The organism is Cupriavidus sp. SK-3 (assembly GCF_000611145.1).
Taxonomy (GTDB): domain Bacteria; phylum Pseudomonadota; class Gammaproteobacteria; order Burkholderiales; family Burkholderiaceae; genus Cupriavidus.
Genome location: NZ_JFJV02000051.1, coordinates 20,718 through 70,955, shown reverse-complemented (window position 1 = coordinate 70,955; position 50,238 = coordinate 20,718). Strand labels below are relative to the sequence as shown.

General features: G+C 61.9%; 44 protein-coding genes and 9 pseudogenes. 30 read left to right on the top strand and 23 right to left on the bottom strand.

Features of this window, described 5'->3' with window-relative positions:
* Positions 1-174 precede the first annotated feature (174 nt).
* On the top strand, positions 175-1,755 hold the full coding sequence (locus CF70_RS05860) for a class I adenylate-forming enzyme family protein (protein WP_035861683.1): 1,581 nt from the start codon (positions 175-177) through the stop codon (positions 1,753-1,755).
* Positions 1,756-1,890: 135 nt separating this feature from the next.
* On the opposite strand, the gene CF70_RS35715 is transcribed toward CF70_RS05860, so the two are convergent.
* The 3 genes from CF70_RS35715 to CF70_RS05850 all read right to left on the bottom strand — a co-directional run bounded on the left by CF70_RS35715 (position 1,891) and on the right by CF70_RS05850 (position 4,557).
* Positions 1,891-2,010 carry an alkyl sulfatase C-terminal domain-containing protein gene (locus tag CF70_RS35715; RefSeq protein ID WP_160172231.1) on the bottom strand — a complete coding sequence of 40 codons (120 nt, stop codon included), beginning with the start codon at positions 2,008-2,010 and terminating at the stop codon, positions 1,891-1,893.
* 183 nt (positions 2,011-2,193) lie between these two features.
* Entirely contained in the window at positions 2,194-3,153 is a 960-nt protein-coding gene (locus tag CF70_RS05855; protein ID WP_235184901.1) for a DUF1254 domain-containing protein, read from the bottom strand.
* A gap of 93 nt (positions 3,154-3,246) precedes the next feature.
* Positions 3,247-4,557 (bottom strand): DUF1254 domain-containing protein, encoded by a 1,311-nt coding sequence (locus CF70_RS05850; RefSeq protein WP_051648068.1) that lies wholly within the window; start codon positions 4,555-4,557, stop codon positions 3,247-3,249.
* Between the two features lie 353 nt (positions 4,558-4,910).
* On the opposite strand from CF70_RS05850, the gene CF70_RS05845 reads away from it, so the two are divergent.
* The 4 genes from CF70_RS05845 to CF70_RS05830 all read left to right on the top strand — a co-directional run bounded on the left by CF70_RS05845 (position 4,911) and on the right by CF70_RS05830 (position 9,898).
* Entirely contained in the window at positions 4,911-6,269 is a 1,359-nt protein-coding gene (locus tag CF70_RS05845; protein ID WP_035861681.1) for a DUF1214 domain-containing protein, read from the top strand.
* Between the two features lie 173 nt (positions 6,270-6,442).
* A complete protein-coding gene (locus CF70_RS05840; RefSeq protein WP_081862036.1) occupies positions 6,443-7,480 on the top strand; it encodes a DUF1254 domain-containing protein in 1,038 nt (345 codons plus the stop codon).
* Between the two features lie 227 nt (positions 7,481-7,707).
* Positions 7,708-9,066, top strand: coding sequence for an MFS transporter (locus tag CF70_RS05835; RefSeq protein WP_035861678.1), 1,359 nt, complete (start codon positions 7,708-7,710; stop codon positions 9,064-9,066).
* A gap of 76 nt (positions 9,067-9,142) precedes the next feature.
* On the top strand, positions 9,143-9,898 hold the full coding sequence (locus CF70_RS05830; protein WP_035861675.1) for an SDR family NAD(P)-dependent oxidoreductase: 756 nt from the start codon (positions 9,143-9,145) through the stop codon (positions 9,896-9,898).
* A gap of 56 nt (positions 9,899-9,954) precedes the next feature.
* Here the strand turns inward: CF70_RS05830 and CF70_RS05825 are convergent, their stop codons facing one another.
* Both CF70_RS05825 and CF70_RS05820 read right to left on the bottom strand, forming a co-directional pair.
* Positions 9,955-10,737 carry an SDR family NAD(P)-dependent oxidoreductase gene (locus CF70_RS05825; RefSeq protein ID WP_235184900.1) on the bottom strand — a complete coding sequence of 261 codons (783 nt, stop codon included), beginning with the start codon at positions 10,735-10,737 and terminating at the stop codon, positions 9,955-9,957.
* Positions 10,738-10,762: 25 nt separating this feature from the next.
* Positions 10,763-11,557 carry an enoyl-CoA hydratase/isomerase family protein gene (locus CF70_RS05820; protein WP_035861673.1) on the bottom strand — a complete coding sequence of 265 codons (795 nt, stop codon included), beginning with the start codon at positions 11,555-11,557 and terminating at the stop codon, positions 10,763-10,765.
* 281 nt (positions 11,558-11,838) lie between these two features.
* Here CF70_RS05820 and CF70_RS05815 point away from each other — a divergent pair, with 281 nt between their 5' ends.
* The 7 genes from CF70_RS05815 (at position 11,839) to CF70_RS05785 (ending at position 19,901) form a co-directional block, all read left to right on the top strand.
* Positions 11,839-12,636, top strand: a complete 798-nt coding sequence (locus tag CF70_RS05815) for an enoyl-CoA hydratase/isomerase family protein (protein ID WP_035861670.1) — start codon at positions 11,839-11,841, stop codon at positions 12,634-12,636.
* A 59-nt stretch (positions 12,637-12,695) separates the two neighbouring features.
* Positions 12,696-13,877 carry a lipid-transfer protein gene (locus CF70_RS05810; RefSeq protein WP_035861667.1) on the top strand — a complete coding sequence of 394 codons (1,182 nt, stop codon included), beginning with the start codon at positions 12,696-12,698 and terminating at the stop codon, positions 13,875-13,877.
* 11 nt (positions 13,878-13,888) lie between these two features.
* On the top strand, positions 13,889-15,085 hold the full coding sequence (locus CF70_RS05805; RefSeq protein ID WP_035861666.1) for an acyl-CoA dehydrogenase family protein: 1,197 nt from the start codon (positions 13,889-13,891) through the stop codon (positions 15,083-15,085).
* A gap of 29 nt (positions 15,086-15,114) precedes the next feature.
* Positions 15,115-16,230: a CaiB/BaiF CoA transferase family protein gene (locus CF70_RS05800; protein WP_035861663.1), complete on the top strand. Its 1,116-nt coding sequence runs from the start codon at positions 15,115-15,117 to the stop codon at positions 16,228-16,230.
* Positions 16,231-16,280: 50 nt separating this feature from the next.
* Positions 16,281-17,081, top strand: a complete 801-nt coding sequence (locus CF70_RS05795; RefSeq protein WP_035861661.1) for an enoyl-CoA hydratase/isomerase family protein — start codon at positions 16,281-16,283, stop codon at positions 17,079-17,081.
* Positions 17,082-17,280: 199 nt separating this feature from the next.
* The gene (locus tag CF70_RS05790; RefSeq protein WP_035861659.1) at positions 17,281-18,195 is read left to right on the top strand and encodes an SDR family NAD(P)-dependent oxidoreductase; all 915 of its coding nucleotides are present in this window, start codon (positions 17,281-17,283) and stop codon (positions 18,193-18,195) included.
* A gap of 137 nt (positions 18,196-18,332) precedes the next feature.
* Positions 18,333-19,901: a class I adenylate-forming enzyme family protein gene (locus tag CF70_RS05785; protein WP_035861657.1), complete on the top strand. Its 1,569-nt coding sequence runs from the start codon at positions 18,333-18,335 to the stop codon at positions 19,899-19,901.
* 86 nt (positions 19,902-19,987) lie between these two features.
* Here CF70_RS05785 and CF70_RS05780 read toward each other — a convergent pair whose 3' ends face one another.
* The 3 genes from CF70_RS05780 to CF70_RS05770 form a co-directional block, all read right to left on the bottom strand.
* Positions 19,988-21,049, bottom strand: coding sequence for an NAD(P)-dependent alcohol dehydrogenase (locus CF70_RS05780; protein WP_035861655.1), 1,062 nt, complete (start codon positions 21,047-21,049; stop codon positions 19,988-19,990).
* Between the two features lie 72 nt (positions 21,050-21,121).
* Positions 21,122-22,597 carry an acyl-CoA reductase gene (locus tag CF70_RS05775; protein ID WP_035861652.1) on the bottom strand — a complete coding sequence of 492 codons (1,476 nt, stop codon included), beginning with the start codon at positions 22,595-22,597 and terminating at the stop codon, positions 21,122-21,124.
* A gap of 26 nt (positions 22,598-22,623) precedes the next feature.
* Positions 22,624-24,063 (bottom strand): hypothetical protein, encoded by a 1,440-nt coding sequence (locus CF70_RS05770; RefSeq protein ID WP_035861745.1) that lies wholly within the window; start codon positions 24,061-24,063, stop codon positions 22,624-22,626.
* Positions 24,064-24,519: 456 nt separating this feature from the next.
* Between CF70_RS05770 and CF70_RS05765 the strand changes: the two genes are divergently transcribed.
* The 3 genes and pseudogenes from CF70_RS05765 (at position 24,520) to CF70_RS34510 (ending at position 26,276) form a co-directional block, all read left to right on the top strand.
* Positions 24,520-25,131 carry a TetR/AcrR family transcriptional regulator gene (locus CF70_RS05765; protein ID WP_235184899.1) on the top strand — a complete coding sequence of 204 codons (612 nt, stop codon included), beginning with the start codon at positions 24,520-24,522 and terminating at the stop codon, positions 25,129-25,131.
* Positions 25,132-25,220: 89 nt separating this feature from the next.
* A pseudogene (locus CF70_RS05760) lies at positions 25,221-25,453 on the top strand (IS6 family transposase); the annotation flags it as partial.
* A 98-nt stretch (positions 25,454-25,551) separates the two neighbouring features.
* Positions 25,552-26,276 (top strand): annotated as a pseudogene (locus CF70_RS34510) (IS6 family transposase).
* 50 nt (positions 26,277-26,326) lie between these two features.
* Here the strand turns inward: CF70_RS34510 and CF70_RS34505 are convergent.
* A pseudogene (locus CF70_RS34505) lies at positions 26,327-26,732 on the bottom strand (DNA cytosine methyltransferase); the annotation flags it as partial.
* Here CF70_RS34505 and CF70_RS36885 point away from each other — a divergent pair.
* The 3 genes from CF70_RS36885 (at position 26,716) to CF70_RS38865 (ending at position 27,945) form a co-directional block, all read left to right on the top strand.
* Positions 26,716-26,925 (top strand): hypothetical protein, encoded by a 210-nt coding sequence (locus tag CF70_RS36885; protein WP_200876702.1) that lies wholly within the window; start codon positions 26,716-26,718, stop codon positions 26,923-26,925. The pseudogene CF70_RS34505 and the gene CF70_RS36885 sit on opposite strands and share 17 nt — an antisense overlap.
* A 570-nt stretch (positions 26,926-27,495) precedes the next feature.
* On the top strand, positions 27,496-27,822 hold the full coding sequence (locus CF70_RS35710) for a hypothetical protein (RefSeq protein WP_152561701.1): 327 nt from the start codon (positions 27,496-27,498) through the stop codon (positions 27,820-27,822).
* A 9-nt stretch (positions 27,823-27,831) separates the two neighbouring features.
* The gene (locus tag CF70_RS38865) at positions 27,832-27,945 is read left to right on the top strand and encodes a BON domain-containing protein (protein ID WP_081862031.1); all 114 of its coding nucleotides are present in this window, start codon (positions 27,832-27,834) and stop codon (positions 27,943-27,945) included.
* Positions 27,946-28,374: 429 nt separating this feature from the next.
* Here CF70_RS38865 and CF70_RS37405 read toward each other — a convergent pair.
* Positions 28,375-28,497: pseudogene (locus CF70_RS37405) on the bottom strand (GDCCVxC domain-containing (seleno)protein); the annotation flags it as partial.
* A gap of 1,043 nt (positions 28,498-29,540) precedes the next feature.
* Here CF70_RS37405 and CF70_RS37400 point away from each other — a divergent pair.
* Complete coding sequence (locus tag CF70_RS37400; protein ID WP_081862030.1) at positions 29,541-29,909, top strand: hypothetical protein; 369 nt, start codon at positions 29,541-29,543, stop codon at positions 29,907-29,909.
* 308 nt (positions 29,910-30,217) lie between these two features.
* On the opposite strand, the gene CF70_RS05740 is transcribed toward CF70_RS37400, so the two are convergent.
* Positions 30,218-30,613, bottom strand: a complete 396-nt coding sequence (locus CF70_RS05740) for a hypothetical protein (RefSeq protein WP_035861641.1) — start codon at positions 30,611-30,613, stop codon at positions 30,218-30,220.
* 9 nt (positions 30,614-30,622) lie between these two features.
* Positions 30,623-30,892 (bottom strand): hypothetical protein, encoded by a 270-nt coding sequence (locus CF70_RS33695; protein WP_063830430.1) that lies wholly within the window; start codon positions 30,890-30,892, stop codon positions 30,623-30,625.
* 363 nt (positions 30,893-31,255) lie between these two features.
* On the opposite strand from CF70_RS33695, the gene CF70_RS05730 reads away from it, so the two are divergent.
* Positions 31,256-31,489, top strand: coding sequence for a hypothetical protein (locus CF70_RS05730; protein WP_035861638.1), 234 nt, complete (start codon positions 31,256-31,258; stop codon positions 31,487-31,489).
* A gap of 423 nt (positions 31,490-31,912) precedes the next feature.
* Positions 31,913-32,173 (top strand): hypothetical protein, encoded by a 261-nt coding sequence (locus CF70_RS05725; protein ID WP_035861635.1) that lies wholly within the window; start codon positions 31,913-31,915, stop codon positions 32,171-32,173.
* Between the two features lie 545 nt (positions 32,174-32,718).
* Here the strand turns inward: CF70_RS05725 and CF70_RS05715 are convergent.
* On the bottom strand, positions 32,719-34,311 hold the full coding sequence (locus CF70_RS05715) for a SagB/ThcOx family dehydrogenase (protein WP_035861629.1): 1,593 nt from the start codon (positions 34,309-34,311) through the stop codon (positions 32,719-32,721).
* A gap of 607 nt (positions 34,312-34,918) precedes the next feature.
* On the opposite strand from CF70_RS05715, the gene CF70_RS05710 reads away from it, so the two are divergent.
* The 3 genes from CF70_RS05710 to CF70_RS05700 all read left to right on the top strand — a co-directional run bounded on the left by CF70_RS05710 (position 34,919) and on the right by CF70_RS05700 (position 37,425).
* Positions 34,919-35,599 (top strand): methyl-accepting chemotaxis protein, encoded by a 681-nt coding sequence (locus CF70_RS05710; RefSeq protein ID WP_035861626.1) that lies wholly within the window; start codon positions 34,919-34,921, stop codon positions 35,597-35,599.
* Between the two features lie 13 nt (positions 35,600-35,612).
* Positions 35,613-36,407, top strand: a complete 795-nt coding sequence (locus tag CF70_RS05705; RefSeq protein ID WP_035861625.1) for a type IV pili methyl-accepting chemotaxis transducer N-terminal domain-containing protein — start codon at positions 35,613-35,615, stop codon at positions 36,405-36,407.
* A gap of 802 nt (positions 36,408-37,209) precedes the next feature.
* Positions 37,210-37,425: a hypothetical protein gene (locus CF70_RS05700; protein WP_235184898.1), complete on the top strand. Its 216-nt coding sequence runs from the start codon at positions 37,210-37,212 to the stop codon at positions 37,423-37,425.
* Positions 37,426-37,512: 87 nt separating this feature from the next.
* On the opposite strand, the gene CF70_RS05695 is transcribed toward CF70_RS05700, so the two are convergent.
* Positions 37,513-38,835, bottom strand: coding sequence for a CitMHS family transporter (locus CF70_RS05695; RefSeq protein ID WP_035861620.1), 1,323 nt, complete (start codon positions 38,833-38,835; stop codon positions 37,513-37,515).
* A gap of 209 nt (positions 38,836-39,044) precedes the next feature.
* On the bottom strand, positions 39,045-40,085 hold the full coding sequence (locus CF70_RS05690) for an isocitrate/isopropylmalate dehydrogenase family protein (RefSeq protein ID WP_035861615.1): 1,041 nt from the start codon (positions 40,083-40,085) through the stop codon (positions 39,045-39,047).
* A gap of 543 nt (positions 40,086-40,628) precedes the next feature.
* Here CF70_RS05690 and CF70_RS05685 point away from each other — a divergent pair.
* A complete protein-coding gene (locus CF70_RS05685) occupies positions 40,629-40,877 on the top strand; it encodes a hypothetical protein (protein WP_035861734.1) in 249 nt (82 codons plus the stop codon).
* A gap of 43 nt (positions 40,878-40,920) precedes the next feature.
* Positions 40,921-41,046: pseudogene (locus CF70_RS35705) on the top strand (pseudouridine-5'-phosphate glycosidase); the annotation flags it as partial.
* Positions 41,047-41,274: 228 nt separating this feature from the next.
* On the opposite strand, the gene CF70_RS34475 reads toward CF70_RS35705, so the two are convergent.
* Positions 41,275-41,496, bottom strand: coding sequence for a DUF3079 domain-containing protein (locus CF70_RS34475; RefSeq protein WP_081862029.1), 222 nt, complete (start codon positions 41,494-41,496; stop codon positions 41,275-41,277).
* 332 nt (positions 41,497-41,828) lie between these two features.
* On the opposite strand from CF70_RS34475, the pseudogene CF70_RS37395 reads away from it, so the two are divergent.
* Positions 41,829-42,020: pseudogene (locus CF70_RS37395) on the top strand (TPM domain-containing protein); the annotation flags it as partial.
* 213 nt (positions 42,021-42,233) lie between these two features.
* Here CF70_RS37395 and CF70_RS05680 read toward each other — a convergent pair.
* The 4 genes and pseudogenes from CF70_RS05680 to CF70_RS36880 all read right to left on the bottom strand — a co-directional run.
* Positions 42,234-42,575: a hypothetical protein gene (locus tag CF70_RS05680; protein ID WP_152561699.1), complete on the bottom strand. Its 342-nt coding sequence runs from the start codon at positions 42,573-42,575 to the stop codon at positions 42,234-42,236.
* Positions 42,576-42,958: 383 nt separating this feature from the next.
* A complete protein-coding gene (locus CF70_RS05675; protein ID WP_035861731.1) occupies positions 42,959-43,162 on the bottom strand; it encodes a cold-shock protein in 204 nt (67 codons plus the stop codon).
* A gap of 1,806 nt (positions 43,163-44,968) precedes the next feature.
* On the bottom strand, positions 44,969-45,262 hold the full coding sequence (locus tag CF70_RS33690; RefSeq protein WP_051648062.1) for an IS1096 element passenger TnpR family protein: 294 nt from the start codon (positions 45,260-45,262) through the stop codon (positions 44,969-44,971).
* Positions 45,263-45,419: 157 nt separating this feature from the next.
* Positions 45,420-45,602 (bottom strand): annotated as a pseudogene (locus CF70_RS36880) (IS6 family transposase); the annotation flags it as partial.
* Between the two features lie 565 nt (positions 45,603-46,167).
* On the opposite strand from CF70_RS36880, the gene CF70_RS05655 reads away from it, so the two are divergent.
* Together CF70_RS05655 and CF70_RS39155 are read left to right on the top strand one after the other, a co-directional pair.
* Entirely contained in the window at positions 46,168-46,881 is a 714-nt protein-coding gene (locus CF70_RS05655; protein ID WP_051648061.1) for a response regulator transcription factor, read from the top strand.
* 243 nt (positions 46,882-47,124) lie between these two features.
* Positions 47,125-47,243, top strand: a pseudogene (locus CF70_RS39155) (IS30 family transposase); the annotation flags it as partial.
* A gap of 10 nt (positions 47,244-47,253) precedes the next feature.
* Here CF70_RS39155 and CF70_RS05650 read toward each other — a convergent pair.
* A complete protein-coding gene (locus CF70_RS05650) occupies positions 47,254-48,096 on the bottom strand; it encodes a 3-keto-5-aminohexanoate cleavage protein (protein WP_035861605.1) in 843 nt (280 codons plus the stop codon).
* Between the two features lie 715 nt (positions 48,097-48,811).
* Between CF70_RS05650 and phbB the strand changes: the two genes are divergently transcribed.
* Positions 48,812-49,555 carry an acetoacetyl-CoA reductase gene (gene phbB, locus CF70_RS05645; RefSeq protein WP_035861598.1) on the top strand — a complete coding sequence of 248 codons (744 nt, stop codon included), beginning with the start codon at positions 48,812-48,814 and terminating at the stop codon, positions 49,553-49,555.
* A 110-nt stretch (positions 49,556-49,665) separates the two neighbouring features.
* On the opposite strand, the pseudogene CF70_RS34460 reads toward phbB, so the two are convergent.
* Positions 49,666-50,023, bottom strand: a pseudogene (locus CF70_RS34460) (transposase); the annotation flags it as partial.
* Positions 50,011-50,238, bottom strand: a 228-nt coding sequence (locus CF70_RS36475; protein WP_035861595.1) for a hypothetical protein, incomplete at its 5' end; no start/stop codon positions are given. The gene CF70_RS36475 and the pseudogene CF70_RS34460, both read right to left, overlap by 13 nt.

Sequence of the window (50,238 nt, the reverse complement as noted above, 5' to 3'; positions counted from 1 at the left end):
ATGCGGCATCGCCGCATCCCCCGTTTCGTTAACATCCACCCTATGACAGTCAACGCACCTGTCGCGCGTCCGCCAGGGGAGGTGCGAACTCCCGCTCGCGTCGCCTAACATGCGCGCGGGCGCACGCCATGACGGGCAGGTGTGAGACCCTTCACAAGAGGCAGGAGGCAACGAATGAAAATGAACTTTGCGCGCACGATGGGGAATCTCGCCGTGCGCTTCGGCGACCGGGAGGCCCTGGTCAATATCGAGCGCCAGCGTCGATACACGTTCCGCGAGCTGCACGCGCTGACCAACCGTATCGTCAACATGATGCGCGACCGTCTGCAGCTGCGCCGCGGCGATATCGGCCTGTGCATCCTCGAGAACGACAACATTGCCCTGCTGCATGCATGGACCGCGCTCAAGGGCAATGCGGCCCTTGCCTACACCAACTATCGCGACGCGCAGGAAGAACACCGCTGGCAGGTGGATTTCATTCGCCCCAAGGTGGTCTTCATCGAGAATGCGCTGCTCGACCGCTACTTCGACATGCTGCGCGGCCAGGGCGTGACGGTGGTCTGCATGGACCCTCCGGCGTCCCTGCCCGCCGTGCAACATGAAGGCCTGCTGTACTTCTGGGACCTGCTGGACGGCGTGTCGGATGAGAACCCCGGCATCGAGAACGACATGCGCGAAGACGCGCTAGTCTACCGCTTCACCGGCGGAACCACCGGCAAGAGCAAGTGCGCCGCGTACACGATGGACAACTGGATGGCCATGCGCGATTCCATGTACATGGAAAGCGAGCAGGTCTATGACGCCGACACGCGCTTCCTGCATATGGCGCCGATCAGCCATGGGTCCGGCCTGGGCCTGCTGCCCACGTTGTTCCGCGGCGGCTGCACGGTGACGCAGAACATTCCCGACCTGGCGCAACTGTGCCGCAACATCGAGGCCGAGAAGATCACGAACACGCTGCTGGTGCCGACGATGATCTACCGGATACTGGAAATGCCCGAGGCCACGCAGTACGACCTGTCGTCGCTGCGCACGCTGGCCTACGGCGCGGCACCGATGAGCCCCGCCAAGCTGCGCCAGGCGCAGCAGCGCTTCGGCAACATCTTCATGCAGATCTACGGCGCGACCGAGATCCTGCATGCGGTTGGCCTGCTCGGCAAGGCCGACCACCTGACGGCCTCGGACAAGCAGCTTGGCTCCGCGGGGCGCATCGTGCCCGGCGTCGAGATCATGGTGGTCGACGAGGAGGGCAAGGAACTGCCACAAGGCTCGACCGGCGAAATCTGGCTGCGCTGCCGCGGCACCATTTCAGGCTACTACAACGACCCCGAAGCGACGGCGGCGGAGTTCCTGAACGGCTTCTGGAAATCGGGCGACCTGGGCTACATCGACGATGAAGGCTTCCTGTACCTCGTCGACCGCAAGAAGGACATGATCATCACGGGCGGCTTCAACGTCTACGCGGTCGAGGTGGAAGCGGCGCTGAACTCGCACCCGGCGGTTTCCAACTCGGCAGTGATCGGCGTGCCGCACGAGGAGTGGGGCGAGGCGCTGCACGCGGAGGTGGTGGTCAAGGCCGGCGCGCAGGTGACGGTCGACGAGCTGATCGCGCATGTCAAGGGCAGGCTGGGCCGTTTCAAGATACCCAAGTCGATCGTTTTCGTCGAGGCGCTGCCGGTCAGCGTGGTCGGCAAGGTGCTTCGCCGCCAGGTGCGTGAGAAGTACTGGGAGGGCAAGGGGCGGCGGGTGTCGTAATTCCTGCGCGTCTTGTGGCTATACTGCGGCCCGGCTGGAAGCGGAATGGCTCCATCCGGGCCCTTTTTTGTGATGGCCGCTGCAGTACTGCGACGAGCGCCTGCCGCCATGTACGGCCGGCAGGCGCTGCGCGCTTCAGCTTGGGTCAGGATTGGGCGTCACCACCTTGAACCACGAGGGGTAGGTATCGAGCATTGCCAGCAACTGCTCCAGCGCGTCCCGCCGGCCCGACAGCACCAGATCGCCCGACGCCACTACGACTGGCTGGATGTGGGGCGCTCACGCGCATGCCGCGCTACGCCGACCACTCGCGCGAGACCGTCACCATCATCCCGCAAGTGAAGGCAGCCTCAATGAACCGTGGAGAGAACCCCCGGATATGGAGGTCAAGGTCGGCGCTACAGGCGGGCAGGTCAACCCGGTGCACCCTGCGCATGGTCACTGCACCGGCTGCGCTTTCGGAAATTGCCACTTGCCTGACTGAGCTTCGGCGCGGGGCCTGTACAGTCGGACCATGTAGTTCCACCCCTGCATGACCGGCAGGCAGTTCGCCACCTGGCCTTCGCATCCGCCGAACTGCACGGTGACGGAGCCGTCCTCGCCCTTCTTGCCGGTGACGCTGTTGATGGTATAGGCATTGAGGGGGTTGGCCTCATAGTAGCCCTTGGCGTTGTAGACGCTGACTGACCAGAATCCGTCTACCGGCACTTTCCCGACGACCAGCCTGTGCACGGTCGAGCCGTCGTTTCGTGCGGGTACGACGTTCAGGTAGATGGCGTCCTTTTGCGGATTACCGCCCCAGGCCGATGCCGCCCCGATCAGCCGCCTGACCGGATCGACCTGGCCCTTCGGCCCGAATGCGCGGTTCGTGTCCGGCAATGTGCTGGCCAGCACAAGCAAGGCGTCGCGCACGATCTTCTGGCTGGCCGGATCCCAGTTCGGCACCTCAAATGTGCCTCTGGCCTTATGGTCGACCCCGATGGCGTCCTGCAGCGCATGGACCCGCTGCACGTCGGCGGGATCATTAGGGTCGACAAGGATGCGCACACCGGCCAGCACATAGCGGGTGCCAATGCTCTGGCGCGTCAGGACGTGGCGTCCGGCGCCGTATGCAACGAATGGCGTGTACTGGTCTTCGTCAAGCACCTGCATCGAGAGGAAACGCTTGCCCGGGTCCGGCAGGGTGATCGTAACCGGGCCCGCGTCAAGATCGAAAATGGCCGCCGAGTAAAGCGTGTCGCGGTTCAGGCGGATCACGTTCTGGCGGTTGATGGGCGTGATCTCACGGTCGTGCTCGAACCTGCCGAATCCCTCTTTCCTGACGATGCCGGCGAAATTCAGGTCCGTCTCGGCGCGGACGAAATTATCGGGCGTTACGGCGAGTGGGGGTGGTGCCACGCTCTGGGCCTGAGCCGCGAATGCCAGGCCGCACGTCAAAGATATCGCACATAGCTTGATTGAAATCGCCATGGTGAGTTCTCTCCAGGTTTGTCAGAGCTTTTCGATGTCAGGCAATTGCCAGGTCTTGTCGAACAGCGGTTGTTCCGGACCGTAGAGTCGGAACAGCACCTCGAACTGGCCTCCCGGGCGGGTGCGCACCCAATTCGATTCCTTGCCAGGCGGCGATGTCGGACCGAAATAGAGATCGACCGAGCCATCCGTGTTCTTCTGCAGCCCTTGCGAATTTGAGGCACGGCTCAGGCGTGCCTGGTCCCGGATCAGGGCATGCGTCGCGCGGTCGTAGACCGTCGCGGACCAGTAGAGGCGGACTGGCGCCTTCGGTGGCACGCTCAGCCGATAGGTGCTCGCCCCATCGAGAGGCTGGCCGGCCTTGTCCTTGAGCGTCAACAGGTAGAACTGCCCCTGGCCCAGATGCCTGGCACTGAAGAAGCCGAAGGTGTACATGACACCGCGGCCACTGGTGGGATAGCTGGCGGCTTTGCCGAAATTGCTTCCCAGGCCTTCAAGCACTTCCGGCGAAACCGGCACGGCCCAGCGGCTGCCCGGGAAGTACGTATTCGTGAAGGCCGCTTCATAACTGGCCTGGAGCCAGGCGTTCGCCTCGGTGATGGCCTGCCTGAGGGTTGCCTGCGTCTTCTGGTCGGGGGCGAAGATCTTGCCCTGTTCGATGCCGATCGACTTCAGCATGTCGATCATTGCCTTGTCGCGTTCGATCCATGGCTCTCGTTGCACAAAGCGGTCCAGCAACTGGTAGAAACGCAGGTCATAGGGGATCGTGCTGTCGTAGACCGTGTTGGCTGCGTCAATGAACCGCGTTGCCGGCGGGTGCGTGGCCTGGGCGAGCGGATACAGGCCTATCTTGCGGCCATAGGCCGCGGCCTTCGCGATGTCGGCGCTACTGCTGCTGGCAACGTTGGATCGCAGCAGTGCATAGCCCGCGTAGGTGGACGACGTCAGTGGGATGAAGCCGGCCGGTGGCTTCCCCTGATAGCCCGGTGGCAGGATCAGGTACTTGCCGCCCTTGCCCTTGTCCACGCCAGCCGGACCGACGTCTTCGAGCGCGGTCTGCCAGCCGTCGTCGATGCTCCCGGTGATGGAAGCGTTACCTTCGGCGGGGGGGATCTCCAGGACCACGGGGCCGTTGCGCGTGTCGTAGAACGGCATCAGGTAGATGACATCGGGATTGGGCGTCAGGGTCTGGTTCTTCCAATCCGGCAGCCGCGACCAATAGACGATCTGGTTCCAGTCGCCCCCCGCGTCGGCCAGTCCGTCGCGCAGCCGCTCGAAATTCACCGCCGGAACGCCCCAGATCGCGGCTTCGACGGCGCGGCGATGAACCATGCGCTGGTCCAGATCGGCGACCGCTTGTCCGTCGGCCGGCGGCCCGGAAATCACCGGACTGGGTCCGCTCTGACAAGCCGTGATGAAAACCACGGCGCCCAGAAGACAGACATAACGAAACGGCAATCCATGCATGTGGTGCCCCGGCTTCATTGAGATTGACAGAGTGATTGTATGGGGAAGCCCGGCGGGGCGGTAATCCGATATTTCCCGCCCTCCCGATGGGAGAGGGGCGCGGACGTATGGATCTGGGCCTAATTTGGTGGCTGTCCCGGGAAAAGGGAGGCGGGAACCGCGCAGGACGCGAAACCCGACAGACCCATACATGTTCGAACACTCAGAAGGAGTAGAGGATGCAATTGCCCCGCTTGCTATTGATCCTGGTTGCCGTCGCGGCGTCACTGTTGATTGGCGCCTGTCAGCACAAGCTTCCCAACGTGACAGGCGCGCCAGCCGCGACCCGGCAAGCGAAGGTCTCCGATCAGGACATCAGCGACGCCTACATCTATCTGCTCGGACGCCTCCTCGTGCTGCGCCAGCAGCAACTGGACTTTCGCGAGGGCATGAGCTGGAACCAGCTGGTGCATCGCAAACCGGGCGCGGTGGACTGGCCGAATCCCAACCTGGATGTGGCCTATTCCGAGGCCTGGGTCGCCGTGGATGAGGACAGCTGCACCATCGTCACGGTACCGAAGATTACGGACCGCTATTACACGGTGCAGTTCCTGAACGGCTGGGGCGAGACGCTGGCCAATATCAACGACCGTACCTTTACCAGTCGGCCCAGCGGCGACTTTGCCGTATGCCTGCGCGGCGCCAATGTCGCGCTGCCGGCGAACGTGACGCGGGTGGACCTGCCGGCGCGCTATACGCGCGTGCTCTCCCGCGTTGAGCTGGGCGCGGACTGGAAGCAGGCCGATGCACTGCAGCACCAGTTCAGGATGCGGGCGACCGGCACGCCACGCTTGCCCCGCATTCCGCAAACGCCTGTGTTCGACTTGCGCAACTTGCCGGGCGTGGAGGCATTCGACGTTGCCGATCTGGCGCTTGCGAGCGAGCCGGACCTGAACCCCGGCATGGAACCGTTGCAGGCGAAGGTGCGTGCCATTGCCCAGTCCATCGCCAACCCCGACGAACGCGCCCGCGTGGACGGCGTGATCCGCCAGCGTGCCTTTGCCGACTTTGCCAAAGCCAGCCGGACCATTGGCCCGGGCACCGTGCGCAACGGATGGGCGCGTGCTGCCGTGTCGGGTGCCTATGGCAGCGACTACCTGAGCCGTACCCTGTTCAACCATGGCGGGATATGGGTCAACACATTCGACGAGGCCAACTACTTCCGGGGCGCGGTCGACAGTGCCGGCGCGCCGCTGGACAGCAGCCACACCTATTCCCTGACGTTCCCGAAGGAGCAACTCCCCGCTGCGCAGGCGCGCTACTTCTGGTCGGTCCTCGCCGTGGATTCCCGGCACTTCCGTGTCTTGCCGAATCCCATGAATCGCTTCCTGCTCAACAACCAGTCGCGGTTGCAGTACGGCAAGGACGGATCCCTGACCCTGTACTTCGGTCCGCAGAAGCCGGAAAACGCCCCGGAGGGCAACTGGCTGCCGACGCCGGCTGGCCAGCAGTATCGGCTGATGCTGCGGTTCTACGGACCGAAGGACGGCGAGGCGGCCCGCAAGTATGTGCCGCCGCCCATCGTCCGGCTGTCGTGACGTCATAGCAGGCAGGAGGCGCGTAACCACGCTCGCACTGCGTGTTTGCTTCGCTCTCTCCCGCTTGCGGGAGAGAGCGTACACAAACGGGAATTGAGAGATTGGTTTCCTTGCGGCCCGTGAGGCCGCTTTGCATCGTTCAACACCACGCGAGCGTGGATAAGGGGATGAATATGTCAGTGAAGTTCTTGCATGCGACGGCTTGCGCCATGTTGGCTGCCGTTGTGCCCAATGTGCACGCCCAGGTTGATGCAGGCGTGCCGGTGGCTGTGACGGTCGACAATTTCACGCGCGCCGAGTCGGACCGTTACTTCGGGTTTACCGTCAAGCGGGGCGGCTTCGGCAAGTTTTCCCATTTCCGCGAACTGGTGCCGGTGGACAGCCAGACCGTGGTTCGCCCGAATCGCGACACGTTGTACTCCACCGCCGTATTCGATCTCGATGCAGGGCCGGTCACCGTCACCATGCCGGATGCAGGCAGCCGCTTCATGTCGCTCGCGGTGCTGGACGAGAACAGCCACGTCCTTGGCGTGCACTATCGTGCCGGCAGCCATACCTTCACCCGGAAGGAGATCGGGACGCGCTATGTCATGCTGGGCGTGCGCACGCTGATCGACCCGGGCAAGGCGGACGACGCGAAGCAGGCCTGGGTGCTGCAGGACGCCATCCATGTCAGCCAGCCGAATGGTCCTGGCCGTTTCGAAGTACCTGACTGGGACAAGGCCAGCCAGGATGCCCTGCGCAAGATGCTGATCGCGCTGGGAACCACCATACCCGATTCGCGGCGGATGTTTGGCGGCAGCGGGCAGGTCGATCCGGTGCGCCACCTCATTGGCAGCGCTATCGCATGGGGCGGCATTCCGGAGAAGGACGCCTTCTACCAGATTGTCACGCCCGAGCGCAACGATGGAACGACGAACTACCGCCTCGACGTCCCTACCGTGCCGGTCGGCGCGTTCTGGTCTGTCAGTGTGTACGACGCCTCGGGCAAATTCCATCGCAACGCGCTCGACGCTTATTCCATCAACAGCCTGACGGCGAAGCGGGGCACGGACGGCGCGGTCTCGATCCGCTTCGGCGATTGCGGCCAGGATGCGACGAACTGCCTGCCGGTCATGCCGGGCTGGAACTACATGGTCCGCTACTACCTGCCGCAGCCGGAGATCCTTCAGGGCACGTGGAAGTTGCCGCCGCCGCGGCCGGTGTCCTGAGGGTGCGGCCAGCGCGTGACCGCGCGCGACGAAAGGAAAGGCATGGGGGGCGTTTCAATGCCCCCCATGGCGTTTACCCTGCCCGCCTTTGCTGCGTCCCCTCCCGAAAGTGGAGGAGAGCGCGCCGAAGCCACTGCGTATCGTCAACCGCGTCCACTGGCGGTCTTTGCGGTGGACCCGCGCCGGACCCGGCGCCGGACTATATGACAATACCTATAGGAGACAACATGACGAAGCTGTCACGCACGCTCGATGTGCAGCAGTGCATCAACGAACACCGGTTTTCGCGGTACCAGTGGGGAATCCTGGTTACGTGTTTCCTCCTTATCGCCATCGACGCCTATGACAGCGTTGCCATCGGCTTTGTCTTGCCGGTGCTCGTGCGCGAATGGGGAACGACAAAGTCAGCGTTCGGCCCCGTGCTGAGCGTGGGGGTGCTGGGGCTGGCGCTTGGCGCGCTCATCGCAGGGCCGCTGTTCAACCGCACCAGCCCGAAGACGGTGATGATCGGCTCGATGATGATGTTCGGGCTGTGCAGTCTCGGGACCATGACGGCCGACTCGCTCGTGTCGCTTGGCGCCTGGCGCTTCTTCACCGGCGTTGGCGTGGGCGCTGCTGTGCCCGGCGCGGTGACGCTGATATACGAGTATGCGCCGGCACGCATGAGCGCCTTTCTCGTCAACACCATTGCCTGCGGCGCCCTGATCGGCGCATCGTCCTGCGGACTGGCCGCCGCGGCCGTCGTGCCGTCGCATGGCTGGACCAGCGTCTTCCTCATCGGTGGCATCGTGCCGGTCGTGCTGGCCCTGTTCATGCTGGTCAGCATGCCGCAGCCTCTGCAGTTCATGGTCCAGCAGGGCTATCCGGCACCCGCGATCGCCGCGGTGCTGCGGCGCATCGCACCTGAGGCGGAGATCGCCGACGACACGCGTTTCGTGCTGCCGGCAGCGCCCGAGCCCGGCAAGGCAGGCGTCGCCGTGGTGCTCTCCAGGCAACTGCGCACAGGCACGGCCATGCTGTGGATCGCCTATTTCTTCGGCACCTTTGCCTACTATCTGCTGCTGGGCTGGCTGCCGACGCTGGTGCAGGATATGGGCGCCTCGCTGCAGAATTCGACCCTGATCACCGTGCTGCTGACCGTTGGCGGCATCTTTGGCACCTTCGCGTTCGGCTGGCTGATGGACCGCTTTGACAGGAACAACGTGATTGCCGGCGCCTTCGTGCTGGGCGGGCTCGGCATGTGGCTGGTCGGGCAGCAGAAAGGCGACCTGGCCTGGGTGGCCACGTGTGTGTTCCTTGGCGGCATCGGCCTGAGCGGCGCACTGATGTCGATGGGCGCGGTGGCAGCGGCATTCTATCCGGCCAGCGGCCGTTCTACGGGGATCGCGTGGATGCATGGCGTCGGCCGGTTCGGCGGCATCGCCGGCCCGATGGCCGGTGCGCTGATGCTGCGCGATGGCTTCAGCCTTGCTACGGTCTTTACCGTGGTGATGGGGTTCGTACTGGTCTCCTCCGTGGCGCTCATGATCAAGGGTGCCGCGGCCCGGCGTGCCGCGGATGGCGCGTTGCGGCCAGAATCCGTGTAACGGTTGTTCTTGTGTGCTGCCCTTCTGTCGCGTGGCTTGTCGCGGGGGGAGGGCAGTTTCTATTTGGGATTGTCCTATGTCTGATTTACAAGGCAAGGTTGCCGTCGTGACCGGGGGCGCGGCCGGGATCGGCCGTGCGGCCGCGTTGCGGCTTGCCGCTGCTGGCGCGCATGTCGTCGTCGCGGACCGGGCGGAGGCGGCGGGCCGGGAGGTCATGGCCGAGATCGGCAAGGCGGGCGGTCAGGCGATCTTCCAGCGCGTGGATGTGAGCCGGGAGGAAGACTGTGCGGCGATGGTCGAGACGGCACTCCGGACCTTCGGCGGGCTCGACATCGCCTTCAACAATGCGGGCATCTCAGGCCGCATCGCCCGGACCGAGGATCAGGGGCTGGAGAACTGGCAGGCGGTCATCGGCGTCAACCTGACCGGCGTGTTCCACTGCATGGTGCACGAGCTGCGGGCCATGAAGGCGGGCGGTGGCGTCATCGTCAATACCGCATCGGTCGCCGGGCTGAAGGGCGCGCCGTACAGCGCCGCGTATTCTGCTTCCAAGCACGGGGTAATTGGCCTGACCCGTTCCGCCGCCAGGGAGTACGGCAAGTATGGGATCCGGATCAATGCGATCTGTCCGGGCTATATCCGGACCGCAATGGCGGACGAGATCGCCGCGGGCTCCGCGCCTGGAAGCTCGGGTGCGCTGGTCGCGGCCTCCGCACTGCGCCGGCCCGCCGAGGCGGAGGAGGTGGCCGAACTGGTGCTGTGGCTCAGTTCGGAGAAGGCGTCATTCGTCACTGGCGCGCACTACGTCGTCGACGGAGGCCTGACGACGTGAAGGGCCCGCAACGAACGGCTCAGGACGCAAGACAGGCCTGAGCCGTTCGCTGGGGCTTATCCCCTGGAGGCGTCGCCGTCCGCGCCGAACGCAGTCCACCCGCCGTCAACCGGCAGCGTGGCGCCGGTCACGTACGAAGCCCATTCCGAGGCGAGAAACGCGACCGCCTTCGCCACTTCGACGGGATACCCCAGCCGCCCCATCGGCGTGCGGCGCTCCAGCGAGGTGACATCGAGCCGGCCAGCGCTCGTCATGGCATCGAGCGGGGGCGTGCGGATGATGGCCGGTGCGACGCCGTTGACGCGGATGCCCTTCTGCGCCCATTCGCAGGCCAGCGAGCGCGTCAGCATGATCGTGCCGGCCTTGGAGGCGGTGTAGGCGGCAATGCCAGGCCCGCCCCCGAGGCCATAGATCGAGGCGATGTTGACGATGGCCCCGCCGCCCCGCTCGAGCATGTGCGCGCCGACCGCCCTGCACATCAGCCAGGTGCCGGTGAGGTTGACGTCGATGGTCCGCTGCCACGTTGCCGTTTGTTGTTTCACGGTGCGACTGGCGGGCTCGAGGATCCCGGCGTTATTGACCAGGATGTCGATCCCTCCCATGTGCGCGGCAGCCTCGGCCGTGATGCGGAGCACATCCGCTTCCGACGACACATCGCCGCGAAGCATCTTGCGCCCGGGCACATCGGCGGCGGGATTCAGGTCGGAGGAGCAGACAAGGGCGCCGTGCTCAGCAAAGAATTCCGCGATGGCCGCGCCGATCCCGCTGGCGCCGCCGGTCACCAGGACCCGCTTGCCGCTGAAGTCCATGGGCGGGCTTTGGCTGGCGCCGTTTTTCATGGTGTTCCCCATTGCGTCGCTCCGCTCATTGGCCGGTGAACGCCGGCTTGCGCTTGGCCAGCATGGCATTGACCGCCTCGCGGTGGTCGTCCGACTTGCTGGCCAGCCATTCGTACGACATGCAGGTATCCATGATGGAGTGGGCGAGCTGCTTGAGGCCGACGTTGACGGATACCTTGGTCCAGCGGATGGCTTGCGCGGCCCCGGCGGCCAGGCGGTCCGCGAACTGGTTGACGCGTTCGTCGAGTTCCGCGGCCGGCACTGCATGGTTGATGAGGCCGATGCGCGCCGCCTCCGTTGCCGTCAGCGCGTCGCCGGTCAGCAAGTACTCCTTGGCCCGGGCATAGCCGATCAGTTGCGGCCAGATGATGGCGCCGCCGTCGCCTGCCACCAGGCCCACATTCACGTGCGGATCGGCGAACTTCGCGGTGTCGGCGGCGAAAATCACGTCGCAGAACAGGGCAATGCTGCAGCCCAGGCCGATGGCCGGGCCGTTCACCTTGGCGATGATCGGCTTCTCGCAATCGAGCTGGGCGAAGACGATTTGCTTGCCTTCGCGTGCCGTCACCCGGAACGCAGCCGGATCGTCGAAGCCAGCCTTCACGGCCTCGAGGTCGCCGCCGGCGGAAAAGGCGCGGCCGGCGCCGGTCAGGACGATGACTTCCGATTCGGGATCGTTGTTGGCATCGATGAAGACCCGGGCCATCTCTGCGTGCAGGCCGCCGTTGAAGGCGTTGAGCTGCTCCGAACGGTTGAGGGTGATTTCGAGCACCTTGCCGCGCCGGGCGAAGCTGATGTGCTGGTAGTCGCTGAAATTCATGGTGTCTCCTCCATGTTGATGGGTGTGTGCCACTGTGTCCGGAGGACGATAGCCAGTGCGTCTTCGGTACGTCCCCTCTCTGAACGGCGGGGGGCGCGTTTGTGGCGCATGGTCGGCGCTGAATCTCATGAATGTTTTGCATGATGCACTTTTATTCTGCCTGCCTTTCCATCCCTCCCTGCCACCGACGGCAAAAAAGGGAGGGGCGGACGTGCCGTACCCCTCCCTAAGATGACCCGGCAAGCGCAAATCAGGACGCTTTGCTGGAGAGGGGAATCTGCATGTCTGACAACACGGTGCTACTGGAGAAGGTCGGTGGAACGGCCGTCATTACGCTGAATCGGCCGCACAGGAGGAATGCGCTCGACGATTCCATCAAGGCGGCGATGGCGGACATCGTCAGCGCAGTCAGGGAAGACCGGTCGGTGAGCGCGGTCGTGTTGACCGGCGCCGGCGGGAACTTCTGCGCGGGGGCGGACCTGGGCGACGGCGGCGCGGACGCCGAGCGCGGGTTCTACGTGCGCGACCTGCTGCTGGACCACCACGGCTGGTTCACCGAGCTGACCGACCTGGAGAAGCCGGTGATCTCCGCCGTCGACGGCTTTGCGACCGGGGCCGGCCTTTCGGTGGCGCTGGCGGCGGATTTCATCATCGCCAGCGACCGGGCGCGTTTTGTGTCGAGCTTCGCTCGTGTCGGCTTTGTTCCCGACCTGTCGCTGATGTACGTGCTGCCGCGCCGGGTCGGCCTGGTGCGCGCCAAGGAGATCGTCTTCTCCGCGCGCGAAATCCAGGGCGAAGAAGCCGTGGCTATCGGCCTGGCCGAGGCCGTGGTGCCGGCCGACCGCCTGCGCGACGCCGCTATCGAATTCGCGCAACGTTTCGAGAAGGCTCCGACCCACGTGCTGGGCATGGCCAAACGCATCATGAACCGGACCTTCGAGACCGACCGGCATGCGTTGCTCCAGCTCGAAGCCGCCGTGCAGGGCCTGTGCGCGGCCAGCCAGTACAACGCCGAGGCGGTGCGGCGTTTCTTTTCGAAGGAAGCACCGCTCTTTCCGGGCACCCAACGCCTGTTCTGACGGGAATCCACCGATTTCCGCCTGTATCTATTCATTGCAAAACACTCAAGGAGAAAGACATGACGCAGAAAGTCGTCGTTGCCGGCGTGGGCATGATTCCGTTCAAGAAGCCTGGCCAGAGCGATCCGTACACCGTGATGGGGGCGCAGGCCGTGCGGCTGGCGCTGGCGGACGCAGGCGTGGGCTATGAGTCGGTCCAGCAGGCCTATGCGAGCTACATCTTTGGCGATTCCACCGGCGGCCAGCGCGTGCTGTATGACATCGGCATGACCGGCATCCCCGTCATCAACGTCCACAACAATTGCGCCAGCGGGTCGACCGCCCTGTTCCTGGCGAACCAGGCCATCGCCAGCGGCATGGCCGACATCGTGCTGGCTTTTGGCTTCGAGCAGATGAACCCGGGCGCGCTGGGTACGATCTACACCGACCGGCCCGCCCCGCTGGAACTGTTCAACCGTGCGTGCGAGAGCGTGGTGCCGGACGGCGTGGCGCCTGCCCTGCAACTGTTTGGCGCCGCTGGCCTGGACCATATGAAGCGTTTCGGCACGCCGGTGGAGACCTTCGCCAAGATCCGCGCCAAGGCCAGCCGCCATGCCTTCAACAACCCGATGGCGGTGTTCCGCACGGTGGTCACCCCTGAGGAAGTGATGGCCGAGAAAGTGATGTGGCCCGGCGTCATGACGCGTTCGATGGCATGCCCGCCGACCTGCGGCGCGGCCGCTGCGGTGCTGTGCAGCGAAGCCTACGCGAAGAAGCATGGCCTCGACACGCGTGTTTGGATCGCCGGCCAGGCGCTCACCACCGACGGTGCCGAGACATTCAATTCGGGTGACCTGCGCCACCTCGCCGGCTTTGGCATGTCGCGTGCGGCGGCCAACAAGGTGTATGAGATGGCCGGCATCGGCGCCGAAGACGTGAACGTGGTCGAACTGCACGATTGCTTCGCGCAGAACGAACTGCTCACCTACGAAGCGCTCGGCCTGTGCCCGGAAGGCGGCGCCGCGAAGTTCGTCGACGATGGCGACAACACCTACGGCGGCAAGTACGTGGTCAACCCGTCGGGTGGCCTGCTGTGCAAAGGGCACCCGATCGGCGCCACCGGCCTTGCCCAGTGCACGGAATTGGTCCAGCAACTGCGCGGCCAGGCGGACAAGCGCCAGGTGGAGAACGCGCGCGTGGCCCTGCAGCACAACGTCGGCATCGGCGGCGCAGCGGTCGTCACCATGTACCGGAAGGACTGACGGAGACGTGCATGGACTTTCAAGTTGATCCGGGACTGGAGGCGTTTCGCCAGGAAGTCCGCCAGTTCCTGCGGGACAAGGTGCCTGCAGACCTGAAAGGGCTGCCGCGCTGCACGCGCTCGCCGCGTGAGCAGATCCTGCGCTGGCAGAAGCTACTGCGGGCGCATGGCTGGGGCGCGCCTTACTGGCCCTTGGCGCACGAGGGCACGGGCTGGTCGGTGGAGCAGATGCTGGCGTTCGACGACGAATGCACGGCGGCCGGCGCGCCCACGCAGGACGGCTTCGTGCAGAAGATGCTCGGTCCGGTGCTGAACGCGTTCGCCACGCCGGCTCAGAAGGCCGAGCACCTGCGGGCAGCCCTCGATGGCGAGCGGCTCTGGTGCCAGGGCTTTTCCGAGCCTGGCTCGGGCTCCGACCTGGCCTCTCTCAAGACCCGTGCCATCCGCGACGGTGACCACTATATCGTCAACGGCCAGAAGATCTGGACCAGCTACGCGCACCAGGCCGACTGGATCTTCCTGCTGGTAAGGACCGACACGACGGGCAAGAAGCAGGCCGGGATCAGCTTCCTGCTGGTCGACATGAAGACGCCCGGCATCACCGTGCGTCCGATCCGCAGCATCGACGACGCGCACCACCTGAACGAGACCTTCTTCGACAACGTGCGCGTCCCGGTGATGAACCTGGTCGGCGAGGAGGGCGCCGGCTGGAACATCACCAAGTTCCTGCTCAATAACGAGCATGCGACGACCGCGGACTTGCCGGATCTCATGCGCTACATGCGCGAACTGCGGCGGCTCGCGACGACGCTTCCTGCTGGCGGAGGCAAGTTGATCGACCGGCCGGAGTTCGCGTTGAAGCTGGCGCGGCTGGATGCCGAACTGCGGGCGATCGGCATGATGGTGCAGCGCGTCGCCAGGCTGGAGATGACGCACAATCCGGCTTCGCACGTGTTGGGCTCGATGCTCAAGCTGCGTGCAACGGACCTGCAGCAGCGCATCACGGAAGCTCAGGTGGAGGCGCTGGGCGACTACGGCGCGGTGGCGTATGCGCATGTGCATGAACCGGCGCCGGTGCAGCCGTATCCGCTGCAGGCCATGGCACGCGGCATTGCCAACGACATGTTCCTGCGTCGTGCCGCGACTATCTACGGCGGCACAAGCGAGGTGCAGCGCAGCATCGTCGCGAAGATGATGTTCCGGCTTTAACAGCCGCTACCCTGTGCTCTGGAGAGAAAATGGCCTCAAATGAAAGCGGTCCGCTCAAGGGCCTGCGCATTCTGGAAATCGCCGGCCTTGGCCCGACCCCGGTCACCGGCATGATGCTGGCCGACCTCGGCGCCGACGTCGTCCTGGTCGACCGCTTGCAGCCGGGCCCGGAAGACCTCGATGTCGGCAGGCACGCGATCCAGAATCGCGGCAAGCGCTCGGTTGCCGTCGACCTCAAGACGGCCGAAGGTGTCGAAACCGTGCTGCGTCTGGTGGAGCAGTGCGACGCGATGATCGAAGGGATGCGCCCCGGCGTGATGGAGCGGCTCGGGCTGGCCCCGGACGTCTGCCTGGCGCGCAATCCGAAACTGGTGTACGGCCGCATGACCGGCTGGGGACAGGACGGGCCGCTGGCGCAGGCCGCGGGCCATGACCTGAACTACGTGGCGCTGTCGGGCGCCCTGTGGTGGTCCGGCCAGCCCGGCGAGGCGCCCATGTCGCCGCCCAGCCTCGTGGGCGACATCGGTGGCGGCACCATGTACCTGATGGTGGGCCTGCTGGCCGGCATCATGAGCGCGCGCACGACCGGCAAGGGCCAGGTCATCGACGCGGCCATCGTGGATGGCAGCGCGCACATGATGAACCTGATCCTGGGCCTGAAATCGGCCGGCGTGTTCGCCAATCAACGGGGTAGCAGCCTGCTCGATGGTCCTCACTGGTATCGCACCTATCGCTGCGCCGACGGCAACTTCGTCACGATCGCCTCGGCCGAGCCTCGCTTTCACAAGCTGTTGCTGGAAAGGCTCGGCCTGGCCGGCGACCCGGCGTTCGCCACGCAGCACGACAAGACGCTGTGGCCGCAACAGCATCAGCGCTTTGCTGCCTTGTTCGGCACCAAGACACGCGATGAGTGGTGCGCGCTGCTGGAGGGCACCGATGCCTGCTTCGCCCCGGTGCTGAATCCCGACGAGGCCTCAGCGCATCCGCACATGGTCGCCCGTGGCGTGTACACCGAGATCGATGGCGTCCTGCAGGCCAACCCGGCGCCTCGCTTCTCCGGCACGCCGGCAGGACGAGTCGGGAAGGTTCCACAGCGTGGCGAGCATACGGCATCCGTGCTCAAGGACTGGTGCAACGCCGCCTGAGCACGATCGCCGATACAACACGCGGGACATGCCCGCGAAAGGAGAGAGACATGACGGACAACAACAAGGTCCTGTTCGAGAAGGAGGGCAAGACCGCTGTCATTACCCTGAACCGTCCCCAGCGCAGGAACGCGCTCGACGAGGAGTCCAAGCAACTGTTGGCCGCCGCCATCCGTAGGGCGCGGGAAGACCGGGACGTCCGTTCCGTGGTGCTGACGGGCGCAGGGGGGCACTTCTGTTCCGGCGCCGACCTCAACGGCGGCGGGGAAGAGGGCGAGATGCCATTCCTCGTGCGCGACGCGCTGCTCGGCGCCCACCGCTGGCATGCGGAACTGATGGACCTGGAGAAGCCGGTGATCTCCGCAATCGACGGCTTTGCCGTCGGCGCGGGGCTGTCGCTTGCGCTGGGGGCGGATTTCATCATCGCCAGCGACAAGGCTCGGCTGGTGTCCAACTTCCCACGCATCGGCTTTGCGCCGGATCTCGGGCTGATGTACATCCTGCCCCGGCTGGTCGGGCTGGTGCGCGCCAAGGAGATCGTGTTTTCCGCACGCGAGATCCTGGCCGACGAGGCGCTGGAGATTGGCCTGGTGCAGGCCGTGGTGCCGGCCGATCGTCTGTGCGAGACAGCCATCGAGTATGCCCGGCGCTTCGACAATGCCCCGACGCACGTGCTCGGGATGGCCAAGGGGATCATGAACCGCACGTTCGAGACGGACCGGCATGCTTTGGTCCAGCTGGAAACCGCGGTGCAAGGATTGTGCGCAGCCAGCAGCTACAACGCCGAGGCCGTGCGGCGCTTCTTCGCCAAGGAAGCGCCGCTCTATCCAGGCGCTGAACGGCTGTTCTGACACGACGCCTGGCCCGCCCGTCCACAAGGGGAGGTGAAGGCGCGGACGCCAGCAACGTAACGTGGCAGTCAGGCTATCGGGAACGCTGGCCTCTTCGCCAGCCCCGGTCCGGTCTTATTGCCGTATTGAGCAACCGGCTTGCGTGGCCGGACTACCGATCACGCAGGCTTTTCATCATCCAGTACTTTGGAGTAACACCATGACAATTCGCTTTGACGGCCGTGTGGCCATTGTGACGGGTGCCGGCAACGGCCTGGGCCGCGTGCACGCGCTGGAACTGGCCCGCCTCGGCGCCAAGGTCGTGATCAACGACTTCGGCGGCAGCCGCGACGGCAAGGGCGGCTCCTCCGACGCCGCGCTGGCCGTGGTCGACGAGATCCGCAAGGCGGGCGGCCAGGCCATTGCCAACGGCGCCAACGTTGCCGACTTCGAGCAGGCCACCGCCATGGTCGAGCAGGCCAAGGCCGAGTTCGGCCGCATCGACATCCTGATCAACAACGCCGGCATCCTGCGCGACAAGACCTTCTCCAAGATGGAGATGGCCGATTTCCGCGCCGTGGTCGACGTGCACCTGATGGGCTCGGTCTATTGCACCAAGGCCGTGTGGGAGACGATGCGCGAGCAGAACTATGGCCGCGTGCTGATGACCACGTCGGCGGCCGGCCTGTTCGGCAACTTCGGCCAGACCAACTACGGCGCGGCCAAGATGGCCGTGGTCGGCCTGATGAACATGCTGGTGACCGAAGGCAAGAAGAACGACATCCGCGTCAACACGCTGGCACCGATGGCGGCCACGCGCATGACCGAAGATGTGCTGCCTGAAGACATTCTCAAGGCGACCGGCCCTGAGCAGGTGACGCCGGGTGCGCTCTATCTGGTGAGCGAGGAAGCGCCCAACAAGGTTATCCTTGGTGCCAGCGGTGGCGTGTTCTCGGCCATCCGGCTGCAGGAGACCACCCCGGTGTACATCCCGCGCAAGGAACTGTCGCCGGATGCCGTGGCGGCCCACTTCGCGCAAATCAACGACTGGAGCAACTCGGCCCATCGCGACGACGCCAACCAACAGGTGCATGCGTTCGTCACCACCATGATGCAGCACGCCAAGGCCGCCTGACCAGGAAGAGCCTGACGCGTTGTCCCGAGCAAGGGAATCCTGGCCTGAGGTCGGGGTTCCCTTTGTGCACTGGAATGCCCGATCCGCATCGAAGCGCTTTGCTTACGGTGCGGACTGAGAAGAAAAGGAGACAGACGATGAAGACGAATTTTGCCCGCCTGTTCGCCAACCTGGCACTGCGCTTCGGTGACAGGGAGGCGCTGGTCAATATCGAACGCAACCGCCGCTACACCTACCGCGAGTTCCATGCCGTGACCAACCGCATCGTGAACATGATGCGCGAGCGCCTGCAGCTGCGCCGCGGCGATATCTATCTGTGCGTGCTCGAGAACGACAATATGTCGCTGCTGCATTTCTGGACGGCGCTCAAGGGCGACGCGGCGGCGGCCTATACGAACTTCCGCGATGCGTTCGACGAGCACCGCCGCCAGGCCGAATACGTTCGTCCCAAGGTGGTGTTCATCGAAACCGCGTTGCTGGACCGCTACTACGGCATGCTGCGAGACCTGGGCGCCACGGTGGTGTGCATGGACCCGCCGGCGGAGCCACGCGACGGTCTCCTCTATTTCTGGGACCTGGTGGAAGGCGTGGGCGATCACGATCCTGGCGTCGAGAACGACGCGAACAAGGACACCCTCGTCTATCGGTTCACGGGCGGCACCACGGGCGCCGGCAAATGCGCCCAGTACACCATGGACAACTGGCTGGCCTGCCGCGACACGATGTTCATGGAGGCCGAACAGGTCCAGCTGCCCGACACCCGCATGCTGCATATGGCGCCGATCAGCCACGGTTCCGGCTTCGGGGTCCTGGCGACGCTGTTCCGCGGCGCCTGCACCGTGACGCAGAACCTGCCGGACCTGGCACTGATGTGCCGGAATATCGAAGCCGAGAAGATCACGATGACGCTGTTGTTGCCTACGTTGATTTACCGGCTGCTCGACATGCCAGAGGCGACAAGCTACGACCTGTCGTCGCTGCAGACCGTTGCCTATGGCGGTGCGCCGATGAGTCCGGCCAAGCTCCGGCGGGCGCAGCAGCGGTTCGGCAACGTCTTCGTCCAGTACTATGGCGCGACCGAAAGCCTTCAGTCCGTCGGCATCCTCGGCAAGAGCGACCACCTGGGCGCGACCGAGAAGCAGCTGGGGTCTGCCGGCCGCCTGCAACCGCACGTCGAGGTGAGGATCGTCGACAACGACGGCAACGATGCCGCCGCGGGCACCGTCGGTGAGATCTGGGCGCGCAGCCGCGGCGTGATCTCGGGCTACTACAAGAACCCGGAGGCGACGGCGGCCGAGTTCGAGGACGGCTTCTGGAAGTCGGGCGACCTCGGCTATATCGACGAGGAAGGCTTTGTCTACCTGGTAGACCGCAAGAAGGACATGATCATCACCGGCGGTTTCAACGTCTACGCGATCGAGGTGGAAGCGGCGCTCAACGCGCACCCGGCGGTGTCGATGTCGGCCGCTGTCGGGGTGCCGCACGACGAATGGGGCGAGGCGGTCCACGCCGAGGTGCAACTGCGCCAGGGCGCGGAAGTCAGCGAGCAAGACCTGATCGCGTTCGTCAAGGAGCGGCTAGGCCGATTCAAGGGGCCCAAGTCGATCACGTTTGTCGATGGGCTGCCCGTCAGCGTGGTCGGCAAGGTCTTGCGTCGGCAGGTACGCGACAAGTATTGGCAAGGCAAGGATCGCCACGTGTCGTGAGCAATCGGGCCGGAGTGCCCTGAAAGCCAGCGCGGCGCCCTTGGGGCGCCGCGCTGGCTTCATGCCGGGGAGCGGCGCGTCCGGGCCTACCCGACAGCGACATCGCGCAGCGATGCCATGTCGATCACGAAGCGGTACTTCACATCGTTGGCCTGCATGCGCCGGAAGGCCGTGTTGATCTCGCGCACGTCGACCATCTCGCAGTTCGGCAGCACATTGTGCCTGGCGCAGAAATCCAGCAGTTCCTGCGTGGCCGGCAGGCCGCCGATCAGCGAGCCCGAGATCGAGCGGTTGTTCATCACCAGCAGCGCGCCGTGGATCGGCTCCAGCGGCTCCAGCGCGCCCACCAGCACCAGCACGCCGTCGCGCCCCAGCAGCATCAGGTAGGGATTGACGTTGTGCTTCGCCGGGATGGTGTCGAGGATGAAGTCGAAGCGGTTGGCCGCCGCCTGCACGGCCTTGGGATCCTTCGACAGCAGGACATCGGTGGCGCCGAGTGCGCGGGCGTCATCGGCCTTGCTGGCGGAGGTGGTGATCACCGTGACCTCCGCGCCCAGTGCCACGGCCAGCTTGACCGCCATGTGCCCCAGGCCGCCAAGGCCAACCACCGCCACCTTCGAGCCCTTGCCCACGCCGTGGCGGCGCAGCGGGGTCCAGACGGTGATGCCGGCGCACAGCAGCGGGCCGGCAAATCTCATGTCGAGGGCGTCGGGCACGCGCAGCACGAATTTCTCGCGCACGACGATACTTTCCGAATATCCGCCGTAGGTGATGTCGCCGGTATGGCGATCCTTGCCGTTGTAGGTGGCGGTCAGGCCCTTGCTGCAATTTTGTTCGTGACCATCGTCGCACGACGGGCAGTCCTGGCAGCTGTCGACCATGCAGCCGACGGCGACCCGGTCACCCACCTTGTATTGGCGGACTTGCGGCCCCACGGCGGTGACGTGGCCGACGATCTCGTGGCCGGGCACGCAGGGATAAACGGTGCTGCCCCAGTCGTTGTCGACGGCATGTGCGTCCGAGTGGCAGATGCCGCAGTAGTCGATGGCGATGGCGACGTCGTCGGCACGCAGCACGCGACGCTCGATGTCCATCGGGGTGAGTTCGGCGTGCGCCTCGCCGGCGCCGTAGGCTTTGCAGGTGGTCATAGTGGTGGGGTCGGGATGGGAGAATGGGAAAGATCCGGCCGAAAGAGAGGCCGGCCGGATCAGGACATGCGCTTAAGCCTCGATGTTCGGACGCATCCACGGCGCCGGCGACGTCTCGGGCGAGGCGATCTGGTTGGAGATCCACTTGCCCATGCGGCGCAGCGGCTCGATGGCGTCCTGTGGTGCGGCCCACTTCATCGCGGCCGCGTAGCCAAGGGATACGATGCGCTGCGCGCCGTACAGAGGCAGCTTGTCCTTCAACTCATCCTTGATGCTCTCCGGGTAGATGCCGACGGTCTGCGTGTACGCATCCACTGCCGCCATCACTTCGTCGAGCGAATCGACCGGCACGAGATTGGCGGTGCGGTCGTCGAGCAGGGTGGCAAAGGAAACCGGCTCCGGAATCTGCGAACAGATGATCGCGCCTTCTCCGTCCTTGCCGCCGATGACCTGGTACCACTCGTCATCGAGCCGCAGGGCGTCCACCTCGGCCTTCAGCTTCTGGTCGTACCGCTTGGGCGCGGTCGAGAGCGTGTTGGGCAGGCCGAGCATGGCGTCGTAGACATGGCGACCGAAGGCATTCAGTTTGCGCAGGCCTTCCTCGTCGGTGCCGCTTTGCACGTAGACCACACGGGCGCAGACGCAGCCCTTCTGGTTCAGCGCGCCAATGTCGCTGGCCAACCGCAGCGCGGCTTCGCGCATGGTGTCTTCGCTGGCGAAGGTGTCACGCCCGATGATGCTGGCGCTGCGCTTCGGATCCAGCGAGATCAGTTCCAGACCCGGCTGGATATACTGGGTCACGTGCTTCATCGAAGCGTAGCCGCCCCAGGCCACGATCTTCTCCAGGTTCTGCGGCTGGTACAGGCGCTCCTCGAACGCCTTGTCGCCGCCTTTCCAATAGGCCACGCTCAGGTGGCACGTCAACGGATGGTCGGGCGCCATATCGATCATGGTGCGGGCGATGGCCAGCGCGGTGAACGGGTCGTTGGACGGCGCCTTGATGATCGCGTCGCTGCGCAGCACCATGTTGCGGATGATGGTGAGCAGCGACAGGCTGGGAGCGTTGCCCGCGACAATATGCAGCGCGCGCGCGCCAAAGCAGCGAACTTCCAGTTCGGTGCCATCGATCAACTTCTGCTGCACCCAGCCTTCCAGGAACCTGATGCCGACCGTGCTTTCCACCGCTTCTGTGATCGCCTCGCGCGACAGCATGTTGCGCAGGCCCATGTAGGTGCCCTTGACCATGGTTGGGGTCACCGGCGCGGTGTGGTAGGAGAGCGCGCAGGCTTCCTGCAGGTGCGGGTTGGTGGCGAGATCCAGGCGCTCACCGAGTGCTTCGGCGTAGTCGAGGATATCGTTGAAGCTCAATTTGTACAGGTCGGCAAGGCGGGCCGGGTTGCCGAGCGGCAGCTTGTCGAGATACTTGCGGGCATCCGGCGTCAGGAATGTCAGGTCGCCGCCGCGGCCGCCGACTTCGACGAGATTGTCGGTGATGACAGTGCCGCGGATGACCATCGGCGCGATGGGAAGGGGCTTGGGTTGGGACATGTTTGGGCTCTCGTTCTCGGTACTCGTTATTGCTCGATGGTGTTCAGGAAGTCCATGGCCTCGCGGTGCGAGTTTTCGGTGGCGGCGCAGGTGATCTTGTCGTCGCCGCCGTTCTTCTCGCTGTAGCGCTGCACGCCGCCGGCCACGTAGCGGCTCGGGCGGCCGCAGGCGCAGGGCTTGTCCCATTCCACGGTGACCTCGTCGCCGGTGATGAAGCCGCCCCAGTGGATATCCGCGCCCAGATCATAGAAGGCGGCGCGGCCCGTCACACGGCCTTCGCGCGGCAGAGGCTTGCTGGTTTCCGGATCCAGTACGAACGGGATCACGGTATGCGTGAAGTGGAAATTGCCGTGCTCGCAGCGCGGATTCGAGCCGCTGACCAGTTCCGACATGGCGTAGGTCTCGTTCAGGTGGCTGACGCCCGTGAAGCGCAGCACGTCTTCCCGCCAGCCCTCCGGCTGCACCACGCCCTTGGCCCCGCCGGTGGTGGTAATGAAGGAGTCCGGATGGAACATGCCCTCCAGTCCACGCTCGAGACCGGCCTTGGCCATGCCGTGAAGCAGGTTCCAGGTCGCGCCGATATAGACGCGCTTGCCGCGCAGCTTCGTCGCCGCTTCCTCGAAGAATGCGGCGAGATGCTGTGGCGTCTCCGCCTGTAACTTGTCGAATGCCTTCTTCTTTTGCAGCAGGTCCGGGCTGATCTCAAGGCGGTCAAGCGTGCCCCTGGCATGGGCGGCGCGGATCTTCGCGCCGAGGTGGAGCATGTCGCTGGAAAGCGTGGCTGGGTACGCGGGGTGGAAATTCCGCTCGCCCGGCAGCAGCGCGCGGATCATGAACTCGTTGGCGCGTACGTGGCTCAGGTAGCCCTTGTGGAAATAGGGGTAGACGGTATGCAGGTTCGGGTCCGGCATATCGGCCCCTTCCTGTTTCCACACGAACAGCTTGCGGATGGCGGCTGCCTTTTCCCACTCGCGCACGCTGTTTGGAAGGAAGGAGACGGTGCCGGAGGTGCCGGAAGTGTGGCTTATCCGCAGTTCCGGCACGGCCCGGTCCATGGCGGCGAACCATTCGTCGAGCCCCTGGCAGCCGCTCACGTCAGCGGCGGCGATACGCTCGGCGATATCCGGCGTGACCAGCTTGCCCAGCCACTTATTGATCTGGCCGAATCTCTTTTTTTCGAGCAGGGAGGGCGGATAGGATTTGAAGACGGTGTGCTCGAACAACAACGGCACGGCGTCGTTGAGCTGATCGATCTGCGTCACGCACTCGGCGTCGGCGAGCTTCTTCAGCACCGGCACGCTATCGCGCAGCAAGGCGAAGCGGCGCCTGAGCGCCGCAAGCTGGATGGCATCGACTTCCTCCCGAGGCAGGTGTTGCCACGCCTCGCAGCTATGGTTGGCAAGAGCCGCGGGGTCGTTCAGCAGCAGGTCGGCTTTCTTTTCTAGGGACATTTCCGCAGTGGACATGGACATAACTCGCTAACCGAAATAGGGATCCGACAAGGGAAAGGGGGCGAGGCCATCCGTTCGGAAAAGACGCTCGCGGTTTGCCGGCAGGTCAGTATATGAGCGCGAAAGTCGATTTCCTCTCCGGATTCCGGTGCTCGATTTCTTGTTTTAACTTATTGATTTAAAAGAAAAATTGTTTATCCGCGCGGAGAGGCTCTGTTTTCGCGGCAGGCCGGTGGCGGATACGGATTGCGTTGCCGATTACGTCCGGAAAGGGAGGGGATTCGGCAAGCAATTTGCAGGCAAGCTGAACAGCTTGCCTCGGTCATATCGGGCGTCCGCACCCCGTCTCTTCCACTTCTTCGCGCGCCCGCCATGACATTCCGCAGAAATCCCAACCCCGCAGAGATGCTGCAGGTCGCAGTGCCAGCCAGGCCGCGCAAGCGTCCGCGCCAGGAACGCTCGGTCATACTCGTGGATGCGCTGAAGAAGGCGGGATGGGAGATCCTGGAAAAGGAAGGGCGCGATGCGCTGTCGCTGGAGCGGCTGTCCGTGCGCGCCGGCGTGGCCGTCAGTTCCATCTACGAGTACTTCCCGACGATGGAATCGCTGGTCGTCGCCATTTTCGATGACTTTCGTGCCAAGGCGCGGAGGCGGCTGGTGGAAGAGATTCAAGAGCTGCCGCCATCGACGAAGCTGTTGGATGGCATCATGTTGTTGCTCGATATTGGGATTCCGATGCTGCACAGGTGGGTGCAGCTCGACCGAGAAATGTTCGTCAAGTCATCGCAATACGATGAACTGGTGCGACTGGATCTGGTGAAGCCGGACCAGTACTGGACGTCCATGGCGACGGACGCATTGATGGAACGTTTCCCCGACGAGGTGCTGGCGCGCAATCGCGCCAAGGCGCGCTTCATGGTGTTTCACGCTATCCTGGCACTGCCGCGCGCGATGGCGCTGATGCGCCCCGAATACCTCTTAGAGCCGGATACGAAGGTCCTGCTGGCTCGCATGCTGCATGCCTTGCTGACCACCGGAGAAGGCGATAGCGTCAGCGGGCCTGCAAGATCGTGTGCGCGATGACGGCGTGCCCGAGGGCAAGATCGCGCCTATAGTCGGATGGGCCGCCGGAGCATTGTCAGGTTGCCAGATCTGTCGCGTAAGACGGCGCCATGAAGAAGACAAGCTCGCTCTATCACGGGCATCGCTTTCCCGCCGTGGTCATCAGCAGCGCGGTGCGCTGGTACCTCCGATTCAATCTGAGCCTGCGCGACATCGAGGAATTGCCGTTCGAGCGCGGCGTGGTCGTAAGCTATAAGACCATCCGTTGCTGGCGCGACAAATTCTGGGCCCCTTTGCTCACCTGGTGAAAACCGAGCGTCGCAAACCGGGAAGCACCTGGCATGGCATTGTCACGTTGCCGAACGCCAGAGGAAAGTAGGACGCGGCCTAAACCGCGGGCGTAGCGTTGTCGGCGGGTGACAGTGGGGCTACGGTGGTGCAATGAAGACACCAAAATCGCTCTATGACGGTCACCGCTTCCCCGCAGCCGTCATCAGTCTGGCGGTGCGCTGGTATTTCCGCTTCCAGCCGAGCCTCTGCGCGAGTTGCTGTTCGAGCGCGGCGTCATCGTCAGCTACGAGACGATCCGCCGCTGGTGCGATAAATTCGGCGCGGGGTTCGCGCATCGTGTGAAAGCCGCACGGCGCAAGCCAGGCAGTACGTGGCATCTCGACGAGATGTTCGTGACGGTGCGCGGCGAGCCTTGGCTGCTGTGGCGCGCTGTCGATGAGTATGGCACTGAACTCGACATCCTACTGCAGAAGCGGCGCGACAAGGCTGCGGCCAAGCGCTTCTTCCTGCGCGTGCTACGTTCTTGCCCGGCGCCGCGCAAGATCGTCACCGACCAGCTGCGCAGCTACCCCGCTGCAAAGGCCAACATCCCGGAGTTGGCCGGCATCAAACATGTCTTCGTGAAGGCCAGCGCCCGCGTGAACAATCGCGCCGAGAACAGCCACCAGCCCACACGAGAGCGTTAGCGTCGAATGCGTGGCTTCCGCGACCCCAAACGCACGCAGGCTTTCCTCTCGAGCTTCGGACCGATCCGCCAGCACTTCGCCCTCAAGCGGCACTTGCTGCGCGCTTCGCTCTACCGAAAACATCTCACCGCCCGCTTCTCGGCATGGCGCGAATTCACCGTACTCGCCCAAAATCCGTCTGGCGCATGAAGCGGCGGATCACCCCCTCATCCTATTGCGGCCCATTTGCGCCAACGTGACAACGCCCCCAGCACGGATCCGACGGCTAGCAGGCGCCGCAACTCAGGTTCGCACAGGAAGGCTGGGACCTTTTCCATTTGCCGGGCCACCAACAGGAAGCGCTAGCGGCTCTGAGCCCGCCCGCCGATCTCGCCGCAGTCGTGCGTCGTTTCGTTCACCGCGTGGCCATAGTGGCGCAGGATCTGGTTAATCTGGTCGAGCAGATGCCGACCGCGCGTGGCCAGCCGCGGCACGTCCTCGAACACGACCAGTTCGATCGGGTCATCTTTCCATGCCGCGCATATCAGCCAGACGCAGCGCAGCGTCAGCTCGTTGAGCGCCTGGTACTTCGGCGTGCGACCCAGAGCCTCGGACAGCAGCCCGAAGGCGCCCTTGCACGGGCGACGAGATGAACACGCTGTGTGGGTGTCCCGCTTCGGTGATCGTTACCACTTCTGCCCAAGCCACCCGCGCCGCAGACAACGCGACCATCACCGACTTGAGCAAGATTAATTTCAACCAAAGCGAGGGAACCGTCTACGCAGAATTCGTGGTGCAGCAGCTTGGCTGCTGGCGTGCGGCTAGGCATCGCAAGGTGGTCGAGGTATGGCCTATGTAGGCCGCCGCTCAGCGCCTCTTGGCGACTGTGTCCAGGAAGTTGCGCCCGTGGTTGGTGAGACGAACTTGGCTACGACCGTGTGTCAGTCGTTCCAGTCGTACGAGCTGCCGACGCACGAGGCTTTTTAGGTCGGCGGGGTCCAATTCGAGGTTTCCGTTTGCGCTATCGAGAAGCATCAAGGCGGCGATTTCATGAGGACTGAGCATCTTCGTCTCCTGCGAAGGGGATAGGATTGCTGAAGGTCATGCAGCCAGCGGCTGCGCCGTTGAAAAGTCAACTTTCTATCGCCGTGTCCAACCTCGCAACGCAGGATACATTTCCTTACTGCGTATGACAAAGGGAAGTGAAGTCCGCGGTTCCTGAGCGCCTCGGAAGTAGCGTTAGGTCGCTTCACCCTCTTATGGTATGTGCTCGTGCACCAATCGTAATGCCTGTGTCTGGATGTAACGTCGCCAGACCGCCGCGGAACTCGGTCCTCTTCTTGCTTGTCCTCTTTGTATCGTGCGCGCGGGGCCGCGACGTGGCTTCGCCATGCGCTGTGACCCACAGAAGTACCAGCAGGAGACATTGATGAAATCAATCCAAAAGAGGTGGCTTGCTAGTGTTGTTGGATTGCTTGCTGCTTCGGGCAATGCAGTTGTCTGGGGGGATGAGGGCAGACTACTGGCTGCAATGGATGCTGCTCCTCTCATGAACAGTGCGCCTGGCATGCCTGGTCTTCCCGAGGCACCAAGCAATCGCACCGTGCCAAAGGATGACTCCGCCGGTATCGTGAAATCTGCACCGTCTGCCGACTCCTCGGCGAAACTCAGCGACAGCGCTATCACGATGAAAGTGAAAGCTGAACTCCTCGCCGCGAAGGGGCTCAGGCCCAATGGGATTCGCGTGCGAACTTAGAACGGCGTTGTGTACCTCGATGGCAGAGTACAAACTGACTCGGAGAAGCTGACCGCCCTGAATGCAGTCCGAGCAGTAGATGGCGTGCAATCAGTGGTCGATGGTATGCAGGTCGGGAAATAGCCAAACCAGACAGCTAGCGAAGGTGCGGGCAGCGCTGGCGGACATCGAGTAGCGCGCGGCATACAGGGTCCGGCAGATTGCCAGTGAGCGCACGGCGAAGCGGGGGAAGCGGCTGGCGGATCTCGAGAACGAGGCGCCGGCGCGGCGACGGTAACGTGGTGCGCTAGAGGTAGGCACCTTAGGAGGAAGAAAGGGTGTAGGCACGGGGAGATGGTGCCTACACCTTGGAACAGCAACAAGGGGGTCCAATCTGTTGCCGCCGCTGATTATGATGCGTCGCATCAATATCTGTACCCCCACTGGGGAAGGGGTGCGCGACGGGGGCCGACGGAGCTGGGGAACGAGGTTAGGGCGCGCCCGGCGGTAACTCAATATCGGCCACCGCGCGATTGGACAACACACAGAACGGTAAGAATCATCCGCTAAGCTCTATCCACAGCACCCGCGCTGTTGCTGGATTGGCGGGCACTTGACCGAGCCGAATGAGCAGAACACGCAGCAGTCGCCGAGGTTGGGCAGCAGGATCGCCTTGCAGTGGCTGCACTCGTAGTGCCGCGTTGCGTTTCTCGATAGGCTGGCCGCGCAGGTCCGCTTTCGAAGGTCCGCTATAGAGGACCATCCGACATCCTACGCGTCACCACCCAAAAAAAGCGCTCGCTGTCGTGTAGACACGGGCGCTGAAGGAGGGCAGGTCGCGAACTCCTGCACTCGAAATCAGGATGCTCTAGGCCTAGTGGTTCATTTGGCCCTCTCGCACCACGGGTGAATTGGACACGACGGCGTCGACGCGGCAAGTCTCTCGCGTCGCCAGGAGCGACACCTTGAGTACTTTCCGGAGGCACGAAAATTATTCTTCTCGTCGTTGTTGCCGAGAACGAGTATGGTACGAAATTTATGCATTGAGGAGTAAGAAAGCCGGTCTCGTCAGGTCAGTTCTCATGATTCTTGCTAATCAAGCATAGGACGACAATGGAATAATAGGTGTCGGTGTAATTCCTACAAAGCATGGAAAGAATGAGAAGCTTGTCACGCGCTTTATGGCATAACATTCCGCATAAATCGTAATACCTATTACATTTTGTAACGCAACTAGTCTACGGAGAAATTGCTAATTTTCTTGGTAGTGCCTCTTTGTATGGTGGGCAAGGCCTGAGTGCTCTGTGTGATATGTGCACTGGTATTGAGAAACCACCTGAAGGATGCAGTGATGAATTAACCAATAAGTTAATTGACCTCATGAATTAGCGTTGCTTGATTGCCTTCTCAGGCAATGATAGAGTCACTCATATATTTTTGAAAACAACATCACTCGATTTCTAAGGATGCGGTGATGCAATCGATACTCATAAAAATCTGCAATGGACCTATTTGCAGAAAATACGATAGACACATTTCGAAATATATTTCCTTCTCGGAAATAAAGCACTTGAATCACATCGTATTCATTGGAAATAATGCGGAACAATTTCAATTTGAATATATCTCATTAGTATGGAGTTAGTTGGAGACATTCCATGCAAGCAACTCGTCATATATGGCGCCCCATATACCCTATGTGCAGTTCGACGCCATGGCAGGGCAGGCTCTGTGCGCTTATGGCCGGCGCGCTTCTTGTGTTAGCGGGCCCTAGCGCACATGCAGCCGATCTTGCGCGCCAGACCATAGGCCCAGTCAGCTACGTTTGCGGAGGCGTTGGTGAGGACGAGCAGCAGGCACTCAAGTCGGAGTCGAAGGATTTTGATATGGGACTGCTATTCACTGAGGGCGCGCGCGGTGAGTATCTATCCGATGTTGCAATCACCCTTTCGCGCAACGGAGTCGAAGTTGCATCCTTCCGTTCGAGTGGGCCGCGCTGCCTCATCAAAGCACCGAGGGCAACTTATCAAGTCGTGGCAACCTATAACGGTGTAGATAAACACACCACATTGCGTGTGGGTGAGCGGAACGTGCATTTGAATTGGTAGCAGGCTGACGTCGCAAGGCCCGATGGGGCACTTCTCGCTGCCGGAGATCGTAACGGCCGCATTCCTGAAGCGTTTGAAGGCGGTAGTGTATATCGGCAGTGGTGATTGCCGAGATCACATGCGGTGACCCGGCCGCACATCCGCCGATGCTGGAAGCGCTCGAGACCCAGCCGAAATGCAACGGAAATGAGGATATCCGCAAGGGGAGCGCCAAGTTGCTCGGAAGCGGGTCAAGAGGCCGTCGGGTCAAAGTGCTTGTCCCACCATGACTCTAACCTCACCGCTTCCCAGGGCGAGGCCCAGGCCGGCTATATGATTAGCAATGCCAAGACGATGAGCATAAAGGCCCCTCCGTTGGGATCGACGTGTGCGAACAGTCGCTCCACAAGCTCCCGGTTCTGTAGAGGCTCATCCACGATCACAACGTCGGCGCCGTTAAGATCGAACATAGGATAGTGACCTATCGCAGCACCCCGCACCTGGCCGCCAAAATCGACCTCAACCTTCTCACTCACCAAGAGGGTGTGGTTGTCGGCATACGCTACTCGCAGGCCATCTTGAGCACGTGTTTCTTCCGTCCACTGCTTCAACGACAAGGTCTTTCCCGTTCGGCACCGACCAACGATTCCGAGAACCTTCACTGTTCCGAGACAGTCGCTCACAAGATCAGCCACTATTGCAGGGGTCAAGATGACGTGGTCCATTCGATTTTCCTATTCCTCTACGCCCGCGCTTTGCTCACTCTGTTTCTGTAGCAAAGCCAAAACGACACGCGGAGCCCCGCGGAAGCGGTCATATCCCTCGAGTTCGCGGACTGAAGCCATGGCGTCGAGCGCGCGATACGCCGGGCGATCTCCATCGAAGAGCATTTCTTCAATAGGGTCGAGGTTGATCACTATCTGCTTTGCACCGCTCGCCCGGGCGCAATGATAACGATCGAGGCCGTTAGCCCAGTACGGATCTTCTGACCAATGGCGTGTCACGATAAGCCCCTGTTGAAGGAAGATTCACCTCGGTCGACCATCATGCTTTTCCTATCCGTTGGTTCGTGCTCCGCCTCGGGTGCCGCTACCAACCGGGTAGTTTTCAGCGAAATTCATGATGAAAGTGCAAACCTAGGCGCATACTCCAACCTTGTCGTACATAGGAGGACACCACCTCGCCCCCAGGTTCCGCGTCCGGTGCGACAATCTGCGGAAGACCCCATCCTCCCACCCCGATCAGGCGAAATCGTCGACCGTCAGACATCGCTTCGATGCGCTTGACCCTTGCCAATTCCGACCACACTCAACGCGTCCGGTGCCGCAGCGTGCTGCCAGGATCCTTCCAAGCACCAGGAGATAGTCATGGAGCGCATTACCAAATATCGTGGGTTCGAGATTCACGTGGAGCTGGTGAATACATCCGAGGACATGTTCGATGCATGGTTTAGTATCAGCGGTCCGTTTCGACCACCCGGTGTTGCAGCGATTGGCGAGCGCATCAAATTACACGGCGGGCCGTTTTCACGTCGGTGGGCGCATCTGATCGCAGAATTGGCCGGGAGAGCCGCAATCGATGTCATTCTGGGTGTCGAATAACATGTCCTCGCGGCCGGAAATGTCTGAATAAATCTCGGCACGATTCGCGCGCCGCCTGGGATTCACTACGCTTGTGCTCCTGGGTCAAGGGAAAGCCTCTGAAGGTGCTTTCTGAATCAATGCCGTCCATTTCGCCGCTCCGGTATTTGTCTCCCTTAAGGGTAGTGCTATTGTGTTGATGATAGATCACTTGCTGCCAGAGGCCAGCAAATAGGTCTACGATGAAGGCGTGGTCACTTCTTAACCCCACAGTCCGCAACCATGATGCTTCCAGGCGCTGCGTACCCATCTGAGGCCACGGGAACGCGCCTGAGCGCGCCCCCTCTGGAAGATGGAGCGGTGCCGATCAATCTGAGGCTCGTCCGCCACTCACCATCAGGAGGGACGCCACCACGTCTGCGTTGGACGCACAAGGAGCCAACAATGAAACTGATTGAGCCGGACGAACAACGGGCATTTCTTGCTGCCTTGCAGCATAACGGTCTGGCAGAAGATGATTTCGAGCTTGCCGAAACCGATACGACGGACCCAAAGGGCGACGAGAACTTTGGTCTGCAGGGCTATGTCGCCATAACCAGACGATCAACTCGAGTTACGCGGGAATACCCTATCGGTTACGAGACAGATTGGGTGGAGCACTTCAGCAAAGATCTGGGAGCCGGCGCATTCGATAAGTTGGAATGAGAGATGCCAGGCCATGAGGAACGGGGGGTAGAAAAGCCGGCCACTTGGCAGATAGGGATATTAGCCCGGAAGGCAGCCGAACTCAGTGGTTGGAGCGTGCCCGAAGGATGCATCTTCCATCAAGCTGCCGATCAGAATGTCGTCATCAAGCTTGGATCAGGCTCTCCTATCCGGGCGCGGCTTAAAGGCCAATTCCCGGGCCATGGTTTCATAAAGCTCCCGCGCTTTAGGGGTGTTTGCCTGCGGCAACACCACTTGGAGGTCCAGCAGCAGATCACCCGGTGGATTCGCGGGGATGCCCTTGCCGCGCACGCGTAGCCCATTGCCGCGCTGCGCGCCGGGGGGAATGCGCACCCAGGCAAATGGATGGGCACCACCGGCCCCAGCGCCGCCTCCCATGGCGCCACCGGCAGGGTGAGGTGTGGCCGACTCCCGAGCAAGTCGCGGCAGAGAGATACCACCGTGCTCGCTGTCTGGACGGCGATACTTTCAGTTTGCCAAGGTTCCTGTCCCACGAATCGGAAAGTAGCACTTTCGGGTCAAGGCTAAACCTCATACGGTGCAAATGTAGACAAGCGCTGATCGAGCATGGCGCCACCGACGGTAAAGTGATACAAGCTTTGCCAGGCGTGATCTTTGATTCCCAGCATGGCGTGCATTTGATCATCAAAAAAACAGCCAATTCCCGTAGCGCGCGCTCCGGAGGCCTCGGCTTCAAGATAGAGCACCTGGCCGAGGATGCCGCATTCCCAGAAAAGATGGCGATAACGCCACGGTTGCTTCAGGGCGATTTCGAAATTTGCAAGCATTCCCAGCGCAAAGCAGGAATCGGCGGCGATGTCCTGGTGACAACAGATCAACTTTGCCACCGCGCGTAAATCGTAAGGCAGCAGAAAATAGAGAGGCAGATAGTCCGGTCCAATCTTTTGCCACAGCCATTCCGGACGCATAGCCTGCTTGAGGCTAGGCAGCGCCCCGGAATGTCTCACCAGCACATACAGGCCCGGCTCCAGATCGTCCACGCGGTGCACCAATAGCGCCGGATGCACCGCGACAGGAGACATCAGCGTATTCCACGGTGGCGTGTCGCTGCGTACCAACAGGCATGCCAGCATGGCGAAAAAAGCCGCGGTGGTGATGCGCGTCGTACCATCGAAATTCATCGCGCTGCGGCGCTGCCGAGCAATTCGGGCAAAGCTCAGATCAACGGCGGGCGTCCCGGCCCACAGGTGCGGCTCCGGGTTTAGCGAACTCGGCTCGCGAGTACGAGACTTGTGCGTGGCGCGATGGATCGAATCGATGTCTGGCCAACTCTCATGTCCCGCGCTCAGTTGATTCGCGTATCCGTACCAGTGCGCCTTGTTCAAAGCAGTCCGCAGGCACTTAGGGTCCGGCTGTGCTTCAGGATTTCCGATCCAAAGCAGGGCATCCGGCACCTCTGGTTCGGCCGCCCAAAAATCCTCGCGGCGGTCCAGTCCAAGCGCTGCGGCCAACGCGTCATCCGCGGCAGCCTCCACCAGCCGCGTTTGCCAGCCGAGTGCTGCCGCTGCGTAACTCACTGCAGCGATAGCATGGCCGCAGTCATGCTGGCAGTAGCGCCAGGCGCGCATTCCGTATTTCCACGCCTCGCGCCAGTGGATCGAGCTTATGCCGACCAGGATACCGCCGCCCGAAAACGCCTCCGTCCATCGCGGATCGTCCACTTCAGCACGACGTTCAAGTACATGGTCGCGGCTCAGGTAATGGTAGACCCCGCCAGACAAGCCAGGCAGAGTCGGACACAGAAGATAGCCCTCGGTCGGATGCAGATTCCCGCTCGAAGGATTGCAGCGCAGTGACCACCGCTGAGCACCGTAGGATTTGCACGCTGAGAGGCCGAGTGAAAGTTCAAACAGGATTGCCAGGGTATGAATACTGAATCTTTGCGCGGGAGGCAGAGTGCCGCAGCGCAGATCGTTGTAGCGTGTGACCAAGGTGTCCGCGACCAATGGCAGAGCAATCCGCGGTGTGCCTTGAAACACCCGGAACGGGTCTGGCTGGGTTGCCCAGTCGAGCCCTCCGGGGCCGGGCGCGTAGCGGTTGACACGGTGCTTGCTGCGTTCGTGATATTCAAGCAACACCTGCGTTAATCGGCTCATGTGCCTCAGTTCAGGAATACTTGTTTTGAATTATGGATCCTTTTCAGCCACCTGGCGTCGCGGCGATAAGTGGGCGCATCGAAGTACAGGGAGGGTCATTTTCTCGCCAGTGGGCGCAACTGGCAGGGGAGTTGGTCGGGCGCCCACCAGTTGAGTAACACTTGTTGGAAATCTAGTCGCAAGAGCGTATTTGTAAGAAGTGACATAACAGCAGACCATAAGCAACGACAAGGCACTCATGAAGTACGCCCCCGTACCTTGGATCAGTTGGCCATGCCCCAACGCACGCGTCGTGATGAGGCATTTGGCACGGGATCGGTGCGCGGGTCGTTCCCGCCGTGCCATTTTCCTGCGCCCGCAGCCTGTGCAACTTCCGTGAGCTATGGCATAGATATTGCATAGGCGACACACAGGCCAACGGCGGCCTTGAAACAATCTGGCAAGTCGCGATGACACGCTCCGAAAAGGAGCATCCCGGGCAACGGCGCCCCGAAGCGAAATGATCACGGACCGGGCAACCGGTTTGCGGGCATCTCGCTTCGGGGCGCTTTTTCTTTGCCGGTCAGCGCGGTGCGCATCTGCGTCGACACTACCTGCAAGGCATGGCATGAACGCTTTCTCTACTCAGTCACCCGAGGCCGAAGTGTCCGCCGAAACCATCGGCGGATTGATCAACCTTTCCGGAAGGCAGCGCATGCTGTCGCAACGGATCGTCCTCCAGATATTGCTCGCTTCGCGGGGGGACACTGCCGCGCTCGATATCGCACGCAAGTGCCTGTCAATGTTCGAGTCGGCGCATTCGGATCTCGTAACGGGCAATGAGCGTTTGCCCGGCGCATTCTCCGGCGCTTTGCAGCAACTGTACTTTGGTAGTCCGCGCGCTGACGCGCGTATCCGTGAATTCATCGCCCAGGTCAGAACAGCGATAGACGCACCACTGGCCGACACCAGCCGGCGAGTGCCATCCCTCGACGTGCTGGTGGCGCAGGCCACGCCAGTGCTTGAACTGCTGCAGACCGTCACGCAGGCCTACCAGGAGGAGATGCACCGTTGCGAGGTCGCTGTGCGCAAACGCCACACCGACCTCGTCGAGCGCCTCAGCGGTATTTCGATGCAAGCGAACATCGTCGCAATGAATGCGCGCATCTCGGCGGCACGGGCGGGAGAGTACGGCAGGGAGTTCGCGGTGATCACGCTGGTGCTTGCGGACATCATCAAGGAGATGGATCAACTGATCCGACACGTCGTCGGCTCGAGCGATGCGTCCAAAGGCCCAATCAAAGTTTAACGCGGAGACGCCCTTGAAACGTTACGTCTGTTCCTTCTGCTTGATTGCCTGCAGCTTCCTGGCGCTGGCCTTGGCCGGGACTGCTTCGGCCGAAACGCTAACGATCAACGCGGCGATCAACAAGGCGGGCCGCCAGCGCATGCTGTCTCAGCGCATGGCCAAGGCTTACTGCCAGGCTGGCCTCGGTGTTGAAGTCGAACGTTCGAAGAAGGTCCTCGAACAGTCCGTGGCGCTCTTTGACAAGCAGCTCATGGAGCTGAAGGCGTTCGCGCCCACGCCGGAGATCAAGGACATCTACGCCAGGCTCGAGCAGACATGGATTCCCTATAAGCAGTTGCTGTCCGGCGGCGATCCGAATCTCGATAGCGCGAAAGCAATCGCAAGAATGAGCGAGGACGTGCTGAAGCTTGCGCAACAGGGAACCATCCTGCTCGAGAAACATTCCGGCACCACGATGGGTAAGCTGATCAACGTTGCCGGCCGCCAGCGGATGCTTTCGCAGAGAATCGCCAAGATCAGCATGTTCCGCGCCTGGGGCATTGCCTCCCCCCAAATGGCGCAGGATCTGGACACGGCTACCAGGGAATTCGCAACCGCGCAGGAACTCCTCACCGGGGCGCCGCAAAACACAGAGGCAATCCGTCGCGAACTGCAACTTGCCGGCTCTCAGTGGCTGGTCTTTGAAGAGGCACTCAATCAGACCGGGGCCAGTCGCGCGGAACAGTTGAGAAACATCGCCACGACCAGCGAGCGTATTCTTCAGGTGATGGATGACGTCACCAGCATGTATGAAGGGATGCCCAAGTAACGCGGGAGCGTGAACGAGCGATGCCAGACGCGGCTTTACAGGCAGCCCCGCTTGCAATGCCGGCGAGGCGCACAGCTTTTCCGCAGCGACGGCAGGTTCACACGGATCATATTGCCCACCAGGCGCCAGAACTGATAAGAGGGGTGGCCGGGATTCGTCAATATCTTTAGCTTCAGATATTGACGACTGTACTAAACCGCTGACGCGGTAGTGGGAGGGAAGCGGAGGTCAGTGCCTGCGTTCGGTCAGGACGGTTGGCTGGTGCCGGGCCCAGGGAAGGGATGAGCCGGCGGCTGGGAGCAGCATGGAGCTGCCCGACCGGGCATTCCACTCCCTGTTCCCAGGAGGTCCGTCATGACCCCGCTCCATCAACGCAGTGCGGGCTCATCCACTGAAGGGCCGGGCAATGGAGCCGCTATTGCGTTCCGCATGGCGGCCCAAGGGGCTACTGTCGTTGCAGTGGACAAGGATTTGCACGCAGCCGTGCGTACACAGCGTCAGATCCAGGACGGGGGCGGGCTCTGCGCTTGCCAGCATCTAGGTCAACACCTTTGTGGACCACTTGCCGATCCACTAGCAGGAGATGGGCTACGCACGCCTGGGCTTTAACCTGCTACGTGCAACACTGTGCGAATGGAAGCTGGGGTCGGCGGAGCTGCTGGAGACGCTCTTGCCATCCTTGCGCACCCGCATCCTGCAGGCAGGGCCGTACCCTCGAGTTGCGGCAGATCCAGGCCGTGATCGAGGATACAGGTAAAGGGCGCCACAGCGCCCATCGTATATTGATGTCGCAGTAGGAGACGTGAAGAGGCTTCTGGGGCTACGGGTGGCGGCTGACTACACTTTGTCCAAGCGCACCGATGCGTACCTGAACGTGGGCTACGCCAAGAACAACGATGGTTCAACCCTGGGACTGACCGCGGGCGGCGCCGGGGCGATCCAGGGCAGCGCCTTTGGGATGGTCAGTGGCTCGGAGAACCAGTTCGGCGCCGTGCTTGTTATCCGTCACAAGTTTTAGATTGGGACGAGTGCGGGCAAGCGTCAATCTAGCTCAGGTCAGCCGCGCAGCGAATGTCCGGATGGTGCATTGCATGCGAGGTCTGTCTCAAGTCGCCTGGCCGATGATGGGTATCACGCCGAAAGCAACGGTTGCCAGCATCATGACCAACGCCGCCGACAGCGCCCAGAGCAGCGTATAGCGCTGGTGATCGCCAAACTCGACTTCTGCCAGACCGACCAGCAAATAGGTCGACGCAACCAGCGGGCTCAGCAGGTGAACCTGCTGCCCGATCAGCGAGGCGCGTCCGATCTCCGCCGCCCCGATGCCATAGACGGCGGCGGCCTTGGCCAGTATCGGCAGGATGCCGAAGTAGAACGCGTCGTTCGAGACAAAGAACGTGAACGGAATGCTCAGCACACCGGTTACCAGGGCCATGTAGGGGCCCATCCAGTCGGGCACCGCGCCAATAACGCTGTTGGCGATTGCGTCGACCATCTTGGTGCCCGACAGGATGCCGACGAAGATACCGGCGGCGAAGATCAGCGAGACGACCGGCACGACGTTGGCTGCATGCGCGCCGATCCGCTCCTTCTGTTCCTGCAGGCTAGGGTAGTTGACCATCAGCGCGATGGCGGATGCGACGATGAACAGCGCGGGCAGCGGGAAGGTGCCCAGAATCAGCAGCACCATCAGGCCGACGGTCAGCAGTAAGTTGAACCACAGCAGCTTCGGCCTGGCGATCTGCGGGTCGCCGGCGGCAACCTCCGGCGCGGCATGGCCGTCATGACCGGCCCCGGCCGCCATCATGGCGATGGTGCCGAGTCGGTTGCGTTCGCGGCGGCCAAGCAGGAATGCCACGAACAGGCCCCACATGCCGGTGACAATCATCGGCAGGATCATCGGCACGAAGAGCGAGCCCACGTCCACACCCAGCGCACTGGCGGCGCGCGCGGTCGGGCCGCCCCAGGGCAGGATGTTCATCAGCCCGCCCGCCATCATGACCACGCAGGCCAGCACAAGCCGGCTGATGCCCAGCCGCTTGTAGAGCGGGAGCATCGCGGCGCAGGTGATCATATAGGTGGTCGAGCCGTCGCCGTCGAGCGACACCAGCACGGCCAGCACGAAGGTGCCCATGATTATCTTGATCGGATCGCCGCCCACTACCCTCAGAATCACGCGCACCACCGGATCGAACAGGCCGGCATCGATCATCACGCCGAAATACAGGATGGCGAACATCAGCATCACGCCGGTCGGCGCCAGCTTCTTGACGCCGTCCAGCATCATCGGGCCGAGTTCCGGGCCGAAACCGCCGATCGCACCGAACGCAATGGGAACGAGGATCAGCGCCACCATGGCGGAGAGTCGCTTGGTCATGATCAGTGCCATGAACACAATCACCATCGAATAGGCGAGCAGGGTCAACATTTTCTTCTGTATCTCTTTTCCGCCCTGCCACGTGGGCGCATGGGGGCGGGTGTGTGCGTCCGTCCGGCGCACGAGGTTAAGGCCGAGGCCGATCCCACCGGCACGTCAGGGAGTGCCGGATATGGAATGACCGTGGAGGGGGGCAGTATCGTGCGCCGGCAAGACTTGTCGCGTGGTGCAGCAAGCGCTGCCTACCGCGCGGGCGCGGGTCAACTGGCCGAAACGATGCGCTTCACTACCGCGTCGGCAAACTGCAGCGTGGAGGCTGTGCCGTGGAGGTCGCCGGTTTTCACCTGGTCCTGGCTGAGCGTCAGCTCGATGGCCGAGCGCAGCCGCGTGGCCAGATCCTGGCGGCCCACGTGGTCGAGCATCAGGCCGGCGGCCAGCATCAGCGAGATCGGGTTGGCAATGCCCTTGCCGGCGATATCGGGTGCCGAGCCGTGCACCGCCTCGAAGATCGCGGCCTGGTCGCCGATGTTGGCGCCCGGCGCCATGCCAAGCCCGCCAACCAGGCCGGCGATCTGGTCCGACAGGATGTCGCCGAACAGGTTGGTACAGAGCAGCATGTCGAACCGCCACGGGTTCAACACGAGCTGCATGGCGCAGGCGTCGACAATGATGTCGTCCATGTCCACGCGACCGGCGTAGTCCCTGGCAACTTCACGAGCCGCTTCCAGGAAGATGCCGGTCAGCGCCTTCAGGATATTGGCCTTGTGCACCACCGTAATCTTCTTTCGGCCGTTCCTGACGGCGTACTCGAAGGCAAAGCGGGCAATGCGCCGGCAGGCGTCACGCGTGTTGGTGCCGGTGGACACCGCCACCGCATGCGGGTCGTCGCCGACCGGAATGTAATAGTCGTGCGCCACATAGAAGCCGCCGACGTTCTCGCGCACCAGCACCAGGTCGATATTCTCGAAGCGGCCCGGCACCAGCGTGCGGGCCGGGCGCACGTTGGCGTATAGATTGAACGCCTCGCGCAGGCGCACATTGACCGAGCGGAAACCGCCGCCCACCGGCGTGGTCAGCGGACCTTTCAGGGCCAGGCCGGTGCGGCGGATGCTCTCCAGCGTGTCTTCCGGCATGGGGTCGCCGCTGTACTCGACGCCGGCCATCCCCGCCCGCCGGACATCCCAGGCAAACGGGGCGCCAAGCGCATCCAGCACCCTGACGGTGGCGTCCACCACTTCGGGACCGATCCCGTCGCCGGGGATCAGCGTGGCTGGGATCTGTTCGCGTGCACCGTTTTCCATTTGCTTTCCTGTCGTGAAGTGAGCGTTTCGCTGGCCGGCCACTGCGCCGGGCCAGGGAGGCCGTGTTGCTCGTCATTGCGGACGCGTCGGCGCTGGATTTGGGCATTTGCCGCCGATCCGGCTGACCAGGGGGCAGATTCTAGGCGGGGAAGGCTGTCAGCAAACTGTCAATGTGCCTGTTTTATCACTGGGGTTTACGCTAGGGTCATTGAAGGTTGCCAAGCCAAGGGCAGAAGCGACGATTGGAAGACCATGCGGGTCGCTGCCCCGCAATCTTGGGGCGGCGGCAGCGGTAGAGAGCCAGGTGTCCCAGCGCACGGCGAGCGGTTACACCGATGTGAAGGCCAGGTTCGGATGCGCGGTTCCGGTCACGGCTAAAATGTACACACGTGAAACAAAAGTCGGGTTGCTTCACCAGACAAGCAAATGGAATGTATCCCCGCGCAAGGTATGTGATCAGTAGTCTGATGACGCAGCGGCATAGGGACCGTCGCCACCCACAGGCCGACTGCCTGCCTTGCGCACCAACCTGAAGTTGGAATGATGAAGACAAGAACTTCGATCGTTGCGATAGTGCTCACCGCCCTCAGCTCGTTGGCGCATGCGAGCCTGGCGACGGATGCCCATGCGTTCAAGAGCGGTATAAAGACAGCAGCGAAGCAGAGCGGGCATGCTGCGCGCGATGCCGCGCACGCGGTTGGCCGCGGTGCGAAAGCGGCCGGCCACGCCGTTGTCGACGCAAGCAGGCACGGCTATCACTCGACGAAGAAGGTCGTGACAGGGCACGAATAGAGGTCGAGGAAAGCCGTCGAATCTCACCGCCGAAAGCATCAACATGATTACCGACCTGGCTCACTCATGGTTGGCCTTCAGCGCGCCTGTGGCCGCTGCACAGGCCGCCGGCCGCCCGCTCGTGGCGCTGGAATCGACCATCATCGCTCACGGCATGCCCTACCCGGAGAAGAGGGATGGCGGATTCGCAAATATCTGAAGCTTAAGATATTTGCGAATCCCGGCCGACCCTCGATAAGGACGTCTCAGAAGGCCTGCGCTCGGAGAAGGGCGTTCGGCTGAACCATGCGCTCGGCTCGGTCACCGAATTCGAGTACCGCTATGACTTTCGCGATGACTGACCATCATCCTCTGCACTGACGCGAAGCCGGCGCGCAAGAGCGGACCGACTAATGGATCAGCCCGAGTTTTGGTCTTTGTCCTGTGTAGGCCCTGTCGTCTCGCTGGCGTCGATGTCCCAATCCCCATGCAAGTACCAGTCGTCGCCCAGCAATTCCGCTGGGTGCTGCGTGCGGCTCGATCCGTTACCACAACCCATCGCATGGACGGCGCAGTATTTGTCACAGCCCCAGCAAACGCGCTCGGGATGCTTGGGGTGGAGAGGGAATTTCTTGACCATGGGACAAAGCCTCGACTGCCATCTACTGATAGCAGTATGCTGCCACCATGCGCAGGGCTGCTTGACCGAGATCAAGGCCGCAGTAGGACCAGCGGCCAACCCTCGCGTAGGCCCGGCGCGTGTGCGGGTTGCGAATCGCGAACGCAAAGAACTCGATGCATCGCATGTTGGCCCGCTCGCCAGCCACTGACCAGCACTGGCAATCGGTGCAGAGGAGCCGGCGCGATCCTCGCAACGCGGGCAACGACGGCGCCGCTCATGGCCGAATCACCCATGGCGCGCATGCCGCGCTTTCACTTCCGCGATGCCAGCCAGCATGTGCTGATAGTCGCGTAGCGCGTGAGCGTGCCGTCGAAGTATTCTCTCAGCTGCGCGTCTGGGATACGGAACGTAACAATGGTGTCCTGATATATCTGTTGCTGGCAGACCGCAGCGTCGAAATTGTTGCTGACCGAGGCATCCATGCGACGGTCAAGCCCCGGGAGTGGGAGGTCGTCTGTCGAGAAATGGAAGCAGCCCTACGGGGAGAAATTCCAGAGGATGCCGATTGGGCCGAGGTTGTAGACAAACTAGATGCCGCACTGAGGTCAGCGGACTGAGAGCATTCATCTGAATTGAGTGCGGCGCAGTTTATCGCTTGTGTAGCGTATCTGAGCAGTCCGGTCTGGCGGGTCCCTTTGCTGACTGACATTTCGCCGCTCACCTGCACACGGCACCTGCGATGAGACGTCCCCGGCCTAAAACGGACGGTGTTGTACCCACGCGGGGAAGCGCTCATCAGTTTCGTCGGCGGAGATATCCCCAAGGTGTGTGCAGGCCTCGACGGGCAGCGCAATGTGGTACTCCTCGCGCCACAGCACCATGACGGTGAACCTGAGAACGCGAATTCGCACCTCTCTGGGGACGGGATACTCGGAAACATGTGAGGGAAGGGCCTCCATGCCAACACGCCGCCGGACCTCATAGGTGAGCATCCCTCTCTCTTCGCGTCGAATCAACTCTGCGCGCGCGAGGTGCAGATGCAGATATAGGGCGCGCATGACGAGCGCAAGTACCAACAGAACCATGATCGTCTGCACGATGATTCTCCCTGATGAGACTGGCTTTTCTTATTCGGCTGACGCAATTTGCGTGCCATTTCGTTAGCGTTCCACCAGGCCTGTCGTGGTCAAGGCAGTTGCCTACAACGTTCAGGTCGCGGTCAGTTTTCTCCAGACACTCATTGTGATTAATAAGGCCAGTCCTGAGTATTGGGTTTTGTACGGACTTTGACGGTCGAGGGTGGGGCCTGCTGCGACATTGTTCGGAGATTATTTGCGGGGCGCCGATTGGCGTATTGATTGCAGCTGGCTGCCGACTCGTGTGGATGCGCCGAAGCGGCCTAGTGCTGCCGGAAACAAAAAAGCCCCTCGTGACAGCGAAGGGCCTTTCTTCCATCTCGACTGCCTAGCGGCAACGGCGACTACAGCTTGCGAATCTGCGAGGCTTGCAACCCTTTGGGGCCTTGCCTTGCGTCGAATTCGACCTTGGCGCCCTCATCAAGGGACCGGTATCCAGTGCCCTGGATTTCCGTGTGGTGGGCAAACAAGTCCGCGCCACCGCCGTCCGGCGTAATGAATCCAAATCCCTTTTCGTTGTTGAACCACTTCACAATGCCAGTCGCCATTTCATCCTCGAAGCAACGCATGCATACCGCATGCAGATATCAAATTTCCAATCCGGACTTGCTGCTGAAGCTTAAGCTTCTTTCCGTCGATTGCAGCACAGTCATCCGGTTCGCCAGCATATCCGAGGAAACACATTGTAGCCAAGGTGGTCTAGGGTTTACCACTGGAGCCTGCTACAGGACCGCCCCGGCTGGTAGCGGAGTCACCGCTGGTATCGCATATGTTAATTTGCGAAAGAAGAATTAGGCGCGATTAATTCTCGCGACGTCGTGCTGGTCGCGCATTTCTCTACCCAGCGAGAAAAGCCTGATGCGGAAACAAGAGAGGTCGGAAAGGGGCGCGTTGTAGGATGGCAGCGAACTGACTCAGGTCCAGTTGGTCAGCGCCAGCACGTCAGCGGCCGTGTCTAGGATAGCGGCCTGCTGGAGCAAGTCGGCAGGGTGGTGGGAGGTGGCAGTACCTGTTTTGTTCATGCCAACCTAAGCCACTGGCCGCAGATTTTTCGGCATCCTGGCGAAGGGCCTGAACGCTGGTGAAATCAGTCCAGCGGATCCTTCTCCGGCTGCGAGTACCCGGCGGCGGTGTGTCGCTCGTGGTCATGGGAGGAACGAGAATTTGATGCATATTGACCTTCAACATTGCTTTGCCCGGTTTCGCTTGGCGCTGTCTCGCGAAGGGCGTTCTTTCTTTTGCGGCGATGAGTGGCAGCACGCCCGAGAGCAGGGTGGCCAGCAGCGGCGATGAACCCCAAGAGTGCCTCGCAGAAGCCGACCGCGCATTGGACACAATCCACATGACGATTTGGTGTCAGCCTAGTAGGCCAAACGGATGATATCGGCAGAGACAAGGATTAACCTCGAAGCTGCGTGACATCAATTCAACGTGTGAGAAAGCCGGTATCGGGGGGGGGCGGGCCGCAATGCCAAGAAATAGCAAGAAAATGTTTCTTATATCTGATGTAAATAATTTTAACTTCGCGTAGACTGACGGGGTAGTCCTTGCTACCACCCGCATATCGCTTCCCGGCGATGCGGGTTTCTTTTCTGTCAATAGCGCGCGAGAATTTTTTCAATGTTTGGTCTACACTTTCCAACCATGAGTAGCACTTAACCCGGCGTTGCTGCTGGGGCTGTCTTGGGTATGGACATCTACCAACTGCATCTTGTTTCCGCGGGCGTTGACCCTCTGTGGCTTATTGAGGGACACAGAGTCCGCGTTCCTGTCGAAGGCAACCATGTGAACCTGGATGGGAAACAGCTCGAGGTCTACGGTTGTCGTACCGCAAGCGGAAGGGTTCGAAGGGGACCGATTGGACTTGCGTCGGGAACCCTGGTCGAAGTCTGGTGCGATATCAATGGATTGTTCATGTGTGCACGGGCGGATGATGTAGACCGGGTCCGTGCTGCGAAAGCGGCGAGAGAAGCGGCAGAGCAAGCCAGCCTACGGGCGCGCGAAGAGGACCTTCGCGTTCGAGCGCAGGCGTCTAACGATAGCCTCGCGATTCCCTTCAGGTGGGTGCCCGGTGCAATCGACGGTGAATCTAGTCTTTTGCACGGGACGCAAAGCGACGAGGGACAGCGCTTGGCCAACGATGTTCACATCTTGCTGAAACAGGGCTTTCGCGATGGGCGTCTGGTGCGTAGCGCTGGCGATTTTCTTTGCATTCGTTCGCGGCGAATGGACGGTACAAATTTAAAGGTGCGAAAGGCGGAGATGTATGTCGAGGTTTCTTGCAAGGAATGCCTTACGCTTGCGAAGCGGTGGCGGAGCGACTAATCGATGTCACTCGACCCAAGCCGAGTTTTTCACCCTCCGTTGGACATGAGTAAGTCTACCGTCGCTTCAGAGTAGGGCAGTAGGCCAAAAATTCCGCAAAATATTTTCGTCGCCGGCAAGACGATGCCCTCGTACTCGCGCAGAGCAAATGCGCCCAGCGTCAGCGCAGTAGCCATCGTGGAAAATTGCAGAGCGCCCTCGCGGGCTTCGCCGTGCCCCTGGCCACCAATAAGGAACTGGTGCAGATGTTCGTCCGTCCAGCCCATGACCGCCTGGATGACATCGTGTAGCTGCTTAGGTGTGATGTGCTCGGGAATGAGCACACGTCGCCAAACTGGCGGGCTCAAGCCGCGCAGAGCAATTCGAAGTTGAAGGACGGAAGTCGCCGGTCGAAGATCGGAAACCACGCGCGCATTGTAGGTGGCTCATTAGCCTGTCAACAGCGAACATCGTCGTTGCCCCCGAATTGGCGCGGTCTCCCGGCAGCAACTTGAGCGCCCAACGGTGCACTGCCGAGTGATCGATCGAGCTAACGCGCTCGGTCATCATTTCTTCGAGATGACACAGGCTCAGCGGATAGGTGACCTACCAGCGCACGCAGGTCAGCCTCAAGTCCAGTGGGCAATGCAGGCGCTTCAATGCCTTTGCAACTTCCGGGTTCATGACTGCTCCCACGCGTGCTGAGTTCGACACCGGACCCGCGCGCGATGGATGTGGTGGTGGCCGAGCAGGAGAAAGCCAAGCCGCCGTATAAGCCGAGTTCGACGCCGCCCAGCGAGCACGCGCTACGCTGCAAGGCGAGTTTGAGGCCGAGCGCCAGGCCCAAGCTGCCGCGCAGGCGCGTCACGAGGGGGGAATATGCTAGCTCGAGGCGCTCGAACGGCAGCTTGGTGAGTCGCGTACCCAATTCTCGACGGGCCTGGAACGTACCCGCGAGTAGGTCGCGGCGGCGCAGGAGCGAGCCAGCGCCACTAAGCGCCGCGCACTGCGTGAGATCGATCAGGAACGCGCCGCCGCCGTGGCCGGCGCCGAGAAAGCGCCTGGCGCTGGAGCGTGGACTCGCCAATGCCGGCATCAAGGCGCCACCACGACCGGCCGCTGCCTCACGTTGCTGCGACATCGCCACATCGATGCGACCCTCGTCCAGCAGGTCGAGCAGGCTTGCGCTGGTGTCCTTCACGATTTCCACGCAAAGGGTCGTCGGCTGCTGGCGCTTCTGTATAACGAGATGCACTTAGCCCCGCTTTGGCGCGCTCCTGTCGACGCCGCCGATATCGATGGTCTGGCTTTGCCTAACGGTGGTGTAGACCTGATCGTATTAGGTATGTCGGCGGATCCGGACGTCGGGTGGCACTTGCTCGGTAAGGTGCGCACGCCGTGGGCAGCTTCGCGCGTGTTGTTCTTGTCTGACATCGTTCCCCTGGAAGTGCCGCTCGGCGGTCTGTCGGACGGGGTTGTGGGCTGTCTATCGAAGTTCGCTCCGCTGGCCGACCTTGAAGCCTCCTTCCATCTTGTCGCTCGTGGCCATCAGGTTGGCGTCCGGGGGTATCGGCAGGTGCCTCCAGCCTTACCCGCTGGCGTGCCTGGCAACGGCGCTGCGGCCTCCATATCGACGCCGGCGCTCCTGCATGACGGGTTTGATTATGAAGAGGCGCAGATCCTTGGCCTCACACCGCGGCAATACGAAGTACTTGTGCTGCTTGCCCGTGGTCATCCACTCAAGGTGATCAGCCGCGAGTTGAACATTTCCGTACCGACCGTAAATAGCCACGCGCGCGCCCTCTACAAGCAACTGAAAGTGGGCGGCAAAGGCGCAGCGGTCTATGCAGCACGGCAACAGGGCGCCCGTCTTGGTTGGGTAAGCAGCGGCGGGCAGGCAATGCAGGGGACAGTGCTGGATCGCTCCGGTGAAGATCGGAATGAGCCGCCGCGGCAGCCGTGACTTGGCGATTACACGCAAAAATTCGCAGCAAGGCGCTAGCTTGGGATTTTGGCGCTCCTCCCATTAGCTCCGCAACTCCGGATTGGGCAATCTCCCTCGTTAGCTGCATTACTTCCGGCGTGCGAGCGTCAATTCGCCATGACGCGACATGGCTAAAACAATGTGTCGTGTGTTCAAGTAACACGGAATCTGATCATGCCAACCTCACGCTAGGACTTCGCGGGAAGTGTGGTCTGGGGTCTCGATAATACGAACGGGATATTGAGACAGTATTCCCCCAAGGGAACCGACCTTTCGCCGTATTCGCAGGCAACGAAACACCCGCAGAACGATTTCACCAACCTGTTGCATTCACGGGTTGAATCCGCAGGCCTAAGCGGACACCGATTGGGAGGGGAGCTTCAGGATCTCGCGAGCCTCGGCTACGGTCGCGACAGAGCGGCCATATTCTCCGCAAAGCTCTGCAACCTGGCACACAAGAGCCGCATTGGACGGCGCGAGCGTAGCCTTGTCCATCCGCACATTGTCCTCAAGGCCGGTGCGGCAGTGCCCTCCGAGTTCGAGTGACCAGCGAGCCATGGTGAGTTGATCACGACCGATGCCGGCACCGGTCCAGGTTGCATCGGGAGAGAGGCGCTGGAGTGTGCGAACGTAGAATTCAAGCACTTCGGAATCCACAGGCATTGCGTTCTTGATACCCATGACAAATTGGATATGCAAAGGACCGACTATTGCTCCAGCCGCCTGCATTGCTGCCGCTCGAAAAATCATCGATAGGTCGAAAGCCTCGACTTCGGGCTTGATGCCATAAGCCTTCATCTCGGCGGCGAGCCAATCAATCAGGTCTGGCGGATTGTCGTAGACCCGAGTCGGAAAATTGACCGAGCCGGTTGCGAGCGAGGCCATGTCAGGCCGCAGAGACAGCATTGCGCCTCTTTCCTTACCAGCCCCCGAGCGACCACCCGTGGACACCTGGGTGATCATGCCCGGCGCGTGCTTGCGTATGCCTTCCAGCACTCGAGCGAAGCGATCGGGATTCGATGTGGGTGTTTCGTCATCGTTGCGTACGTGCAGATGAACAAGCGTCGCACCAGCTTCGAATGCCGCCTGAGTCGACTCCACTTGCTCGGTCACGGTAATCGGCACTGCCGGATTGTCCTTCTTGCGCGGCAGTGATCCCGTGATCGCGACAGAAATGATGCAAGGCTTGTTCATCGTTGATTTCATAAAATGTGTGGGACAGCGACACTCCCGGCGCCTTCAGGAGCAGCAAGACGACCCCAGCGCGCCGTGGGCGCATGGCGTTGCTCTAATTGTGTAAGTCGGCAACGGGCACCTACCATATAAGGCTCAACTCGTTTCGTCCAATACCGATTAGCTCTGCAACGATACCGTCGACATATAGTACGAATCTGGTGTGCGGGGGTGACCGGGTGTGGTTGTCAGGCGGTGAGTTTTTGCTGACGTGTGGGATTGACCACTTCGCTCCGAGGAATTCATAAATTTTTAATATTTTGTTTGCATTTCCAAGCCACTTTATTGGTGTGTCGTTTAAATTAAACGAAAATCGATGGTCAGCATGTTTGCGTCAATAAGGGTAAGCCCGTATAAATTTTTTCGCTAAATTTAGAGGGTAACCACTAGAATTTGCTTCGCGATTGGTGCGGCGCACAAATGGCTCTGCGTTTTGGCTGGATCTGGTCACTTCCATGCTGGGTCTCTCCTCTACGCGGGGGGCTTGAATGTCGCTTTTCGCACATGAGCAACTCGCCGGATACCAGAGGGCTGATGTTGCGATCTCTTCCCATTTGCCACGGATGCGCTGCGGGATGGCAGTAGCCCTCACCGTTGAACGCACCTAAGTCTTTCTCGCGAGACGTCCATGAAGTGTCGGAGCGAGGATATTTTCACAAATAGTAAAGGGGAAAGCATGACGAAACGAGTGGCAGTAGTGACGGGCGGAATGGGCGGTCTGGGAGAAGCCATCAGCATCAAACTTCATGACGCGGGCTATGCCGTGGTCGTGACGCATTCGCCGGGAAATCCGAACGTGCAGGACTGGCTAGCTGCAATGGACGCTGCTGGTCGCAATTTGCGCGCCTACCCGGTGGATGTAGCCGACTACGACTCGTGCCAGACTGCCATGGCCAAGATCCTGGCCGACGTAGGTCGTGTCGATATCCTGGTGAACAATGCGGGCATCACCCGCGACATGGCGTTCAGGAAGATGGACAAGGTGAATTGGGATGCCGTGATCCGCACCAACCTTGACTCGGTATTCAACGTTACGAAGCCATTGTGCGATGGCATGGTAGAGCGCGGCTGGGGACGCATCATTAACATCTCGTCCATCAACGGCTCCAAAGGCGCCTTCGGTCAGACCAACTACGCGGCCGCCAAGGCCGGCATGCACGGCTTCACCAAATCGCTGGCGCTGGAAGTGGCCAGGAAGGGTGTGACGGTCAACACCATTTCCCCCGGTTACCTGGCGACTAAAATGGTCACCGCCGTGCCGCAGGAGATCATGGAAACGAAGATCCTGCCGCAGATCCCGGTTGGCCGCCTTGGCAAGCCGGAGGAAGTGGCGGCCCTGGTTGCCTATCTGTGCTCGGAGGATGCCGCTTACGTGACCGGGTCCAATATTGCCATCAACGGCGGGCAACACATGCAATGACGATGGGAGAGACGTGGTGATTCGCGCCGGCCGCGACAGAGCCATCGCGTCTCCCGAGTCGGCGGCAAGCCATCCGGCGCAAACGGAGCCTGGTAAGGGCCACCGCACCCGACGGAGCTGCGCGAGAGCGGGCGACCGCGCTTGCTGCGAATCGGGGGAATCGATTCGATCAGCGGCAGCAGTGGGTAATGTCGTTTCGATTGGCGCCGGTCAGCGTCAGCGCAAGCTGGGATACCCTGGGCTTCCGTCAGGAGTTAGTGCTTTGAACCGGGTCGCGTGCGATCGGTGAGGTTGGGTCCTGTTTTTACCCGACCCCACGGCGCGAACAGAAGAGGAAATGAACGACGACACGGACCGATCGATGCGGTCGGCCGCACGCAGTTTGGCCAACAGCGCTTCGTGCAGACGGTCCCAAACTCCGGCCTGCTGCCACGTGTGCAGACGCCGCCAGCAACTCATGCCGGAACCGAGAGAGAAACGGCCAGCGCTCCTTTCCATGATAGACCGGCTTGTTTCCTTTCTTCCTCGGAAAAAATGTCCTGCAGTTCGAACACCTCGCTGCGCTGTTCGGAGACGAGATCCAGCGTGCGGCGGATCGCCGACAGCATGCCCAGGGCCAGGACGTCGACCTTGAGCAAGCCCAGCGCGTCGAGATCGTCCGTGTCCCACTGGGTCACGCTGCA

Bases quoted from the DNA above. Each gene is read 5' to 3' on its own strand.
- CF70_RS36885 (WP_200876702.1), top strand. From the start codon at position 26,716: ATGAACACGCTGTGTGGGTGTCCCGCTTCGGTGATCGTTACCACTTCT.
- CF70_RS35710 (WP_152561701.1), top strand. From the start codon at position 27,496: ATGAAATCAATCCAAAAGAGGTGGCTTGCTAGTGTTGTTGGATTGCTT.
- CF70_RS37400 (WP_081862030.1), top strand. From the start codon at position 29,541: ATGGCCGGCGCGCTTCTTGTGTTAGCGGGCCCTAGCGCACATGCAGCC.
- CF70_RS05715 (WP_035861629.1), bottom strand. From the start codon at position 34,311: ATGAGCCGATTAACGCAGGTGTTGCTTGAATATCACGAACGCAGCAAG.
- CF70_RS05770 (WP_035861745.1), bottom strand. From the start codon at position 24,063: ATGTCCACTGCGGAAATGTCCCTAGAAAAGAAAGCCGACCTGCTGCTG.
- CF70_RS05820 (WP_035861673.1), bottom strand. From the start codon at position 11,557: ATGAATTTCAGCGACTACCAGCACATCAGCTTCGCCCGGCGCGGCAAG.
- CF70_RS05650 (WP_035861605.1), bottom strand. From the start codon at position 48,096: ATGAACAAGCCTTGCATCATTTCTGTCGCGATCACGGGATCACTGCCG.
- CF70_RS05830 (WP_035861675.1), top strand. From the start codon at position 9,143: ATGTCTGATTTACAAGGCAAGGTTGCCGTCGTGACCGGGGGCGCGGCC.
- CF70_RS05690 (WP_035861615.1), bottom strand. From the start codon at position 40,085: ATGGAAAACGGTGCACGCGAACAGATCCCAGCCACGCTGATCCCCGGC.
- CF70_RS05725 (WP_035861635.1), top strand. From the start codon at position 31,913: ATGAAACTGATTGAGCCGGACGAACAACGGGCATTTCTTGCTGCCTTG.
- CF70_RS05785 (WP_035861657.1), top strand. From the start codon at position 18,333: ATGAAGACGAATTTTGCCCGCCTGTTCGCCAACCTGGCACTGCGCTTC.
- CF70_RS05780 (WP_035861655.1), bottom strand. From the start codon at position 21,049: ATGACCACCTGCAAAGCCTACGGCGCCGGCGAGGCGCACGCCGAACTC.
- CF70_RS05860 (WP_035861683.1), top strand. From the start codon at position 175: ATGAAAATGAACTTTGCGCGCACGATGGGGAATCTCGCCGTGCGCTTC.
- CF70_RS05655 (WP_051648061.1), top strand. From the start codon at position 46,168: ATGCACTTAGCCCCGCTTTGGCGCGCTCCTGTCGACGCCGCCGATATC.
- CF70_RS05675 (WP_035861731.1), bottom strand. From the start codon at position 43,162: ATGGCGACTGGCATTGTGAAGTGGTTCAACAACGAAAAGGGATTTGGA.
- CF70_RS05835 (WP_035861678.1), top strand. From the start codon at position 7,708: ATGACGAAGCTGTCACGCACGCTCGATGTGCAGCAGTGCATCAACGAA.
- CF70_RS05685 (WP_035861734.1), top strand. From the start codon at position 40,629: ATGAAGACAAGAACTTCGATCGTTGCGATAGTGCTCACCGCCCTCAGC.
- CF70_RS05800 (WP_035861663.1), top strand. From the start codon at position 15,115: ATGGCCTCAAATGAAAGCGGTCCGCTCAAGGGCCTGCGCATTCTGGAA.
- phbB (WP_035861598.1), top strand. From the start codon at position 48,812: ATGACGAAACGAGTGGCAGTAGTGACGGGCGGAATGGGCGGTCTGGGA.
- CF70_RS05710 (WP_035861626.1), top strand. From the start codon at position 34,919: ATGAACGCTTTCTCTACTCAGTCACCCGAGGCCGAAGTGTCCGCCGAA.
- CF70_RS05815 (WP_035861670.1), top strand. From the start codon at position 11,839: ATGTCTGACAACACGGTGCTACTGGAGAAGGTCGGTGGAACGGCCGTC.
- CF70_RS05795 (WP_035861661.1), top strand. From the start codon at position 16,281: ATGACGGACAACAACAAGGTCCTGTTCGAGAAGGAGGGCAAGACCGCT.
- CF70_RS05740 (WP_035861641.1), bottom strand. From the start codon at position 30,613: ATGGACCACGTCATCTTGACCCCTGCAATAGTGGCTGATCTTGTGAGC.
- CF70_RS05840 (WP_081862036.1), top strand. From the start codon at position 6,443: ATGTCAGTGAAGTTCTTGCATGCGACGGCTTGCGCCATGTTGGCTGCC.
- CF70_RS05730 (WP_035861638.1), top strand. From the start codon at position 31,256: ATGGAGCGCATTACCAAATATCGTGGGTTCGAGATTCACGTGGAGCTG.
- CF70_RS34475 (WP_081862029.1), bottom strand. From the start codon at position 41,496: ATGGTCAAGAAATTCCCTCTCCACCCCAAGCATCCCGAGCGCGTTTGC.
- CF70_RS05790 (WP_035861659.1), top strand. From the start codon at position 17,281: ATGACAATTCGCTTTGACGGCCGTGTGGCCATTGTGACGGGTGCCGGC.
- CF70_RS05845 (WP_035861681.1), top strand. From the start codon at position 4,911: ATGCAATTGCCCCGCTTGCTATTGATCCTGGTTGCCGTCGCGGCGTCA.
- CF70_RS05695 (WP_035861620.1), bottom strand. From the start codon at position 38,835: ATGTTGACCCTGCTCGCCTATTCGATGGTGATTGTGTTCATGGCACTG.
- CF70_RS05775 (WP_035861652.1), bottom strand. From the start codon at position 22,597: ATGTCCCAACCCAAGCCCCTTCCCATCGCGCCGATGGTCATCCGCGGC.
- CF70_RS05850 (WP_051648068.1), bottom strand. From the start codon at position 4,557: ATGGTTCATCGCCGCGCCGTCGAAGCCGCGATCTGGGGCGTTCCGGCG.
- CF70_RS05825 (WP_235184900.1), bottom strand. From the start codon at position 10,737: ATGAAAAACGGCGCCAGCCAAAGCCCGCCCATGGACTTCAGCGGCAAG.
- CF70_RS05805 (WP_035861666.1), top strand. From the start codon at position 13,889: ATGGACTTTCAAGTTGATCCGGGACTGGAGGCGTTTCGCCAGGAAGTC.
- CF70_RS05810 (WP_035861667.1), top strand. From the start codon at position 12,696: ATGACGCAGAAAGTCGTCGTTGCCGGCGTGGGCATGATTCCGTTCAAG.